The sequence below is a fragment of the Actinoplanes sp. CA-030573 genome, assembly GCF_050951115.1.
GTDB lineage: Bacteria > Actinomycetota > Actinomycetes > Mycobacteriales > Micromonosporaceae > Actinoplanes.
The window spans coordinates 7,295,349-7,353,019 of the sequence record NZ_CP192038.1 but is presented as its reverse complement, the minus strand read 5'-3'; the positions used below and the strand labels follow the sequence as shown (position 1 = coordinate 7,353,019).

At 69.9% G+C, this 57,671-nt stretch carries 50 protein-coding genes, 1 tRNA gene and 1 pseudogene (1 of these 52 only partly in view); 41 read left to right on the top strand and 11 right to left on the bottom strand.

The window, feature by feature from the left end:
• From ACQP2F_RS33790 to ACQP2F_RS33760, 7 genes are all read left to right on the top strand, one after another.
• Positions 1-271, top strand: partial view of a hypothetical protein gene (locus ACQP2F_RS33790; RefSeq protein ID WP_433294697.1) — the 3' end only. 1,898 nt of this gene lie to the left of the window's left edge; the window shows 271 of its 2,169 coding nt (coding positions 1,899-2,169); its start codon lies off the left edge, out of view; it ends in the stop codon at positions 269-271.
• 131 nt (positions 272-402) lie between these two features.
• Positions 403-2,088, top strand: a complete 1,686-nt coding sequence (locus ACQP2F_RS33785) for a CTP synthase (protein WP_433294695.1) — start codon at positions 403-405, stop codon at positions 2,086-2,088.
• Complete coding sequence (locus ACQP2F_RS33780) at positions 2,085-2,681, top strand: NUDIX domain-containing protein (protein WP_433294693.1); 597 nt, start codon at positions 2,085-2,087, stop codon at positions 2,679-2,681. Before ACQP2F_RS33785 ends, ACQP2F_RS33780 begins: the two co-directional genes overlap by 4 nt.
• Before the next feature lie 275 nt (positions 2,682-2,956).
• Entirely contained in the window at positions 2,957-3,295 is a 339-nt protein-coding gene (locus ACQP2F_RS33775) for a hypothetical protein (RefSeq protein WP_433294691.1), read from the top strand.
• A 40-nt stretch (positions 3,296-3,335) separates the two neighbouring features.
• Positions 3,336-4,340, top strand: coding sequence for an ABC transporter ATP-binding protein (locus tag ACQP2F_RS33770; protein ID WP_433294689.1), 1,005 nt, complete (start codon positions 3,336-3,338; stop codon positions 4,338-4,340).
• The gene (locus ACQP2F_RS33765; protein ID WP_433294687.1) at positions 4,337-5,146 is read left to right on the top strand and encodes an ABC transporter permease; all 810 of its coding nucleotides are present in this window, start codon (positions 4,337-4,339) and stop codon (positions 5,144-5,146) included. The genes ACQP2F_RS33770 and ACQP2F_RS33765 overlap by 4 nt, the downstream gene beginning before the upstream one ends.
• Before the next feature lies 1 nt (position 5,147).
• Positions 5,148-5,936 (top strand): ABC transporter permease, encoded by a 789-nt coding sequence (locus ACQP2F_RS33760; protein WP_433294685.1) that lies wholly within the window; start codon positions 5,148-5,150, stop codon positions 5,934-5,936.
• Here the strand turns inward: ACQP2F_RS33760 and ACQP2F_RS33755 are convergent.
• Complete coding sequence (locus ACQP2F_RS33755) at positions 5,890-6,585, bottom strand: NUDIX domain-containing protein (RefSeq protein WP_433294683.1); 696 nt, start codon at positions 6,583-6,585, stop codon at positions 5,890-5,892. The two genes, ACQP2F_RS33760 and ACQP2F_RS33755, sit on opposite strands and share 47 nt — an antisense overlap.
• A 58-nt stretch (positions 6,586-6,643) precedes the next feature.
• Here ACQP2F_RS33755 and ACQP2F_RS33750 point away from each other — a divergent pair, with 58 nt between their 5' ends.
• The 4 genes from ACQP2F_RS33750 (at position 6,644) to ACQP2F_RS33735 (ending at position 10,189) form a co-directional block, all read left to right on the top strand.
• Positions 6,644-7,405, top strand: coding sequence for a DeoR/GlpR family DNA-binding transcription regulator (locus ACQP2F_RS33750; RefSeq protein WP_433294681.1), 762 nt, complete (start codon positions 6,644-6,646; stop codon positions 7,403-7,405).
• A gap of 75 nt (positions 7,406-7,480) precedes the next feature.
• Positions 7,481-8,725, top strand: coding sequence for a glycoside hydrolase family 6 protein (locus ACQP2F_RS33745; RefSeq protein WP_433294679.1), 1,245 nt, complete (start codon positions 7,481-7,483; stop codon positions 8,723-8,725).
• 117 nt (positions 8,726-8,842) lie between these two features.
• Positions 8,843-9,670: an SAM-dependent methyltransferase gene (locus ACQP2F_RS33740; RefSeq protein WP_433294677.1), complete on the top strand. Its 828-nt coding sequence runs from the start codon at positions 8,843-8,845 to the stop codon at positions 9,668-9,670.
• Between the two features lie 18 nt (positions 9,671-9,688).
• Positions 9,689-10,189, top strand: coding sequence for a hypothetical protein (locus ACQP2F_RS33735; protein WP_433294675.1), 501 nt, complete (start codon positions 9,689-9,691; stop codon positions 10,187-10,189).
• Here the strand turns inward: ACQP2F_RS33735 and ACQP2F_RS33730 are convergent.
• The 3 genes from ACQP2F_RS33730 to ACQP2F_RS33720 all read right to left on the bottom strand — a co-directional run bounded on the left by ACQP2F_RS33730 (position 10,186) and on the right by ACQP2F_RS33720 (position 13,844).
• On the bottom strand, positions 10,186-11,394 hold the full coding sequence (locus tag ACQP2F_RS33730) for a helix-turn-helix domain-containing protein (protein WP_433294673.1): 1,209 nt from the start codon (positions 11,392-11,394) through the stop codon (positions 10,186-10,188). The genes ACQP2F_RS33735 and ACQP2F_RS33730 overlap by 4 nt on opposite strands.
• A gap of 64 nt (positions 11,395-11,458) precedes the next feature.
• Complete coding sequence (locus ACQP2F_RS33725) at positions 11,459-13,018, bottom strand: M20/M25/M40 family metallo-hydrolase (RefSeq protein ID WP_433294671.1); 1,560 nt, start codon at positions 13,016-13,018, stop codon at positions 11,459-11,461.
• Between the two features lie 52 nt (positions 13,019-13,070).
• Entirely contained in the window at positions 13,071-13,844 is a 774-nt protein-coding gene (locus tag ACQP2F_RS33720) for an alpha/beta fold hydrolase (RefSeq protein WP_433294669.1), read from the bottom strand.
• An 88-nt stretch (positions 13,845-13,932) separates the two neighbouring features.
• On the opposite strand from ACQP2F_RS33720, the gene ACQP2F_RS33715 reads away from it, so the two are divergent.
• The 4 genes from ACQP2F_RS33715 to ileS all read left to right on the top strand — a co-directional run bounded on the left by ACQP2F_RS33715 (position 13,933) and on the right by ileS (position 23,169).
• Positions 13,933-15,441 carry a cellulase family glycosylhydrolase gene (locus ACQP2F_RS33715; RefSeq protein ID WP_433294667.1) on the top strand — a complete coding sequence of 503 codons (1,509 nt, stop codon included), beginning with the start codon at positions 13,933-13,935 and terminating at the stop codon, positions 15,439-15,441.
• 114 nt (positions 15,442-15,555) lie between these two features.
• Entirely contained in the window at positions 15,556-18,870 is a 3,315-nt protein-coding gene (locus ACQP2F_RS33710) for a TIM-barrel domain-containing protein (RefSeq protein ID WP_433294665.1), read from the top strand.
• Positions 18,871-19,021: 151 nt separating this feature from the next.
• Complete coding sequence (locus tag ACQP2F_RS33705) at positions 19,022-20,008, top strand: neprosin family prolyl endopeptidase (RefSeq protein ID WP_433294663.1); 987 nt, start codon at positions 19,022-19,024, stop codon at positions 20,006-20,008.
• 74 nt (positions 20,009-20,082) lie between these two features.
• A complete protein-coding gene (ileS, locus tag ACQP2F_RS33700) occupies positions 20,083-23,169 on the top strand; it encodes an isoleucine--tRNA ligase (RefSeq protein WP_433294661.1) in 3,087 nt (1,028 codons plus the stop codon).
• Positions 23,170-23,219: 50 nt separating this feature from the next.
• On the opposite strand, the gene ACQP2F_RS33695 is transcribed toward ileS, so the two are convergent.
• Positions 23,220-23,804, bottom strand: a complete 585-nt coding sequence (locus tag ACQP2F_RS33695) for a DUF3455 domain-containing protein (protein ID WP_433294659.1) — start codon at positions 23,802-23,804, stop codon at positions 23,220-23,222.
• Between the two features lie 314 nt (positions 23,805-24,118).
• Between ACQP2F_RS33695 and ACQP2F_RS33690 the strand changes: the two genes are divergently transcribed.
• Positions 24,119-24,373: a hypothetical protein gene (locus ACQP2F_RS33690; RefSeq protein WP_433294657.1), complete on the top strand. Its 255-nt coding sequence runs from the start codon at positions 24,119-24,121 to the stop codon at positions 24,371-24,373.
• A 91-nt stretch (positions 24,374-24,464) separates the two neighbouring features.
• Here ACQP2F_RS33690 and ACQP2F_RS33685 read toward each other — a convergent pair whose 3' ends face one another.
• From ACQP2F_RS33685 to ACQP2F_RS33675, 3 genes are all read right to left on the bottom strand, one after another.
• Positions 24,465-25,613: a hypothetical protein gene (locus ACQP2F_RS33685; RefSeq protein WP_433294655.1), complete on the bottom strand. Its 1,149-nt coding sequence runs from the start codon at positions 25,611-25,613 to the stop codon at positions 24,465-24,467.
• Positions 25,610-26,173, bottom strand: a complete 564-nt coding sequence (locus ACQP2F_RS33680; RefSeq protein WP_433294653.1) for a SigE family RNA polymerase sigma factor — start codon at positions 26,171-26,173, stop codon at positions 25,610-25,612. The genes ACQP2F_RS33685 and ACQP2F_RS33680 overlap by 4 nt, the downstream gene beginning before the upstream one ends.
• 102 nt (positions 26,174-26,275) lie before the next feature.
• On the bottom strand, positions 26,276-27,055 hold the full coding sequence (locus tag ACQP2F_RS33675; RefSeq protein WP_433294651.1) for an SAM-dependent methyltransferase: 780 nt from the start codon (positions 27,053-27,055) through the stop codon (positions 26,276-26,278).
• A gap of 163 nt (positions 27,056-27,218) precedes the next feature.
• On the opposite strand from ACQP2F_RS33675, the gene ald reads away from it, so the two are divergent.
• The 7 genes and pseudogenes from ald to ACQP2F_RS33640 all read left to right on the top strand — a co-directional run bounded on the left by ald (position 27,219) and on the right by ACQP2F_RS33640 (position 34,669).
• Complete coding sequence (gene ald, locus ACQP2F_RS33670) at positions 27,219-28,334, top strand: alanine dehydrogenase (RefSeq protein WP_433307696.1); 1,116 nt, start codon at positions 27,219-27,221, stop codon at positions 28,332-28,334.
• The gene (locus ACQP2F_RS33665) at positions 28,331-29,245 is read left to right on the top strand and encodes a site-specific tyrosine recombinase XerD (protein ID WP_433307694.1); all 915 of its coding nucleotides are present in this window, start codon (positions 28,331-28,333) and stop codon (positions 29,243-29,245) included. The genes ald and ACQP2F_RS33665 overlap by 4 nt, the downstream gene beginning before the upstream one ends.
• Before the next feature lie 116 nt (positions 29,246-29,361).
• A complete protein-coding gene (locus ACQP2F_RS33660; RefSeq protein ID WP_433294649.1) occupies positions 29,362-30,294 on the top strand; it encodes a ParA family protein in 933 nt (310 codons plus the stop codon).
• A gap of 48 nt (positions 30,295-30,342) precedes the next feature.
• Positions 30,343-30,966 (top strand): hypothetical protein, encoded by a 624-nt coding sequence (locus ACQP2F_RS33655; RefSeq protein WP_433294647.1) that lies wholly within the window; start codon positions 30,343-30,345, stop codon positions 30,964-30,966.
• A 121-nt stretch (positions 30,967-31,087) separates the two neighbouring features.
• Positions 31,088-31,919, top strand: a pseudogene (locus ACQP2F_RS33650) (segregation and condensation protein A); the annotation flags it as partial.
• Positions 31,920-33,069: 1,150 nt separating this feature from the next.
• Positions 33,070-33,939 carry an SMC-Scp complex subunit ScpB gene (scpB, locus tag ACQP2F_RS33645; protein WP_433307692.1) on the top strand — a complete coding sequence of 290 codons (870 nt, stop codon included), beginning with the start codon at positions 33,070-33,072 and terminating at the stop codon, positions 33,937-33,939.
• On the top strand, positions 33,908-34,669 hold the full coding sequence (locus tag ACQP2F_RS33640; protein ID WP_433294645.1) for a pseudouridine synthase: 762 nt from the start codon (positions 33,908-33,910) through the stop codon (positions 34,667-34,669). Before scpB ends, ACQP2F_RS33640 begins: the two co-directional genes overlap by 32 nt.
• 95 nt (positions 34,670-34,764) lie before the next feature.
• On the opposite strand, the gene ACQP2F_RS33635 is transcribed toward ACQP2F_RS33640, so the two are convergent.
• Positions 34,765-35,454, bottom strand: coding sequence for an enoyl-CoA hydratase-related protein (locus ACQP2F_RS33635; protein WP_433294643.1), 690 nt, complete (start codon positions 35,452-35,454; stop codon positions 34,765-34,767).
• Between the two features lie 119 nt (positions 35,455-35,573).
• Here ACQP2F_RS33635 and cmk point away from each other — a divergent pair, with 119 nt between their 5' ends.
• From cmk to ACQP2F_RS33580, 11 genes are all read left to right on the top strand, one after another.
• Positions 35,574-36,254: a (d)CMP kinase gene (gene cmk, locus ACQP2F_RS33630; RefSeq protein WP_433294641.1), complete on the top strand. Its 681-nt coding sequence runs from the start codon at positions 35,574-35,576 to the stop codon at positions 36,252-36,254.
• The gene (gene der, locus ACQP2F_RS33625) at positions 36,251-37,645 is read left to right on the top strand and encodes a ribosome biogenesis GTPase Der (protein WP_433294639.1); all 1,395 of its coding nucleotides are present in this window, start codon (positions 36,251-36,253) and stop codon (positions 37,643-37,645) included. The genes cmk and der overlap by 4 nt, the downstream gene beginning before the upstream one ends.
• Before the next feature lie 50 nt (positions 37,646-37,695).
• A tRNA-Pro gene (locus tag ACQP2F_RS33620) sits at positions 37,696-37,772 on the top strand.
• A 169-nt stretch (positions 37,773-37,941) separates the two neighbouring features.
• The gene (locus ACQP2F_RS33615; protein ID WP_433294637.1) at positions 37,942-39,072 is read left to right on the top strand and encodes a tyrosine-type recombinase/integrase; all 1,131 of its coding nucleotides are present in this window, start codon (positions 37,942-37,944) and stop codon (positions 39,070-39,072) included.
• A gap of 340 nt (positions 39,073-39,412) precedes the next feature.
• Positions 39,413-39,685 carry a helix-turn-helix domain-containing protein gene (locus ACQP2F_RS33610; RefSeq protein WP_433294635.1) on the top strand — a complete coding sequence of 91 codons (273 nt, stop codon included), beginning with the start codon at positions 39,413-39,415 and terminating at the stop codon, positions 39,683-39,685.
• A 57-nt stretch (positions 39,686-39,742) separates the two neighbouring features.
• Positions 39,743-40,810 (top strand): hypothetical protein, encoded by a 1,068-nt coding sequence (locus ACQP2F_RS33605; RefSeq protein ID WP_433294633.1) that lies wholly within the window; start codon positions 39,743-39,745, stop codon positions 40,808-40,810.
• Positions 40,811-41,652: 842 nt separating this feature from the next.
• Positions 41,653-41,982 (top strand): hypothetical protein, encoded by a 330-nt coding sequence (locus ACQP2F_RS33600; RefSeq protein WP_433294631.1) that lies wholly within the window; start codon positions 41,653-41,655, stop codon positions 41,980-41,982.
• A gap of 199 nt (positions 41,983-42,181) precedes the next feature.
• A complete protein-coding gene (locus tag ACQP2F_RS33595; RefSeq protein ID WP_433294629.1) occupies positions 42,182-44,644 on the top strand; it encodes a phage/plasmid primase, P4 family in 2,463 nt (820 codons plus the stop codon).
• Positions 44,645-44,934: 290 nt separating this feature from the next.
• Positions 44,935-45,828, top strand: coding sequence for a hypothetical protein (locus ACQP2F_RS33590; RefSeq protein WP_433294627.1), 894 nt, complete (start codon positions 44,935-44,937; stop codon positions 45,826-45,828).
• Positions 45,829-46,276: 448 nt separating this feature from the next.
• On the top strand, positions 46,277-46,735 hold the full coding sequence (locus tag ACQP2F_RS33585) for a hypothetical protein (RefSeq protein ID WP_433294625.1): 459 nt from the start codon (positions 46,277-46,279) through the stop codon (positions 46,733-46,735).
• Positions 46,683-47,840, top strand: a complete 1,158-nt coding sequence (locus ACQP2F_RS33580; RefSeq protein ID WP_433294623.1) for a serine/threonine-protein kinase — start codon at positions 46,683-46,685, stop codon at positions 47,838-47,840. Before ACQP2F_RS33585 ends, ACQP2F_RS33580 begins: the two co-directional genes overlap by 53 nt.
• Positions 47,841-48,684: 844 nt before the next feature.
• Here the strand turns inward: ACQP2F_RS33580 and ACQP2F_RS33575 are convergent.
• Positions 48,685-49,530 carry a hypothetical protein gene (locus ACQP2F_RS33575; RefSeq protein WP_433294621.1) on the bottom strand — a complete coding sequence of 282 codons (846 nt, stop codon included), beginning with the start codon at positions 49,528-49,530 and terminating at the stop codon, positions 48,685-48,687.
• A 778-nt stretch (positions 49,531-50,308) separates the two neighbouring features.
• Between ACQP2F_RS33575 and ACQP2F_RS33570 the strand changes: the two genes are divergently transcribed.
• The gene (locus tag ACQP2F_RS33570; RefSeq protein WP_433294619.1) at positions 50,309-50,695 is read left to right on the top strand and encodes a helix-turn-helix domain-containing protein; all 387 of its coding nucleotides are present in this window, start codon (positions 50,309-50,311) and stop codon (positions 50,693-50,695) included.
• A 106-nt stretch (positions 50,696-50,801) separates the two neighbouring features.
• On the opposite strand, the gene ACQP2F_RS33565 is transcribed toward ACQP2F_RS33570, so the two are convergent.
• Positions 50,802-51,470 carry a hypothetical protein gene (locus ACQP2F_RS33565; RefSeq protein ID WP_433294617.1) on the bottom strand — a complete coding sequence of 223 codons (669 nt, stop codon included), beginning with the start codon at positions 51,468-51,470 and terminating at the stop codon, positions 50,802-50,804.
• 216 nt (positions 51,471-51,686) lie between these two features.
• On the opposite strand from ACQP2F_RS33565, the gene ACQP2F_RS33560 reads away from it, so the two are divergent.
• The 6 genes from ACQP2F_RS33560 (at position 51,687) to ACQP2F_RS33535 (ending at position 57,632) form a co-directional block, all read left to right on the top strand.
• A complete protein-coding gene (locus tag ACQP2F_RS33560) occupies positions 51,687-51,875 on the top strand; it encodes a hypothetical protein (protein WP_433294615.1) in 189 nt (62 codons plus the stop codon).
• Positions 51,876-51,933: 58 nt separating this feature from the next.
• Positions 51,934-53,838, top strand: a complete 1,905-nt coding sequence (locus ACQP2F_RS33555) for a S53 family peptidase (protein WP_433294613.1) — start codon at positions 51,934-51,936, stop codon at positions 53,836-53,838.
• Positions 53,828-54,691: a L,D-transpeptidase family protein gene (locus ACQP2F_RS33550; RefSeq protein ID WP_433294611.1), complete on the top strand. Its 864-nt coding sequence runs from the start codon at positions 53,828-53,830 to the stop codon at positions 54,689-54,691. Before ACQP2F_RS33555 ends, ACQP2F_RS33550 begins: the two co-directional genes overlap by 11 nt.
• Before the next feature lie 24 nt (positions 54,692-54,715).
• On the top strand, positions 54,716-55,516 hold the full coding sequence (locus ACQP2F_RS33545) for a hypothetical protein (protein WP_433294609.1): 801 nt from the start codon (positions 54,716-54,718) through the stop codon (positions 55,514-55,516).
• Between the two features lie 370 nt (positions 55,517-55,886).
• A complete protein-coding gene (locus ACQP2F_RS33540; RefSeq protein WP_433294607.1) occupies positions 55,887-56,243 on the top strand; it encodes a hypothetical protein in 357 nt (118 codons plus the stop codon).
• Positions 56,244-56,336: 93 nt separating this feature from the next.
• Positions 56,337-57,632 carry a cytochrome P450 gene (locus tag ACQP2F_RS33535; protein ID WP_433294605.1) on the top strand — a complete coding sequence of 432 codons (1,296 nt, stop codon included), beginning with the start codon at positions 56,337-56,339 and terminating at the stop codon, positions 57,630-57,632.
• Positions 57,633-57,671 lie beyond the last annotated feature (39 nt).

Here is a 57,671-nt window from a genome sequence, read left to right as displayed (position 1 = left end):
CGGCCTGAACCGCCTGTTCGGACTGCACCCGGCGCTGCGCGCGGCCGGCGCCGGCATCACCGTCGCGACGCTGTTCGCGGGCGTGGTCGGCGGCTCGGCGCTGACCGTGGCCGGAGCCGCCGCGGCCGCCGCCGTGCCGACCGCGGTGCTGAGCGCGCTGCGGGTGCTGCTGCACGCCGCCGACCGCACCCGCCCCGCGGGCGAGACCGACGGCCCGGGCGGCCCGCTGCTGCGAGACCCGGGCCTCGCAAATCCGACCAAGATCGGCTAGATACCCCAGACACGCGTCGCGACCAGCCCGAACGTGCGCCCGCGTTCTCAGGTGTTACGGTGGACTCCCGTGGATGGGGCCTCGAGCCCCGGTCTGCAAGACCGACTACAGACAACCCACGGGAGCGGGCGTTGGCCTCATCAGTGCGCGACACGCGGCACATCTTCGTCACCGGGGGCGTCGCCTCCTCGCTGGGCAAGGGCCTGACCGCCTCGAGCCTCGGCAATCTTCTGACCGCGCGCGGACTGCGGGTCGTCATGCAGAAGCTCGACCCCTATCTCAACGTCGATCCCGGCACGATGAACCCCTTCCAGCACGGTGAGGTCTTCGTGACCGAGGACGGCGCCGAGACGGACCTCGACGTCGGCCACTACGAGCGGTTCCTCGACCGGGCGCTCTCGGGCAAGGCGAACGTCACGACCGGGCAGGTCTACTCGACGGTCATCGCGCGGGAGCGGCGGGGCGAATACCTGGGCGACACCGTCCAGGTGATTCCGCACATCACGAACGAGATCAAGAGCCGGATCTTCGCGATGGCCGACCCGGACGAGTCCGGCCGGGTTCCCGACGTCGTGATCACCGAGGTCGGCGGCACGGTCGGCGACATGGAGTCGCTGCCGTTCCTCGAGGCGATCCGCCAGGTGCGCCACGAGGTCGGCCGCGATCACGTCTTCTACCTGCACGTCTCGCTGGTGCCCTACCTGGCGCCCTCGGGCGAGCTGAAGACCAAGCCGACCCAGCACTCGGTCGCGGCGCTGCGCAACATCGGTATCCAGCCGGACGCGCTCATCTGCCGCAGCGACCGGGAGATCCCGGAGAAGCTCAAGCACAAGCTGGCGCTGTACTGCGACGTCGACCGCGAGGCCGTCATCGCCTGCCCGGACGCGCCGAGCATCTACGACATCCCGAAGGTGCTGCACCGGGAGGGCCTCGACGCGTACGTGGTGCGTCGTCTCGGCCTTTCGTTCCGCGACGTGAACTGGTCCACCTGGGACGATCTGCTGCACCGCGTGCACCACCCGAAGCGGACGATCACCATCGCGCTGGTCGGCAAGTACGTGGATCTGCCCGACGCGTACCTGTCGGTGACCGAGGCGATCCGGGCGGCCGGCTTCGCCAACAACGTCAAGATCCAGATCCGCTGGGTGCCCAGCGACGACTGTGAGACCACGGCGGGTGCGGCCGTCGCCCTCAAGGGCGTCGACGGGATCGTCATCCCGGGCGGGTTCGGCGTGCGCGGCATCGAGGGCAAGGTCAACACTTCCCGGTACGCGCGGGAGCACCAGATCCCGATTCTGGGCCTCTGCCTCGGTCTGCAGTGCATGACGATCGACGCGGCCCGCAACATGGCCGGTCTGGCCGGGGCCAATTCGCTCGAGTTCGACGAGCGGGCGCCGTACCCGGTGATCTCGACGATGGCCGACCAGGAGGACATCGTGGCCGGCAAGGGCGACCTCGGCGGCACGATGCGGCTGGGCGCGTACCCGGCCCAGCTGACCGAGGGCTCGATCGTCGCCGAGGTGTACGAGGCGACCGAGATCTCCGAGCGGCACCGGCACCGGTACGAGGTCAACAACGACTACCGGGAGAAGCTGTCCCAGGCCGGCCTGATCTTCTCCGGGACGTCGCCGGACGGCCGGCTGGTCGAGTTCATCGAGCTGGACCGGTCGGCGCACCCGTACTTCGTGGCGACCCAGGCCCACCCCGAGCTCAAGAGCCGCCCGACCCGGCCGCACCCGCTCTTCGACGGCCTGGTCCGGGCCGCGGTCGAGTACGCGGCGGCGGACGAGCTGCCGGTGGCGGTGGACCCGGCATGACCGCGTTCGCCCACGAGACCAAGTCCCGTACCCCGCGCTACGAAGGCCCGATCTTCGCGGTCTTCAGCGACCAGGTGACCATGTCCGACGGCAGCACCGCCGGCCGCGACGTCGTGGAGGCCAAGGGCGCGGTCGGCGTGGTCGCGCTCGACGACGTCGACCGGGTGGTGCTGATCAAGCAGTACCGGCACGCGGTCGGCGGCCGCCTGTGGGAGCTGCCGGCCGGCCTGCGCGACAAATCGGGCGAGGACCTGTGCGTCAGCGCGGCACGCGAGCTGGCCGAGGAGACCGACCTGCACGCGGGCCGGTACGACCTGCTGATCGACCTGCACACGTCGCCCGGCTTCACCGATGAGAAGATCCGGATCTTCCTGGCCCGCGACCTCAGCGCGGTCCCCGAGGCGGAGCGGCACCACCGCACCGACGAGGAGGCCGACATCGAGCTGGCCTGGTTCGACCTGGACGAGGCGGTGGCGATGATCTTCCGCGGCGAGATCACCAACGCCGCCGCGGTGGGTGGACTGCTGGCCGCGGCCCGCGCCCGCGAGGAGGGCTGGGCCACCCTGCGGCCGGTGGAGACGCCGGCGCTCTGATCGGGGCGGGGAGCGGCCGCCCCGAGCGGGGGATCGGATGGTCTCGGGCGATGGCTCGGACGCTCGTGAGCGATGGCTCGGACGGTCGTGAGCGATGGCTCGGACGGTCGTGAGCTGTGATCGGCCCGGTCGTGAGCTTTCGTCGGCCCACCCGTTGTGGGTGGGCCGACTTTACGGCCGGGGTACGACATCTTCGGGCCACCGTCCACAAGCGGCGATTGAGCTTGGCCGACGCGCGCTGATTGCAGGCCCGTGCCCGTTGCTCTCCCGCGCCGTTGCTCGCCGCCGTCGCCGCCGTCGCCGCCGTCGCCGCCGTCGCCGCCGTCGCCGCCGTCGCCGCCGTCGCCGCCGTCGCCGCCGTCGCCGCCGTCGCCGCCGCCGCCGTAGCCGCCGCCGCCGCCGTAGCCGCCGTCGCCGCGGGCTGTTGCGGTCGCGGGCTGTTGCCGTCTCGCGCTGTTGCGCACGAGCGAGCGGCGGAGCCGCTGCTCCACTCGTGGCGCGTATTGGTGAGCAGAGCAAAGGGCGCCGAAACGGCTGCCGCAACCCCCTGTCCACAGCCCCCTCCGCCCGGGCATAAATCGCTTTCCGACCCCGGAACCGGTTTCGTAGGGTGATGCCGGTCTAAGTCGGCATCCGGACGGGGGAAGCTTCACAATGCCGATCGTCGAAGCGCGATCTCTGACCAAGGTGTTCCGCCGCCCCGACAAGGGGCCCGGCCTGGGCGGCGCGGTCAAGCACCTGTTCGCCCGCCGGTACACCGACAAGGTCGCGGTCGATCACGTCGATCTGTCCATCGAGGCCGGCGAGGCGGTGGCGTACGTCGGGCCCAACGGCGCCGGCAAGTCGACGACGGTCAAGCTGCTCAGCGGCATCCTCGTGCCGACCGAGGGTGAGGTTCGCATCGACGGGCTGCAGCCGCAACGCGACCGGACCGCGGTGGCGCACAAGATCGGCGTCCTCTTCGGGCAGCGCACGCAGCTGTGGTGGGACCTGCCGGTGGCGGAGTCGCTGGCGGTGCTGCGCGACATCTACGGCATCGACCATGGCACGTACCGCAAGCGGCTCGCCCGCTTCGACGACGTGCTCGAGCTGGGGGAGATCCTGCCGGTGATCGGCCGCAAGCTGTCGCTCGGGCAGCGGATGCGGGCCGACCTGGCGGCCGCGCTGCTGCACGCGCCGCAGGTCGTCTACCTCGACGAGCCGACCATCGGGCTCGACCTGGCGGTGAAGGACCGGGTGCGCGAGTTCTTCCGGGCGGTACGCGACGAGGGCACCACCGTCATGTTGACCAGCCACGACCTGGCCGACATCGAGGGCTTCTGCCGCCGGCTGGTGATCATCGACGCGGGCCGGATCATCTTCGACGGCGACCTCGAGGCGGTGAAGGACACGTTCGCCCGCGAGCGGATCCTGCACGTGGAGACGACCGGGCCGGCGCCGCTCGAGCGGCTGCGCGCGTCGCTGCCGGGCGCCGAGGTCACCGTCGACGAGGGTGACAACCGGTACGCGGTGCGCTTCGACCGGTTCGCGATGACCGCGGGGCAGGCCGTCACGGCGATGGCCGGGCTGACCGAGCTGGTCGACTTCCGGGTCGACGAGCCGAGCATCGAGGACGTGATCCGCCGGGTCTACTCCGGTGAGCTGGTGCTCGACCGATGAGTGAGCTGGTGCGACCGCTGAGGGCCTACCGCGCGCTGGCCCGGGCCACCGCCCGGGCGGTGCTGACCTACCGGTTCAACCTGCTGCTCGGCATGGGCGCCGTGCTCATGCAGCTCGTCGCGCTGCTCGCGGTCTGGCGGGTGGTGCTGGCCGAGTCGCCGTCGGTGAACGGCTTCACCTGGCCGCAGATGCGGGCCTACCTGCTGGTGGCGTTCGCGGCCGGCACGGTGATCTCGGTGCTGGGCGACTTCCGGATGGCGTTCCGGATCCTGGACGGGGACGTGGCGCTCGACCTGGCCAAGCCGATCGACTACCAGAGGGCCCGGTTCGCCGAGGCGCTCGGCGGTCTGTGGATCGAGGTGCTGCTCATCGCCGTCGTCGCGGGCGTCACCATGTCGATCGTCGGCGGGGTCGACGTGCCGGCCGGATCGGCGCTCGCCCTCTTCGCCCTGAGCATGCTGCTGCTCGTACCGCTGAAGTTCTTGATCGTCTATGTCAGCACGCTCGCCTGTTTCTGGACGCAGAACTACATGGGGGTGCAGTGGGCGCGCATCGCGGTGGTGAACCTGTTCTCCGGCGCGATGATCCCGCTGGTCTACCTGCCGGGCTGGCTGGCGACGGCGGCGCAGTGGTCGCCGTTCGCCGGGCTCACCTCGACCCCCGCGCTGATCTTCCTGGGCCGGGTCGACGTGCCGCAGGGGCTGGTGCTGGTCGCGGTGCAGCTCGGCTGGGTGCTGGCTCTCTGGTTCGGCGCGCGCCTGATCTGGCGGGTGGCCGTGCGGCGACTGACGATCAACGGAGGATGACGTGCGTACGGCGAGGCTCTACCTGCGTCTGCTGGGCGCCCACTTCCGGTCCCTTCTCGAGTACGAGGCCGACTTCCTGATCCTGGCCACCGCCACCGTGCTCATGCAGGTTGTCAACATCGTCTTCCTGGCGGCTCTGTTCGCGAAGGTCCCCGAGATCAACGGCTGGACGTTCTGGTCGGTGGTGATGATGTTCGGCGCGGTCGCGCTGGCCGAGGGCGTCGGCTCGCTGTTCTTCGACGGCATGTGGAGTCTGGCCTGGCAGATCAACCGGGGCGACCTGGACTATTTCCTGGTCCGGCCCTACCCGGTGGCGCTGCAGTCGAGCAGCACGAACGTCGGCATCAACGGGTTGAGCAACATCCTGGTCGGCGGCCTCATGATCGGCGCCGGGCTGGCCCACTCCGACGTGGTGTGGTCGCCGTGGCGGGTGACGGCCGGCGTGCTGCTGCTGATCAGCGCCGTGGTGATCAAGGTGTCGATCAACCTGGCCACCAACGCGGCGTCGTTCTGGCTGGCCAGCCCGTCGCCGCTGTTCGCCTTCGCGCTGCACCAGGTGGGCGATCTCGCCCGGTTCCCGCTGTCGATCTACCCGTTCGCGCTGAAGGCGGTGCTGGGCTTCGCGTTGCCGTTCGCCTTCATCAGCTTCTTCCCGATCGCGTACGTCCTGGACAGTGGCGGATCGAAGTGGCTGGGCCTGCTGACCCCGTTGGTGGCGGCGTACTGCGCCGGCGCCGCCGCCCTCATCTTCCGGCGAGGTCTGCGCCGTTACGAGAGCGCCGGCAACTGAACGGTCCGTGCAGGGCGGCCCACTGCACCAGCATGATGGTCTTCGCGTCGGCGATGCGTCCGTCGACCGTGCCGGCCAGGGCCTCGTCGAACGGCAGCTCGACCGCCTCGATGTCCTCGCCCTCGTCGGCCACGCCGCCGCCCGCGCCGGTGCGGCTCGCCGGGGTGTAGGGCGCCGCGTAGAAGTGCAGGCGCTCGGTCACCGACCCGGGGCTCATCCAGACGTCGAAGACGTGCTCGAGCTCACCGACCTCGACGCCGAGCTCCTCGGTCGCCTCCCGGCGGATCGCGTCGGCCGGGGCGTCGTCGTCCAGCAGCCCGGCGGCGGTCTCGATCAGCATGCCGTCGGGGTGGCCGTTGACGTACACGGGAAAGCGGAACTGCCTGGTCAGCAACACCGTCCGCCGATCCGGGTCGTAGAGCAGGACGGTCGCGCCGTCGCCGCGGTCGTAGGTCTCGCGCTGCTCGGTGGTCCAGCGGCCGTCGGCGTGCCGGTAGTCGAACGTCGTGCGCCGCAGCACGTGCCAGGCGGCGGCGATCAGCTCGACGTCGCGGACCACGACGTCCGGATTACCGGTCAGATCGCGCCCGGTCCGGTCGAGCCCGATCCGGCCCCGCGCATCGGGCACGTCGATCCCTGGTGTCGTCATGCCCGCGACCGTACACTGCAAAACACGTAAAAGTCGACAACAACAAGGAGGAGTACGCATGCTGCCCGCCGAGCGGCGTGACTTCCTGCTGGCCCGGCTGCGGACCGACGGCAAGGTGGTCGCCAAGGACATCGCCACCGAGCTCGGCGTGGCCGAGGACAACATCCGCCGCGACCTGCGTGAGCTGGCCTCGGCCGGGCTCTGTCAGCGCGTCTACGGCGGAGCGCTCCCCGCCGCCCCGGCCGCGGCCGACCTCGCCACCCGCGCCTCGGTCGCCACCGGGAGCAAGCGCCGGGTCGCCGCGGTCGCGGCCACCCTCATCCGGCCCGGCAGCACGGTCCTCATCGACGGCGGCACGACCGCGCTGGCGGTCACCGCCGCGCTGCCGCCGGACCTGCCGGCCACGATCGTCACCCACAGCCCGGTCGTCGCCGCCGCCCTGATCGACCATCCGACGGTCGACGTGTTCATCCTCGGCGGGCGCCTGTTCAAGCACTCCGGGGTCGCGTCCGGCGCCGCGGCCGCCGCGGCCGCCGCCGCGGTCAGCGCCGATCTGTTCCTGCTCGGCGTCACCGGCGTCCATCACCGGGCCGGCCTGACCACCGGCGACCCGGACGAGGCGGCCATGAAGCGCACGCTCGCGTCCCGGGCGGCGGAAACCTACGTGCTGGCCAGCTCGGAGAAGATCGGCGCCGCCTCGCCGTTCGCCGTGCTGCCGCTGAGCGAGGTCGCCGGCCTGGTCACCGACGTGGACGCCGGCGATGCCGAGCTGCTGCGACTCATCGACGCCGGCGTATCGGTGGTCCGTCCGTCCGATTGACTTGCGGTTGCGCGGCACCGAGGCTCGATCAAGGATGGGAACGCTCCCACCGTTCTCCACGATCAGGAGTCCACCGTGTCCTTGTCGTTTCCCGTACGGCTCGCCGCCGCGGCCGCCGCAGTCGCGGTGACCGTGGCCGTCAGCCCCGCACCCGCGCACGCGTCCATCCCGGACGGCACGCGCTTCTACACCCCGCGGCCCGATCCCGGCGCCGTCCAGCAGATCGCCCAGCTCGCGCACGCCGGGCAGTGGCGGCTGGCCCACCAGATCGCCACCATGGTCACCACGCCGCAGGCGGTCTGGGTCACCGGCGGCTCCGGCCGCTCGCTCACAAAGTCGATCAAGAAGGAGACCCGGCGGGCGGCAGCCCAGCGCGCGACGCCGGTGTTCGTCGCGTACAACATCCCGTTCCGCGACTGCTCGCAGTACTCCGCGGGCGGCGCCACCTCGGTCGCCGAGTACAAGGCGTGGATCGACGCCTTCGCCGCCGGCATCGGCGGCTCCAAGGCCGCCGTCATGGTCGAGCCGGACGGGCTCGGGATCATTCCCTGGTACACCACGATCAACGGCGACAAGGAGTGGTGCCAGCCGGCCGAGGCCGACCCCGCCACCGCCGCCTCCGACCGGTTCGCGATGCTCAACTACGCGGTGGACCGGCTGACCCGGCTGCCGCACACCAGCGTCTACCTCGACGGCACGCACAGCGCCTGGCTCGGTACGGGCGACATCGCCGACCGCCTGGTGAAGGCGGGCGTGGCCAAGGCCGACGGGTTCTTCCTCAACGTGTCGAACTACGAGACCACCGAGCGGCAGCTGAAGTTCGGCAACTGGATCTCCAAGTGCATCTACTACGGCACCGAGGGGTCGGCCGACAACCGTGGCCACTTCGAGCGGTGCGCCAGCCAGTACTACCCGGCCAGCCCCGGTGACTTCAGCACCTGGGGCCTGAGCGACGCCTGGTACGACGCCAATGTCGGCAACGTGTCACCGCGCCGGCTCGCGCACTTCGTCGTGGACACCAGCCGCAACGGCCAGGGCCCGTGGGCGGCGCCGGCCGGCGTCACCTGGCCCGACCCGCAGACCTGGTGCAACCCGCCGGACCGCGGCCTGGGCCTGCGCCCGACCACCCGGACCGGCGACGCGCTGGCCGACGCCTTCCTGTGGGTCAAGACGCCCGGCCAGTCCGACGGCCAGTGCGACCGCGGCACCGGCACCGGCCTGGACCCGGCCCGCGGCAACACCGCCGACCCGGCCGCCGGCGCGTGGTTCCCGCAGCAGGCGATCGAGCTCGTGCAGTTCGCGAACCCGCCGCTGCGCTGATCGATGCCGGTGCGCCACCCGTAGCAGCGGGTGGCGCACCGGCCTGGACTCCACGGTGGACGAACTTTAAGATCCGGCCATGGCCGGTCCGCGCCGGCGGCGAGGGGGAGGACGCACATGGGTGAGGGCGAGATCGATCTCGGGAACCGGGTCGACCTGCACACCGACCGGCCGCATCCGGCGCGCGTCTACGACTACCTGCTCGGCGGCAAGGACAACTTCGCCGCCGACCGCGAGGCGGCCGACAAGGGCCTGCAGGCCAACCCCGACAGCCGGATCCCGCCGCGGGAGAACCGGCTCTTCCTGCGCCGGGCGGTACGGTTCCTCACCGAGCAGGGCATCGACCAGTTCCTCGACATCGGCACCGGCATCCCGAGCGCGCCGAACGTGCACCACGTGGCCCAGGGCGTCAACCCGCGGTCCCGGATCGTCTACGTCGACAACGACCCGATCGTGCTGGCCCACGCCCGTGCGCTGCTGACCAGCCACCCCGAGGGCCGCACCAACTACATCGACGCCGACCTGCGCGACGTCGACTCGATCCTCGGCTCGGACGCACTCGCCGAGACCCTCGACCTGAACCGCCCGGTCGGCCTGCTGCTGATCGCGATACTGCACTTCGTCGGCGACGAGAACGAGCCGTGGACCATCGTCGAGCGGCTGCTGGCCGCCCTGCCGCCCGGCAGCTACCTGGCGCTGTCGCATCTGACCGGCGACTTCCGCCCGGAGGCGTGGGCGCAGGTGGCGGAGATCTACCGCCGGCAGGGCGTGACCATGCGGGTCCGCTCGAAGCCGGAGATCGAGCGCTTCTTCACCGGGCTCGACCTGGTGGACCCGGGCGTGCAGGTCCTGCCGCAGTGGCGGCCCGACCTCGGCGAGCCCACCGACCCGGCGCCGTCCGACGCCCAGGTCTCGGTGTACGGCGGGGTCGCACGCAAGTCCTGACCCGGCATGTGCGCGTGGATGACGGACCTGGCCGCCGCCTGGCGGGGCGAGCGCATCGCGCTGTCCTCGTCGATGCCGATCGAGGTGGCGCGTCGCTGGGTCTCCGGCGACGCGGCGTCCGCGGGCGGCGACGTCGTCCGCCGGACGGCCGCGAGGCTGAACACCCGCAGCGCGTGGCGGCCGGTCCTGCGCGGCCGGCTGGTGGCGGCCGGTACGGGGTGCCGATTCGCCGGGGTCCTGGGGTGGGATCCGAAGCTCAGGGCGTTGACCTGCTGCCTGCTCGGCGCCTCGGTCGCGGCGCTGGGCACGGGCACGGTGCTGGCGGTGACCGCGGCGTCCGGCCGGTGGGCCGCGTCGGGTGCGGCCGCCCTGGGACTGTTCGGGGTGGTGGTGGCGCTGGTGAGCACGGTGGTCGGCTACCGGGAGACCCGCGGGCAGCGCGACTATCTCCGCTCGTGGATCACCGGCCGGATGAACGCGCCGTGGTATCGGGCGGGGCCGGATCGGGCGCAGAACTAACCGGCGATGCGCATGCGTTCGCACAGGGCGCGCAGCTCGGTTCCGGCGGTGCGCCGGTGGGAGCGCTCGAGCAGGGTGCGGGCGGTACGCCGGACGTCGCCCGAGGTGTGCACGTGCTGAGGCGCCCGGCGTTCGGCGGTCAGCAGGAAGCGGATCGCCTGGCGGTCGTGGCCGGGCAGCAGGGCCAGCGCGCGGGCCGTGTCGGCGTAGTAGAAGACCTGGCGGAAGCCGACCGTCAGCGCGGCCGGGTTGGTGCGGCGGGCGATCTCGGCGGCCCGGCCCGGGTCGCCTTCGTCGACCTCGATGCTGATGCGCCAGATCGCCACGTTGGTCGGGCCGAAGTACATGCCCATCGCCGTGGTCTCGCCGGTGCCGCGGGCCAGCGCGTCGGCCTCGGACAGCCAGGCGCGGCTGTCGTCCGGGCGTTTGCGGCCCTGGCTCGCGTACGCGCAGATCAGCTGCAACGCGCCCAGCGTCTCGGTGCCGCCCGGCCGGTGTGCGTGCCGCGCGAGCTCGTCGGCCGCCCGCTCGGCCAGCGTGAGGCCCCGCTGGAAGGAGCCGCACGCGTTGGCGGCGTTGGCCATCGCGTAGGCCGCGTACCCCCGCAGCACCGGATCGCCGGACGCCTCGGCCGCGTCCCGGCAGCGCTCGGCGCCCAGCCACGCGTCCGCCGGATGGCCGAGGTTGCGCAGCACCGAGGAGGCGATGAAGGTCGCGTCGCAGAGCATTCGCAGCGCCGCCCGCCGGTCCGGCCCGGCGGTCTCGGTGTGCAGGTCGCGCAGCAGATCGGGCAGCAGCCGGGCGGCGCCCGCGTAGTCGCACGCCTGCCGCAGCGTGTCGACCAGCGCGAGCGTGCGCGACAGCTGCCCGGCCGGCGGCGCCGGGCGGGTCCCCGGCTCGGCGAGGTCGATGTCGACCAGCGCGCGGCGAATCCCGCGCACCCCCGCCAGCGCCGCCGCCGCGGCCCGGTCGGTGGCCGGCGTCGCGCCCTCGGCGAGGTCGGCGGGGGAACACTCGAGCGCGGCCGCGATGTCGGCCAGGGTGAACCGGTTGTCGGCCGCCTGGATCCCCCGTTCGATCCGGCTCCAGGTGGCATGCGAGACACCGGCCCGGCTCGCGGCGTACCGCATGCTCCAGCCGCGCAGCAGGCGACGGGCCCGGATCCGCTCCCCGACGGCCGGGTCCGTGGACGGTCGTGGCGTCATGATGCGAACCTAACCGGGCGCTCCCGCCGGGTGGTACAGCCTTGTACCACCCGGCGGGCCGGGGTCAGGCCTTGGTGATCCTGAGGTTGTCGACCGCGGCCTCGACCAGGGACGCGGTGCCCGTGTCGGCGGCGCTGACCTCCAGGCGGACGGTCTGGCCCGCGTACGCCGAGAGCCCGACGTTCGCGGTGGCCCACGTCGCCGCCCGGTCGGTCGCCGCGCCGGCCTGGGTGAAGACGGTGGTCGAGGCCGAGCCGGTGACGACCCGCACGCGGAAGTAGTCGGCGCTGGTCGCGTTGCTCAGGTGCGCGAGGTACCAGGAGAACGACAGCGTGAGGGTGCCCGACGGCAGCGTGATCGCCGGCGACAGGATCGTCGTGACCCCGCCGTCGACGTCGTAGGCGCCGGCGCTCGACCCCGCCGCGGCCCCGGTGACCAGGTCGTAGGTGCCGCCCGCCGCCGTGCCGAGCTGGGTCGTCACGCCGGCCGAGCTGGTCGCCTGCGGATCGCCCCGCTCGAACCGGCCCAGCGTCGCCGTGTCGGCCGTGCCCGCGGTCCAGCCGGTCGCCGTCTCGAGGTCGTCCGACCACACGGTCGTGCCACCGCCACCGCCACCGCCACCGCCCGCCGCCAGCGTCCACACCGAGTAGGCGATCGCGTCCGAGTTGCGGTCGAGGGCGGTGTCGTCGATGTTCGAGGTCGTGTCGCAGCCGCTGTGGTAGCAGGGGTCGAAGGCCGTCGCCGTGCCGCCCCACAGCTGCACCTGCGCCGAGGTCTTGCGCCCCTCGGCCCCGGTGAAGATGCCGCCGGCCGGGATGCCGGCCGCGATGAACGGCCCGTAGTCGCTGCGCCCGTCGAAGTCGGTACCGCGGGTCGGCACCCCGATCGAGGCGAAGTACGCCGCCAGCGTCTGCTCGATCTGCGCCGAGCCGGCCGGGCCCGGGCCCGACCCGGTGCCGTCCGAGTTGTCCCCGTCGTACAGGAAGTAGCCGGGGTTGGGTGAGGCGACCATGTCGAAGTTGAGATAGCCGGTGATCGCGGCCTTCTGCGCCGAGCTCAGCGAGTTCACGTAGTAGGTCGAGCCACGCAGCCCCAGCTCCTCGGCGCCCCACCAGCCGAAGCGCAGATGCCGCGCGGGCTGGAAGCCGGACCGGGCCACGGCCAGGGCGACCTCGAGGTTGGCCGCCGAGCCCGAGCCGTTGTCGTTGATCCCGGGCCCGGCCGTGACGCTGTCAAGGTGCGCGCCGATCATCAGGGTGTCGCCGGTGTTGCCGCCCGGCCAGTCGGCGATCAGGTTGTACCCGGTCGCGCCGTTGTAGGTGAAGCTCTGCTGCGTCGTGGTGAAGCCGGCCGCGTCGAGCAGGCCCTTCACGTATTGGACCGAGGCCAGGTAGCCGGCGCGGCCGTGGGCGCGGTTGCCGCCGTTGGCGTTCGCGATGCTCTGCAGCTGGCTCAGGTGGGCCTTCACGTTCGCGACCGGGATGTCGGGCGCGGCGGCCAGAGCGGATGCCGCTGCGGGGGAGGGGGCGGCGGCCAGGCCGGCGATCAGCGCGGCCGCGGCGATCAGGGGTGATGCGCGCACGAAGTTCCTCCGTGTGCTCGGACGGGTGGGTCCGCCGAGCATTGCATCGATGTCTGTCTAAGCACCCATCCCAGAGGCCCCATATCGTCCCGCGTTAGGCATCGAGGAACCGGGCGGCCCGGGCCGGCCAGGTGCGCACGTCGGCCGCGGTCGCGGACACGTGCAGGCGGGCGTCGGGCAGCGTCTCGAGCAGGTACTCCGAGGTGGACACCGGATGCACCGGGTCGGACTCCCAGGCCAGGATCAGCGTGGGATGCGGCAGGCCGGCGATCGCCTCGGCCGGGGGCAGGTCGGTGGCGGCGGCGCCGCGCAGCACCGAGGGCAGCACCTCGCCGTCGATGTCGGCGTCGTAGCGGTAGCTCGGCACGTCGGCGAAGATCTCGGGGACCGCGAACTGCCGCATGCCCTTGAGCCACGCGTCCTTGCCCCGTCTCTCGACGAAGTCGGCGCCGTCGCGATACATCTGCCTCGCCGCGACCCGGGTCTCGCCGGTGGTCGGCGGAATCATCAGGACCAGACGGCGGAATCGCCCGGGGGAGCGGGTCGCGGCGTGCAGCAGCGTGCCGGTGCCCATCGACTGGCCCATCCAGTCGACCGGCTCGCCGCCGCGGACGTGGTCGGCCAGCGCGATCAGGTCGTCGGCCAGGCGTGGCCACTCGTAGAGCGCGGGGTCGGGGGCGCCGGAGGACGAGCCGTGGCCGCGCGCGTCGTAGCGCACGAGCCGGTGCGAGGCCAGCAGCGGTTCCCAGTCGAGCAGGCCGACCGCGTCCTCGGCCCGGCGGCTGAAGAAGATGCCGTGCGAGTAACCCACGGCGGGGCCCTCACCCCGTACGTCATAGGCCAGTCCGTCGAACACTGAGTCAGTCATGGGGGAAACCTAGACGGCTCTTGACAACGATGTCGTCCTGACCGAATCTGGGAGCGCTCCCATATCGTCCCCTGTCGATTGGTTCCCCATGAGAGTCCGTACGCTGGCCCTGGCCGCCGCCGTTGTCACGGTGGCCGCCGGGGCGCTGGCCGTGACGTTGTCCCCGGCGTCCGCGGCCACCACCGGCTGTTCCGTCACCTACAAGGTCACCGGCTCCTGGTCCGGCGGCTTCCAGGGCGACATCGCGATCACCAACCTCGGTGACCCGGTCTCCGCCTGGTCGCTCGGCTTCGACTTCCCGAACGCGGCGCAGAAGGTCACCCAGGGCTGGGGCGGCAAGTTCGCCCAGTCCGGCGCGCACGTGACGGTCACCAACGAGACCTGGAACGGCTCGCTCGGCACCAACGCGACCGCCTCGGCCGGCTTCATCGGCTCGTGGAGCGGCAGCAACCCGGTGCCCACCACCTTCACCCTCAACGGCGTGACCTGCACCGGCGGCACGACCACCACGACGCCGCCGACCACCCCGCCGACGTCGCCGTCCACCTCGCCCACCACCAGCCCGCCGCCGCCGACCGGCGCCGCCCCGGCGATCAAGGTCTCCGGCAACAAGCTGGTCAACAAGAGCACCGGCGCCACCGTCAAGCTCTACGGCGTCAACCGCTCCGGCGGCGAGTTCGCCTGCATCCAGGGCAACGGCTTCTGGGACGGCCCGATGGACCAGACCTCGATCAACGCGATGCGGTCCTGGAAGGTCCGGACGGTGCGGGTGCCGCTCAACGAGGAGTGCTGGCTCGGCACCGCGGACGTGCCGGCGGCCTACGGCGGCACGGCCTATCAGAACCAGGTCAAGGCGTACGTGAACCTGCTCGTCCAGAACGGCATCACGCCGATCGTGGAGATGCATTGGAACTACGGCCTCTACACCGGGCCGAGCTCGGGCTGCAGCGACGTCAAGGCGACCTGCCAGAAGCCGATGCCCGACGCCCAGTACGCGCCGTCCTTCTGGACCGGTGTCGCGAACGCGTTCAAGGGCAACGACGCGGTCATCTTCGACCTGTTCAACGAGCCCTACCCGGAGCGGGCCACCGGCGACGAGACCTCCGGCTGGAAGTGCTGGCGCGACGGCGGCACCTGCAACGGCATCACCTACCAGGTGGCCGGGTTCCAGAGCCTGGTCAACACCGTACGCGCGACCGGCGCCACCAACGTCATCATGATCGGCGGCCTCGCGTACTCGAACAACCTCTCGCAGTGGCTGACCTACCGGCCCACCGACTCACTGAACAACCTGGCCGCCTTCGCGCACATCTACAACTTCAACTCGTGCGCGAACACGTCCTGCTGGGACAGCCAGATCGCGACCACCGCGCAGCAGGTCCCGGTCACGCTCACCGAGATCGGCGAGAACGACTGCGCGCACGGCTTCGTGGACGGGCTGATGAACTGGGCCGACGCGCACGGCATCGGCTACCTGGGCTGGACCTGGAACACCTGGGACTGCTCGACCGGCCCGTCGCTGATCAGCAACCACGACGGCACGCCCACCAACTACGGCCTCGGCCTGAAGAACCGGCTGGCGACCGTCTCCAACTGATCGCCTGATCGCCCGATCGTCCGGGTCCACGGGCACAGCCCTACCGTGGACCCGGGCGTTCGGCCCATATCGACGCGGCGCTATTGACTCTGCCCCCGGGGGAGACTCCACTGTGTGACGGGAACGTTGCGATCGGGGGTCGTCATGGTCAAGCGGGTCGCCGCCCTCCTGGCGGTTCTGTTCGGCCTGGTCGTCACGCCGGGCGCCGCGCTGGCCGCGCCGCCGCCCTGCCGCGTCCAGGGTCAGACCGTCCAGGCCGGGCACCTGCGCGTGCAGGTGCTGAGCCCGACGCTGCTGCGGCTGGAGTACGCCGCGTCCGATTCCTTCGAGGACCGTCCGACCTTCAACGCCGTCGACCGCACGCCCGGCCGCACGTGGTACCGGGCCTCGACGACCGGCGGCGAGCTGCGGGTCGAGACCGGCGCCGTGACCCTCCACTATCGGCTGGACAGCGGCGCGGTCAGCGCGGCGAACACCACGCTCGACCTCACCGTCGGCGGCCGCCGCGTCAGCGTGCATCCCGAGTTCGGCTCGCCGGCCCGCGCCGACTCCCTCGGCGGGTGGTACCGCGGCCTCGACTACTACGCCGGCCAGGCCGGGCCGGTCGACCAGCTCACCCTGCACCCCGGCATGCTCAACCGCTCCGGGTGGTACCTGCTGGACGACACGGCCACCGCGCTGCGCACCGGCGACGACTGGCTGACCCCGCGGCCCGCGCACGTGGGCGCCTACCAGGACGGATACCTGTTCGGCTACGGCCACGACTACAAGCGGGGACTTTCCGATCTCCGTACGCTCACCGGCCCCTCGCTGCTCCCGCCGGAGTGGGCCTTCGGCACCTGGTTCTCGAAGTATCAGGCGTACAGCACCGCCGACTACCGCAACCAGCTGCTGCCCGCGTTCAAGGCCAACAACGTCCCGCTCGACTCCCTGGTCATGGACACCGACTGGAAGGCGCCCAACCAGTGGGCCGGGTGGAACTGGAACCCGGCGCTGTTCCCCGATCCCGAGGCGTTCCTGGCCGAGCTGAAGCAGCAGGGCATCAACGCGACTCTCAACGTGCACGCGGCGATCAGCGGGGACGATCCCCGGTTCGCCGCCGCCCAGGCCATCGCCAAGGACAAGCTGGCCCCGGCCAAGAGCAGCTTCGCGCCGAACCCGTACCGGTTCGACTGGGGCGACGCCGACCAGGCGGCGGCGTTCGAGGCGCTTCACGACCCCTTCGAGGACCAGGGCGTACGCCAATGGTGGCTGGACTACTGCTGCGACGACAGCACGGTGAGCACCCCGGGCGTGACCGCCGACAGCTGGGTCAACGAGCTGTACAAGCGCGACGGCGACGCCCGTGGGCAGCGCGGCTTCTCGCTGTCGCGGATCGGGGCGTCCTTCCCCGACTACACCACGCCCGGCCCGTCCGGGCCGTGGGCCGAGCACCGCAGCAGCGTCCACTTCACCGGTGACACCCGGCCCGACTTCGCGACGCTGGCCTTCGCCGCGAGGATGACCCCGGCCGAGGGCAGCATCGGCCAGTCCTACGTCAGCCACGACATCGGCAGCTTCGCCGGCAAGCACCTGCCCGACGACCTCTACCTGCGCTGGGTGCAGCTGGGGGCGTTCCAGCCGATCCTGCGGCTGCACTCCGACCACGGCGACCGGCTGCCCTGGGAGTACTCGGAGGCGGTGAACAAGCCCGCCGCCGACTTCCTGCGGCTGCGCGAGTCGCTGGTGCCCTACCTCTACACCGCGGCCCGGCAGAGCTACGAGACCGGCCTGCCGATGGCCCGCGCGCTCTACCTCGAGTGGCCCGAGCTGACCGAGGCGTACCAGCACGACACGCAGTACCTGCTCGGCGACGACCTGCTGGTCGCGCCCGTCACCACGCCGGGGCTGAGCACCACCGTCCCGGTCTGGTTCCCGCCCGGCACCTGGACCGACTTCTTCACCGGCGCCACCTTCCGCGGCCCGGCGACCCGCACGGTCGGCGCCACCCCCGACCACATGCCGGTCTACGTGCGGGCCGGCGGCATCGTGGCCCGGTCGGCCGCGCCCGGCGGCACCAACGTGGCCGGACAGCCCAAGGACGAGCTGACCCTCACCGTCTACCCGCACGCGAGCGGCTTCACCCGCGTCTACCAGGACGCGGGCGACGGTCTCGGGTACCGGACCGGGCAGTCGGCGAGCATCCCGGTCCGCTACGTCGAGGGCCGCACCAAGTCGGTGACGGTGGGTCCGGTCGCCGGGAGCTACCCGGGCGCGCCCGCCACGCGCGGCTACACGGTGGCGTTCGCCGGGGTGAGCCGGCCGCACACGGTCACCGTCGGCGGGCACCGGGCGCCGTTCGCCTACGACCCGGCGAAGCACCTGCTCACCGTGGTGCTGCCGCGCACCGCGAGCGGCCGGTCGGTGACCGTGACCCACGACGGCGACGCGCTGACCGTGGCCCCGCAGCCGGCCGTCGACGTCACGTTCGAGGCGCCGGACGGGCTGCAATCGGGGGCGACCAGCCGGCTCGTGACGACCGTCCGCAACGCCGGGCCGGGCGCGATCCGCGACCTGGCGGCGACCGTGGCGGCGCCGGACGGCTGGGTGATCACTCCCCGGACCAGCACCACGAAATCCAGCCTGGCGGCCGGCTCGACGTTCACGGTGACCTACGACGTGACGCCCACCGGCGCGTCACCGCGTACGGCAAACGTGATCGCGCGGGTCGCGTACCGCAACCCCGACGGAAGCGAGACCAGCGCGCCGGCCTCCCTCACCGTGCCCATCCGCCCGGTCGCGGTCACCTTCCGCGTGCTCGCGCCGCCGGGCACCCCGCCCGACGCCACGCTCTACGTGCCCGGCAACATCGACCAGCTGGGCCCGTGGGACCCGAAGAAGCAGGCGATGACCAACCTCGGGGGCGGCATCTGGGAAGCCACGATCACCGTGCTCGACGGCACCGACATCCAGTACAAATACACCCGCGGCAGCTGGGAGACGGTCGAGGACTGGGGATCGATCGTCGGCACCAACAACCGGGACGTGGTGGTCGACGGCGGCATCACCCAGAAGATGCTGGTCGACGACACCTCGACCCAGTGGGGTGTGCCCGGCGTGCCCGACAACCACCTGGCCGTGCAGTACTGGCGCGACCCGCTGGTGGTCTCGACGACCTCCTCGGCCACGTCGGTGACGGTCACGTTCCAGCGCGACGTCGAGCCGACCGGCGACCCGAACGGGTCGTTCGCGGGCGCGGTCGAGATCAGCAGCCTGTTCGGCACCGTGCCCGGCACCGTCACCGAGCCGCGGCCCGGCACCCTGGTCTGGACCCCGACCGAGGCGCTGCCGCCCGGCTCGTACGGGGGCGCGGTCGGGCACGTGAGCAGCACCGGAGCCGGCAGTGTGCCGATCGAGAAGCCGTACACGTTCACCTTCACCGTCCCGTGAGCCGTGCCCTTGACGTTGCCCCGCCGCCCACACCGCCGTCGCCCGACCGGCACGTTCGGCCGAGTCGACGGCGGTCCGTCCGGACCGTGTCCACCGTGGATCAAAGCGTTTAGACTCCTCGATTGATCACGGCCTCGGGAGGGACTCAAGAGTGGCAACTCGACTGCACGGCGCCCGGTTCGCGCTGCTCGCCGCCACTGCCACGGCGGCGACGGCGGCCGCTCTGCTCGCCGGGCCGCTGATGGCCGAGGCGGAGACGGTTCCCGGAGCGTCGGCGCCGCCGGCCGCGACCGCCGAGGACAAGGCGACGATCGGCACGTACGCCGCCAAGGGCGCGCCGCCGGCCGCCGGTGGCGTCTCGTCCAGCCTCCGGACCAGGGCGAAGTCGCTCACCGCGGCGGCCGCCGAGGACTGCCCGAACACGTGCTTCTTCTACAACACCGCCTCCCACGACGCGGCGACCACCGGCCTGTTCGCGACCATGTGGATCTCCAACCCGACGGTCCAGAAGCCGGACACGCACTCGCTGGCCGAGCTCGCCGCGATCCTGCACACCGACAACGGCCGGCAGATCGTCGAGGTCGGCTGGACCGTCGACAACTCGATGTACACCGACGGCCTGCCGCACCTGTTCGTCTACCGCTGGGTCAACGGCAAGCCGGGCTGCTACAACGGCTGCGGCTGGGTGGCGTACGCGGACGCGAAGGTCAAGGCCGGCGACCCGCTCCCGGTCGGGCAGGCCAAGCAGTTCGGGATCCAGTACGACGCGAACTCGCCCAAGGGCGGCGGCTGGTGGATCAAGTACAACGGCGAGTTCATCGGCTACTTCCCGTCGACGCTGTGGAGCCAGGACGCCAACCCGCCGGTGACCTTCACCGAGACCGACAACGTGCAGGCGTTCGGCGAGGTCGCGGCCGGCACCACGCAGCCGTGCTCGACCATGGGCGTCAACAAGTCGAAGGGCTCGGACGGGGCGAACGGCAGCCCGCGCCCCGCGTTCATCGCCAGCATCGCCTACGTGAACGGGCCGGCGGTGGCGCCGAACGTGTTCGTGAGCCCGGAGACGGCCGCCACCGCGTACTCGGTCAACGCGGCGAGCGCCCGGACGTTCTTCTACGGCGGCGACGGGTTCTGCTGACGAGTTAATTCGGGGGCCGTGCTGTCGCGGCGCGGAGTAGCATTCGGGCGCATTCAGCCGACAGAGAGTGGATCATGTATCGCCCGGTGCCCGCCCAGGTCGACCTGCCCAAGGTCGATCACGAAGTCCTCGCCTTCTGGCGCGACAACGCGATCTTCGACCGCAGCCTCGAGCAGTCCCGTGGGCGCCCGGAGTGGGTGTTCTACGAGGGGCCGCCGACCGCGAACGGGATGCCCGGCGCCCACCACATCGAGGCCCGCGTCTTCAAGGACGTCTTCCCGCGCTACCGCACGATGAAGGGCTTCCACGTCGAGCGCAAGGCGGGCTGGGACTGCCATGGCCTCCCGGTGGAGCTCGCGGTCGAGAAGGAGCTGGGCTTCAACGGCAAGAAGGACATCGAGGCGTACGGGATAGCGGCCTTCAACGAGCGCTGCCGGGCCTCCGTGACCCGGCACACCGACGCGTTCGCCGAGCTCACCGAGCGGATGGGCTACTGGGTCGACCTCACCGACGCGTACCGGACGATGGATGCCGACTACATCGAGTCGGTGTGGTGGTCGCTCAAGCAGATCTTCGACAAGGGCCTGCTGGTCGAGGACTTCCGGGTCGCGCCCTGGTGCCCGCGTGACCAGACGACGCTGTCCGACCACGAGCTCGCCCAGGGCTACGAGACCGACGTCGACCCGGCCGTCTACGTCCGGTTCCCGCTGACCTCGGGTCCGCTGGCCGGCCGGGCGTCGCTGCTGGTGTGGACGACGACGCCGTGGACCCTGGTCTCGAACACGGCGGTGGCCGTCAATCCCGACGTCACCTATGTGGTCGCGACCGACGGCACCGAGCAGATCGTGGTCGCTTCCTCTCTCATGCCGGACGGATTCGCCGAGACGGGGGAGTCGTTCACCGGCCGCCAGATGGAGCGCTGGGCCTACCGGCCGCCGTTCGACCTGGTCGAGGTGCCCGGCGCGCACTACGTGATCCTGGCCGGCTACGTCACCACCGACAGCGGCACTGGCCTGGTGCACCAGTCGCCCGCGTTCGGCGCCGACGACCTGGCCAGCTGCCGCGCCTACGGGCTGCCGATGGTCAATCCGGTGCGGCGGGACGGGACGTTCGAGCCGGAGCTTCCGCTGGTCGGCGGTCTCTTCTTCCGTACGGCCAACGAGCCGCTCGTGGCCGAGCTGGAGCGCACCGGGCTGCTGTTCCGCCACGACGCCTACGAGCACCAGTACCCGCACTGCTGGCGCTGCCACACCGCGCTGATCTACTACGCGCAGCCGTCCTGGTACGTGCGCACCACGGCCGTACGGGATGATCTGCTGCGGGAGAACGAGAAGACGACCTGGCACCCCGAGACCGTCAAGCACGGCCGCTACGGGGACTGGCTGGTCAACAACGTCGACTGGGCGTTGTCGCGCAACCGGTACTGGGGCACGCCGCTGCCGATCTGGCGCTGCGAGTCGGGCCACCTGACGTGCGTCGGGTCGCTGGCCGAGCTGAGCGACCTCGCCGACCGCGACCTGTCGGGGCTGGACCCGCACCGGCCGTTCATCGACGAGGTCGGGTTCGACTGCCCGTCCTGCGGCTCGCCGGCGGCCCGGGTCGAGGAGGTCATCGACGCCTGGTACGACTCGGGCTCGATGCCGTTCGCGCAGTTCGGCTACCCGTACAAGAACAAGGACCTGTTCGAGAAGCGCTTCCCGGCGCAGTTCATCTCGGAGGCGATCGACCAGACCCGCGGCTGGTTCTACACGCTGATGGCGGTCAGCACGCTGGTCTTCGACCGCTCGTCCTACGAGACCGTCGTCTGCCTCGGGCACATCCTGGCCGAGGACGGCCGCAAGATGTCCAAGCACCTCGGCAACATCCTCGAGCCGATCCCGCTGATGGACACCCACGGCGCCGACGCGGTCCGCTGGTTCATGGCCGCGGTCGGCTCGCCGTGGTCCGCGCGCCGGGTCGGGCACAACGCCCTGCAGGAGGTCGTCCGCAAGGTCCTGCTGACGTACTGGAACACGGTGGCGTTCCAGGCTCTCTACGGTCGCACCGCGGGCTGGGCGCCGTCGGCGTCGGACCCGGCGCCGGCCGACCGGCCGGTGCTCGACCGGTGGGTGCTGTCCGAGCTCAGCGACCTGGTCGGCAAGGTCGACGCCGCGCTGGCCGGCTTCGACACCCAGGAGGCCGGGCGGCTGCTCGCGGGCTTCGTCGACGACCTCTCCAACTGGTACGTACGGCGCAGCCGGCGGCGGTTCTGGCGCGGCGACCCGGCCGCGCTCGCCACCCTGCACGAGGCGCTGCGCACGGTGACGCTGCTGATGGCGCCGCTGACCCCGTTCATCGCCGAGCGGGTCTGGCAGGACCTGGTCGTCCCGGTCGACCCGGCCGCACCGCAGTCGGTGCACCTGGCGTCGTTCCCGGAGCCGGACGCGTCCCGGCGCGACGCCGCCCTCTCCGCGCGGATGGCCGTCACCCGGCGGCTGGTCGAGCTGGGCCGGGCCGCGCGGGCCGAGTCGGGCCTGAAGGTGCGGCAGCCGCTGTCGCGGGCGCTGGCGTCGGTCGCCGACCTGCCGCCGGACCTGCTCGCGGAGATCGCGGCCGAGCTCAACGTTGGCGAGATCGCCCCGCTGGCGGGGTCGCTCGTCGACACCACGGCCAAGGCCAACTTCCGGACGCTGGGCAAGCGCTTCGGCAAGCGGGTGCAGGAGGTCGCGCGTGCGATCGCGGCCGCCGACGCCGCGTCGCTGTCGAGCGCGCTGCGCGAGTCGGGCGCGGCGTCGGTCACGCTCGACGGCGAGACCGTCACGCTCGCCCCCGACGAGGTGATCATCACCGAGACGCCGCGGGCCGGATGGGCGGTGGCCTCCGAGGCGGGCTACACGCTCGCCCTCGACCTGGAGCTGACGCCGGAGTTGCGGCGGGCCGGCCGGGCCCGGGAGGCGATCCGGCAGATCCAGGAGGCGCGCAAGGCCAGCGGCCTGGAGGTCTCGGACCGGATCGCGCTGGCCTACGCGACCGACGACCAGGACACCGCGCTCGCGCTGAGCGAGCACGCCGCCCTGGTCGCCGACGAGGTGCTGGCGACCGCTTTCGCCGCCGGCGAGCCGGGCCCGGACGACCGCGTCTTCACCGACGACGACCTGCGGTTCTGGCTCCGAAAAGCTTAAGCCGGGAAGCCCGGGCGCCGGGAAGTTCGAGCGCCCGGGCGATCCGATGGCTAGGCGGCCGGGATGGCCGGGTCGTCCCAGAAGACGTAGACGGCCTTGTAAGGCACGCTCACGCTCTGGCCGCTCGTGCACGGGTCGGTCGGGGCGACGCCGCCGGAGGTGTAGAGCCGGTTGATCCAGTCGGCCTTGGAGAGCACGCCCTTGCCGCTGTGGGTGAGCACCTGCAGCAGCAGCTCGGGGATCGTGCCGTCCTTGGGCGACGACTTGCTCGCGGTGGCGGTGACCAGCGAGTTGTCGCGCAGCGACTGCCAGCTCGGGCCGGCGAAGTGGTGCAGGCGGCCGCCGGTGCCGACCAGCTGCGCCTCGGGAGTGGACTTACCGGTGTAGGCGCCGGCGGTCGCGCCGGTCGGGACTACGCACGTGTAGTTCTGGGTGCCGCTCGTGACGACGTAGGCGCCGATCGGGCGGGAGCCCGCCGGCGGCTTGATGATCTCCGGGATGCTCGGGATGGAGACGGCTCGTGCGTCCGGGCCGACGGCGGCGGGCGCCGCGACCTCGGCGGCCGAGGCGTTGAAGGTCACTGCCCCGATACCGGCGACGACGGCCGCCATGCCGGCCACGGACAGTGCGCGCACGCGCGAGCGAGTCGTGCTGAACAATGTTGCCCCCCTGCTGTGGATGGTGGGCCCCTCGCCCACCGACAACACACACGGGGTGACGACGCACATCGATTTAGATCAACTTGATTACTGTCCGTTCGTACCATGTGGACGGTCCGAAGGATGATTTTTCGCGCTGAGGCATGGCGCGGGGCCGCCGGTTCCGGTAAGGCGTGGCGGAAATGGATTTTCCCGCCGGTCGGTGACTTCCCTGTAACGATCTGTTCACCTACCTTTCGTAGGTGAGGGCGGTGGTGTCGTCCCGGAACCGCCGTCCCAGGGAGGTGACGATGCCCCACGCCGATTCGTACCGCATCGGCGACCTCGTGACGGTCCTGCCGCCGTACGACCGGGATCCGTACATCCTGAACTTCCAGCACTACGGGCGCGTGGCCGCCGTCGAGCACCGCGAGAACATGGGGTCGGACCTCTACATGGTGGAGCTGGAGTCGACCCTGCCGCCGCGGCGCAAGGTGGGCCCGTTCCCGGGCAACCGCCTGGCCAAGGGATGGCGCGACCAGTCCGGCCGCTGGCTGGGCGAATGAGCCGGCGGCCGCGTTAACACGGCCGCGGGCTCGAACCGCCGCCGCCTGCGCATCAGCTGGCCGCGGCCAAGGACTACCCGGCGGCGGCGCGCTACGACGACGTCGGGGGCAGCAGCTGGGCGTCCTTCAGCGACTCGAGCTCGCCGTGGCTGTCGATCACCGTGCCGTCCTCGCCGAGCAGGAAGACCCGCTTGTGGGAGCCCAGGTCGACCCGCACGAGGAGCTGGTTGCCGGGCGCCGGGTAGATCTCGGTCGACAGCGGGTTGGTGACCTTGAGAATCTTCGGCAGCTCGAGGTTCCGGCCGCTGATGGTGTCGACCAGCCGGAACCCGCTGCGCACGTGGCCGGGGTCGCTGGGGTTCATGCCGAGCACCACCGTGCGGGCGTCGTCGGAGATGCCCTGCAGGGTGAAGCCGCCGGTCGGTGTCTCGTCGCCGTGGGCGAAGCGGCGGATCACCGTGCCGTCGGCCCGGCACACGACGACCTTGCCGTCCTGGCCGTAGGCGGCGTACCGGGCGTTGGGGGAGAAGACCAGGTCGGTCACGTCGGCGGGGAAACCGGCGTCGGCGGTCTTGCCGGTGCGCGTCTCGACGACCGTGGCCCGGCCGCCCAGCTCCTTCCAGAAGACGAGGTCGGTGTCGTCGAACCAGCGCGGATAGCTCATGCCGGTGCAGGTCACGTCGTACGCCAGTCGCCGTGGGGCGTTGCCGTCGAGGCCGGAGATCCAGAGGTCGCCGGTCGCGCCCGGGGTGTCGTCGACGGCCACCCAGGCGACGGTGGTCATGTCGGGGGAGAGAAACATGCCGCACGCCTTGCCCGGCGGCCGGAACTGCTGCTCGCTGGTCTGGAAGTCCGACCACCACAGGTCGTAGCGGGAGGTGTCACCCTGGTCGTGCCGGACCTGGTAGTAGAGCGTCGGCGGCAGCTCGCTCCAGCCGGCGGGCGTCTCGGTCGTGATCGGCCTCGTCGGCGCCGGCGGCGTGGTCGTGCCGACGACCGGTGTGCCCCGGTCGCGCTGGGCCGACGGGAGGCCGGCCACCGCGATGCCGGAGGCCACCGCGATCACGGCCAGGGCCGCGGCGGCGCCGACGGCGACGCGGCGGCGCACGGTCGCCCGGCGGGAGGCGGCGTGCACGCGGTCGCGCAGATCCACGTTGCTCACCTCGCCGGCCAGCTGGTCCATGTAGTCGTGCAAGGCCACGCGCGGGCCGGTGCGGGCGGGGTCGGTGGGCGGGTTCACGACAGGGCTCCTTTCCGGCTGTCGAGGTTGCCGGGCTCGGCGCCGGCGGCTGTGGCGGCGGGCTCGATGTCGGCGAGCTCGGGGGCGATGGCGCGCAGGCGGGCAAGCGCCTTCGAGGTCTGGCTCTTCACGGTGCCGACGCTCACCCCGAGCACGTCGGCGATCTCGGGTTCCGTACGGTCCTCGAAGAACCGCAGGACCAGGACGGCGCGCTGCCTGGGCGTCAGCCGGAGCAGGGCCGCGCGCAGGGCCAGCCGCAGGCTCACCGCCCGGGCGTGGTCGTCGCCGGTGGCCCGGTCGGGCATCTGGCCGGGCATCGACTCGGCCACCCGCGGCCGCCGCCACCACGAGACCTGCAGGTGGTACATGGTGCGCCGGGCGTACGACTCGGCGTTGCCGGTGTCGTGCAGCCGTTTCCACGACTGGTGTGTCCTGGTCAGCGCCGACTGGACCAGGTCCTCGGCGAGCTGCTGGTCGCCGGTCAGCAGGTAGGCCGAGCGCAGCAGGGCATGCGTCCGCGCCCGGACGAATAAGTCGAACTCCTCATCGGCGTACCCCACGCGCGGTGTCCCCGTTCGGTCTCGGCTGGCTCGCTGTTGTGCCCTCCAAGACGCATTCCGGCCCGGCGATGGTTGCCGTCGATCTTCGGGAAAAAGAAAGGATCAGCGCTTGACGCCGACGCCGCCCGACATCTGGACGTGCGAGTCGTCGATCTCCTCCGCCGGGCGCCAGCGGTTGACCAGGACCACGCCCGGGTCGACCAGCTCGGTGTCGCGGAAGAGGGCCCGAACCTCGTCGTCGGTGCGCTCCTTGGCGGCGATGCCGCGGGCCCGGTACGAGGCGGCCGCGGCCACCGCTTGCGGGTTGTGCGCGGTCACCGTGGAGATCGCCAGGGTGCTGCCGGCCGGGAACGGCGCCAGCAGGCCGTCGATGATGCGGTGAGCCTCGTCCTCGTCGATGATGAACTGCAGGACGGCGATCAGGCTGATCGACACCGGCCGGCTGAAGTCGAGGCTCTGTTTCACCTCGGACGAGGTCAGGATCGTCTCGACGTCTTGCAGGTCGGCGTCGAGGTACGCCGTCGAGCCCGCGGGCAGCGAGGTGAGCAGCGCCCGGGCGTGAACCAGCACGATCGGGTCGTTGTCGACGTAGACGATCCGCGACTGCGGGTCGACGGCCTGGACCACCTCGTGCAGGTTGGGCGAGGTGGGCAGGCCGGTGCCGATGTCGAGGAACTGCCGAATGCCTCGCTCGGCGGCCAGGTAGTGGGCCACGCGCGCCATGTACTGCCGGTTCGCCCGCATGGAGATCGGCAGGCTCGGCGACGACTCGACGATGGCGGCGGCGGCCTGGCGGTCGGCCTCGAAGTTGTCCTTGCCGCCGAGCAGGAAGTCGTAGATCCGCGCCGAGTGCGGCACCGAGGTGTTGAGATCCACAGGCATGGGAAGAACGTACCCCACCGTCCATCTGGTACCACGATAGAGATCGATGCCGAAAAGCGGACGAATCGGTCGTCGGCCGGGGCGGGCCGGGGGTAGTCTGCGGCGAGGTGGCCTCGGGCCGCCACGGGACCTCACTCAGCGTTGAGAAAGGACGGTGTCGGCTGTGAAGGTCGGCATTCCCACCGAAGTCAAGAACAACGAGTTCCGGGTGGCCATCACCCCGGCCGGCGTCTACGAGTTCACCCGATCGGGGCACGAGGTCTTCGTGCAGGCGGGCGCGGGCGCCGGATCATCGATTACCGACGGTGACTACAAGGCGGCCGGCGCGACCATCGTGCCGGGGCCGGACGAGGTCTGGCAGACCGCCGACCTGATCCTCAAGGTCAAGGAGCCGATCGCCGAGGAGTATCCGCGGATGCGGGCCGGCCAGGTGCTGTTCACCTACCTGCACCTGGCGGCGTCCAAGGAGTGCACCGACGCGCTCGTCGATCGCAAGGTGACCGGCATCGCGTACGAGACCGTGGAGCTGCCGGACCGCTCGCTGCCGCTGCTCGCCCCGATGTCCGAGGTCGCCGGCCGGCTCGCGCCGCAGGTCGGGTCCTATCACCTGATGCGCTCGGGCGGCGGCCGGGGCGTGCTGATGGGCGGCGTGCCGGGCGTCTACGCGGCCAAGGTCGTGGTCATCGGGGCCGGCGTCTCGGGCATGAACGCGGCCGCCATCGCGCTCGGCATGCAGGCCGAGGTGCTCGTGCTCGACCGCAACATCCACAAGCTGCGGGCCGCCGACGCCGACTACCGGGGCCATCTGCAGACGATCGCATCCAACGCGTACGAGATCGAGAAGGCCGTCCTCGACGCCGACCTGGTGATCGGCGCCGTGCTGGTCCCCGGCGCGAAGGCGCCGAACCTGATCTCCAACGAGCTGGTGAGCCGGATGAAACCGGGCAGCGTGCTCGTCGACATCGCCATCGACCAGGGCGGCTGCTTCGAGGACTCGCGGCCCACCACCCACGCCGACCCCGTCTACCAGGTGCACGAGTCGATGTTCTACTGCGTCGCGAACATGCCCGGCGCGGTGCCGCACACCAGCACCTACGCGCTGACCAACGTCACTTTGCCGTACGCTCTGGAGCTGGCCAACCTCGGCTGGCGCGCGGCCTTGCGCAACGATCCCGCGCTCGCCCTCGGCCTGAACACGCATGACGGACATGTCACGTACGGCCCGGTCGCCGAGGCGCACGGCATGCCCACCCTGCCCACGTCCGAGGTGATCAGCTGAGCGTCGCCCGCGCCGTCGACTCCTACCTCGACCACCTGACCGTCGAGCGTGGGCTGTCGCGCAACACCCTGGCCTCCTACCGGCGTGACCTCGACCGGTACGTGCAGGGGCTGGCCGGGCACGGCATCGACGATCTCGCCGAGGTGCGGGCCCGGCACGTCACCGCCCACCTGGCCGGGCTGCGGGCGGAGGGCCTCGCCTCGGCCAGCGCGGCGCGGGCGATGAGCGCGGTGCGCGGGCTGCACCGGTTCGCGGTACGGGAGGGGCTGGTCGCGGTCGACGTCGCGGCCGAGGTCAAGCCGCCGGCCCCGCCCAAGCGGCTGCCCAAGGCGCTCGACATCGACCAGGTGACCCGGCTTCTCCAGGTCGCCGACGACACCCCGCTCGGGCTGCGGGACCGGGCGCTGCTCGAGTTCCTCTACGGGACCGGCGCGCGGATCTCGGAGGCGGTCGGTGCGGCGATCGACGACCTCGACCTGGAGTCCGCCGATGCCGGCGCGATCCTGCACGGCAAGGGCGGGCGCACGCGGGTGGTTCCGGTGGGTGGGTACGCCAAGGCGGCGTTGGACGCTTACCTGGTACGCGGTCGTCCGGCCCTGGCGGCCAACGGAACCGGGACTCCGGCCGTCTTCCTCAACGCCCGTGGCGGCCGGCTGTCCCGGCAGTCGGCGTGGACGATCCTGCACCGGGCCGCGACCGCCGCCGGACTGCCGGTGGACGGGCCGCACGCGGTGAGCCCGCACACGTTGCGGCACTCGTACGCCACGCATCTGCTCGACGGCGGAGCCGACGTCCGGGTGGTCCAGGAGCTGCTCGGGCACGCCTCGGTGACCACGACGCAGGTCTACACGCTGGTCACCGTGGACCGACTGCGCGAGGTGTACGCGACCGCACACCCCCGCGCTCGTTAGAAGCTGCGCACCCATAGATGGCGACACGCCGAGAGCTGACCCCGATCGGGCCGCGCGCGTGGCGTACAGTCGGGCCACGGCTGAAGGCTGAGCCGAGTCGGGAGGGGGCGAGGGCGATGTCGGACAACGGATCACGGGCGGAGGCCTGGACCTCTACGCTGCGGGAACAGCAGAGCTCCCTCGATCTGGGCGCCGATCTGGGCCCGGCCGACCCGACGGCGTACACGATGCGCCGCCCGATCCCCGAGCCGATGCCGACCGATCGGCACGGCCCGGCGCGGATCATCGCGCTGGCCAACCAGAAGGGTGGCGTCGGAAAGACGACAACCACCATCAACCTGGGCGCGGCCCTGGCCGAGTACGGGCGGAAGGTCCTCCTGGTCGACTTCGACCCCCAGGGCGCCTGCTCGGTCGGTCTCGGGGTGAACCCGCACAACCTCGACCTCAGCGTCTACAACCTGCTCATGCAGGACGACGTGGCGACCGAGGACGTGATCATCAAGACCGACGTGGCCGGCCTGCACCTGCTGCCGGCCAACATCGACCTGTCGGCCGCCGAGATCCAGCTGGTCAACGAGGTCGCGCGCGAGATGGCCCTGGCCCGGGCGTTGCGCTCGGTCCGCCGGGAGTACGACTTCATCCTGATCGACTGCCAGCCCTCGCTCGGCCTGCTGGCGATCAACGCGCTGACCATCGCGCACGGCGTGCTCATCCCGCTGGAATGCGAGTTCTTCTCGCTGCGCGGCGTCGCGCTGCTGCTGGACACGATCGACAAGGTGCGCGAGCGGCTGAACTTCGACCTCGAGCTCGAGGGCATCCTCGCCACCATGTACGACTCGCGCACCACCCACTGCCGGCAGGTGCTCCAGCGGGTGGTCGAGGCGTTCGGCGACAAGGTCTACCAGACGGTCATCACCAAGACGGTGAAGTTCCCGGAGTCCACGGTGGCCGGCGCGCCGATCCTCACGCTCGACCCGGCCTCGTCCGGGGCCCGCAACTACCGGCAGCTCGCCCGCGAGGTCATCGCCGCCAAGGCCGAGCGCGGCTGACAGGTGCTGTTCGCGCTCAACACGCCCTTGGCGTTCGCTGCCTTGGTCGTGTCCTTCGTGCTTGCCCTCTGCGTGCGCGCGGTGGCCGTACGGCTGACCGCTCGTAGCCTGGGTCTCGCCGACCGCAAGGAACCGATCTGGCCGCGCCTTCGCGAAGATGTCGATCCGTTCGGCGCGGTGGGCGCCGCCATCGGGGGCATGGGCTGGGGAAAGTCGCTTTCCGTCGACGAGATCCCGCGCTATCGCGGCCGGGGTCGCGCGGCGGCCGTCTTCGCCGCGGGGCCCCTCTCGTGCATCATCCTCGGCGAAATCCTGCTCGCCGTGTATGCGCTGGTCTACAACCGGTTCGACCTGGCCTATCTGTCGCCGGCCAACGTCCTGCTCGGCGTCGACCTCGGCGTGGGCCCGACGATCCTGCTCTCGCTGGCCGTCGGCATCCTGTGCTTCGGGCTGCTCGCGTGCATCCCGATCCCGCCGCTGGACGGGTTCGGGGTGATGTACTTCGCGCTGCGCCGGCCCGGCCCCGGCATCCAGTGGATGCGGCTGTGGTTCGAGGACAAGAACATCGGCGTGCTGATCCTGCTGATCTGCTGCCTGTTCCCGCTGCCCGGCCCGTTCCTGCTGCGCATCGTCAACGCGCTCGGGCTGCTCTTCGTCCGCCTGTGGGGCTGATCTTCGTTTTCCCCAGTCACCCGCGGTGTCCTGCGGCGTTGTACCGGAACGCAGCGCTGTCGTCGGAGGTGCCGGTGTGAGCCCGGAGCAGGTTGTCCTACCCGTGGTCTACGGTCAGCAGGTGCCAGAAGAGCTTGTGCCCCCCGACGCCGAGGTCCCGGCCGACCTCGATTCGGGCAAATTCACCGTTCGGCTCGAGAACTTCACCGGGCCGTTCGATCTTCTGTTGCAGCTGATCGGCAAGCACAAGCTCGACGTGACCGAGGTGGCGCTCCACCAGGTCACCGACGACTTCATCGCCTACATCCGGGCCATGGGCGACGACTGGGACCTCGGCGAGGCCAGCGAGTTCCTGCTGGTGGCGGCCACGCTGCTCGACCTGAAGGCGGCCCGCCTGCTGCCCGCGGCCGAGGTCGAGGACGAGGAGGACCTGGCCCTGCTCGAGGCCCGCGACCTGCTCTTCGCGCGCCTGTTGCAGTACAAGGCGTTCAAGGAGGCGGCGGCGGTCATCGCCGACCTCGAGGGCACCGGCGCCAAGCGCTGGCCGCGCGCGGTCTCGATGGAGCCGCGCTACGCCGAGGCGCTGCCCGACCTGGTGCTCGGCATCGGGGTCGAGCGCCTGTTCAAGCTGGCGCTGAAGCAGTTCACGCCCAAGCCTGGGCCGCCGCAGGTTTCGATCGCGCACATCCACCAGGTGCGCGTCTCGGTGCGCGAGCACGCCCAGCTGCTGCGCGACCGCCTGCGGCGCGCCGGAAGCGCGACGTTCACCCTGCTGATCGCCGACTGCGAGAACACCCTCGAGATCGTGGCGCGGTTCTTGGCGCTGCTGGAGCTGTATCGCGAGGGGCTGATCGACTTCGAGCAGCCGGTGTCGCTGGAGGAGATGACGGTCCGCTGGATCGGCGGGGACACGGTCGACGCCGAGCTCGACATCGACGACTACGAGGGCAGCAAGCCGGCACCGGACGCGGCAGGGGAGGCCGCGGCGGACGATGACGCCGACGCCGAGTCCGACGCCGAGGCCGATACAGCGGTCGACGCCGACACCGCGGTCGACGCGGACGCTGAGGCCGACGCCCACGCCCACGCCCACGCCGACACCGACACCGACGGCGAGGCGGTCCTGTTCGACATTTCGGATTTGTCGGATCGTGGGGCCGAGTCGCTGGCAGCGGACCTCCAAGACAGCGAGTCGAGCTCTCTGGACATTTCGGAATTGTCGGGCGCGGGCGACGGGGTGGGTGGCGAGGTCGCCGGTGGCGGATCGGTTGCGGGCGGGGGTTCGCGGGCGGACGCCGTGGGCAAACCGGGTGCGATGGTGTCCGACTCGGGGGAATCCGGGGCGGGCAGATTTGACACGCCCGAGGACCGCCCTGATCTTGGCGGGGGAGAAGACGACGCGGCCCCGGTCGCGGTGGAGGAACGATCGTGAGCAACGACGAGCGGCAGTCCGATTCGCTTGCGGCGCAGGCGGCCGCCTGGGTGCCGCCGTGGGAGCGTCAGCAACGGCCGCCGGACCGGGCATATCAGGCGGCGGCCGAGGCAGCCGCTCGTCGTGAGGCCGGGGACGAACGACCCGACGAGGACGAGGAGCGGACCGAGGCGGGCCTCTCGGAGGATGACGACGACTTCGATCCGGCCTTCGAGGGCGGTAATCCGCCCGGCTACAAGGGCGTCGACGAGGGGGACTCCGAGCCGGGTGAGTCCGAGGCCGTAACGAACACGGATGCCGGCGACCCGGAGGAGGCGGCCGACGGCGGGCGCGGCCCAGAGGCGGCCGACGGCGGGCGCGGCCCGGGGGAGGCTAACGGCGGGCGCGGCCCGGAGGCGGCCGACGAGGAGGACGAGGCCGAGGTGCCGGGCGACGGCGACCTCGAGCCGGAAGAGGCGGCGCTGACCGGTAGTGGTGAGGACGCGCCGGTCAGTGTTGATGCGCCGGTTGACGCTTCGGTGGGGGATCTCGAGCCGGTGCCGACCGCGGGTGAGGTGGGGCCCGAGCTGCCGCTGCCGGGAGCCGTCGAGGAAGCCGCCGACGAGGACTGGGTGGCGGACGGGCTGCCGGCCGATGCGCCGCTGCCCGAGGACGGCGACGACGCGGGGGACGTGTTCGACCAGGCGGCCGACGACGATGTCTCCGACGACGGCGCCGACGATCTGCCGATCGCCGAGGATGACGCGGATGACGAGCCGGCCGGCGACACCGCGGACGCTGGGCCGGGCGAGGACGCTGCGGACGCCGGGCTGGGCGAGGAGACTGCGGACGCCGGGCGGGCCGAGGACGCTGCGGATGACGAGCCGGCGCCGAAGTCGCGCGCCGCGGCGGTTCCGGAGCAGGGGCGGCGGCGGGCGGCGGACGCCGATGCGGGTGAAGGGGCTTCGGCCGGGGGCGCTTCCGAGCGTACGGGGGAAGATCTTCCGGAGTTGGCCGACGACGGTGAGTTCGCCGCGGCGCTCGAGGCCATTCTGCTGGTTGTCGATGAGCCGGTGGCCGAGATGCAGCTCGCGCAAATCCTGGAACAGCCGACCGAGCGCGTGGGCGCGATGCTGGAGAACATCTCGGCGCGCTACACCGCGGCCGGACACGGGTTCGACCTGCGGCGGGCGGCCGGTGGCTGGCGGCTCTACACCCGGCCGGAATACGCGGCGTACGTGGAAAGGTTCGTTCTTGACGGGCAGTCGGTGCGGCTGACGCAGGCCGCGCTCGAGACGCTGGCGGTGGTGGCCTACAAGCAGCCGGTGACCAGGTCTCGGATCTCGGCCATCCGCGGCGTCAACTGCGATGGGGTCATGCGTACCCTTGCTACGCGCGGCCTGATCGAGGAATGTGGCGTCGAGGGCGAAACCGGTGCACATCTGTACCGGACGACCGACCTCTTCCTCGAGAAGCTCGGGCTCAACTCGGTTGACCAGCTGCCGCCGCTCGCCCCGTTCCTGCCCGACGATGTGGAAGAAGTGCTCGATGCCTCAGGCTGACACCGCCGAACGCCTCCAGAAAGTGCTGGCCGCCGCCGGTGTCGGGTCACGCCGCGCCTGCGAAGACCTGATCTTCCGGCGGCGGGTCACCGTCAACGGAAAGGTCGCCAAGCTCGGCGACAAGGTCGATCCCAGCACCGCCGAGATCCTCGTGGACGGGCAGCGGGTGATCACCGACACCAAGCTCGTCTACATCGCGATGAACAAGCCCCGCGGCGTGGTGACCTCGCTCGACGACGAGAAGGGCCGCACCGAGCTCGCCGACTTCCTCGGCCAGTTCGACCAGCGGCTCTTCCACGTCGGCCGCCTCGACGCCGACAGCGAGGGCCTGCTGCTGATCACCAACGACGGGGAGCTGACCAACAAGCTGACCCATCCGTCGTACGGGATCGCCAAGACCTACCTCGCCGAGGTGGTCGGGCCGCTTCCCCGCAACGTGGGCCGTCAGCTGCTGGCCGGCGTCGAGCTGGAGGACGGTCCGGCGCGCGCCGACGCGTTCAAGCTGGTCGACGCGATCGGCAAGACGGCCCAGGTGGAGATCACCCTGCACGAGGGCCGCAAGCACATCGTCCGCCGGATGATGGACGCGGTCGGCCACCCGGTCACCCGGCTGATCCGCACCGCGGTGGGCCCGATCCGGCTCGGCGACCTGCGGCCGGGCGGCTTCCGGCACCTGTCGAACGCCGAGATCGCGGCCCTGTTCAAGGCCGTCTCCCGAGACGGCGACTGAGCGCGCCGACTGAGCGCGCCGACTGAGCGCGCCGACTGAGCGCGCCGGGCCGAGCACGCCGGGCCGAGCGCGCCGGGCCGAGCGCGCCGGCCGAGCTAGCGGCGGAACAGCCCGGCGTCCGGCGCCTTCTCGCCCTCCGAGGTCAGGGCGGCGAGCACGGAGGCGTACATCCGCGTCTTGATCGTCCGCAGTGTCGGCCCGGCCTTGCCGACCTGCGCCGACGCGAGCTCGATCGCACGCTCGCGCACCAGCTCCTCCGGGACCGCGGCGTCGACGATCTGCCGCTCGTACGCCTCCGTGCCGCCGAAGCGCCTCGCACCGACCATCGCCTCGTGGGCCGTCTGTGGCGTCAGTCGCGACTGGATCAGCGCGCCCATGCCCACCGAGAACGGGATGTTGATGTCGGCCTCGGGCAGGCACCAGAAGCCGCGGTCGGCGCGCATGACGCGGAAGTCGTGGCAGAGGCTGAGCATGGCGCCGGCGGCGAACGTGTGACCCTGCAGGGCGGCGACCGTGATCATCGGCAGGCTCAGCACACGCGCGAAAAGCAAATGCACTTGCGACGTGTACGCGGTGAATTGTTCCGGATTTTCCCCGAGCCACTCGAGATCGAGGCCGTTCGACCAGATCTTGCCGCTCGCCGTGGTGACCAGCGCCCCGGGGTCGCCCTTCTCCACCTCGTCGAGCAGGGCGTTCACGGAGGCCATCCAGTCGGGATGGAAGCGGTTCTCGTTGTCGCCGAGGTCGAGGACGAAGACGGCGTCGTGGCGGTCGAGCGTGGGCATGGTCGCTCCCTCCGGCATTACTCGCCAGTAACATACCCTAGTTCGTCGCTGACTTCTACGGCGGGCACAATGGGAGGGTTGGTCGGGCGCACGTGGCGTCGGAGATCCGGGAGGAAATGGTGGCGGAAGACGTACGGCCGGAGAAGTGCGTGGTGGCCGTCGACGGGCCCTCCGGCTCCGGCAAATCCACCGTCTCCCGGCGCCTCGCCACCTCTCTGGACGGGGTCTATCTCGACACCGGCGCCATGTACCGGGCCGTGACCTGGGCCGTCCTGCAGGCCGGCGTCGACCTCGGCGACCCCGAGGCGATCGCCAAGATCGCCCTCGAGACCGAATTGTCCATCGGCACCGACCCGTCCGCGCCGCATTTCGCCGCGAACGGGGTTTCCGTCGACGGCCCGATCCGCGGACCGGAGGTGACCGGGGCGGTCTCGGCCGTCGCCGCCGTGCCGGCCGTCCGCAAGCACCTGGTCGCGCTCCAGCAGGCGATCATCGCCGGCCACCCGCGCATCGTCGTGGAGGGCCGGGACATCGCCTCGGTCGTCGCCCCCGACGCCGACCTCAAGGTCTACCTGACCGCGTCTGCCGCTGCCCGGGCCGCCCGGCGAAGTGCGGAAGACGCCACCGACGTGACCGCGACCGAGGCCGACCTGGCCCGGCGCGACAAGCTCGACTCGTCGCGGGCCACCGACCCGCTGCGCCAGGCCTCCGACGCCCTCGAGGTGGACACCACCGGCATGGGCATCGACGAGGTCGTCGCGTACCTCCGCAAGCTTTTGAACAGCAGGGTGAATAAGTGAGTGACGTTTTCGCCGACCCGGACGTCTCGGACGATGCTTCCGAGGCCGCCGGGCCGGTTCCCGTGGTTGCCGTCGTCGGCCGCCCCAACGTGGGCAAGTCGACGCTGGTCAACCGCATCATCGGCCGTCGCCAGGCGGTCGTGGAGGACGTGCCCGGCGTGACCCGCGACCGGGTGCCCTACGACGCGCAGTGGAACGGGCGCCGGTTCACGGTCGTGGACACCGGTGGCTGGGAGCCGGACGCCCGCGACCGGGCCGCGGCCATCGCCGCCCAGGCCGAGATCGCCGTCCAGACCGCCGACGTGGTCATCTTCGTCGTGGACGTCACCGTCGGCGCCACCGACGTGGACGAGGCCGCCGTGAAGATGCTGCGGCGCTCCCACAAACCGGTCATCCTGGTCGCCAACAAGGCCGACAACCAGAGCCTCGAGATGGAAGCGGTGTCGCTCTGGTCGCTCGGCCTCGGCGAGCCGCACCCGATCTCGGCCCTCCACGGCCGTGCCTCTGGCGACCTGCTGGACGACATCCTGGCCGCCCTGCCCGATCCGCCGCCGATCGTGGAGGGCGGTCCGCGCGGCCCGCGCCGGGTGGCCCTGGTCGGCCGCCCCAACGTCGGCAAGTCGTCGCTGCTGAACAAGCTGTCGCGCGAGGAGCGGGCCGTCGTCGACTCGGTCGCCGGCACGACCGTCGACCCGGTCGACAGCCTGGTCGAGATGGACGGCGAGGTGTGGCAGTTCGTCGACACCGCCGGCCTGCGCAAGCGCGTCAACCAGGCATCCGGTACGGAGTACTACGCGTCCCTGCGCACGGCCGGCGCCGTCGAGGCGGCCGAGGTGGCCGTCGTGCTGCTGGACGCGGCCGAGGTCATCTCCGAGCAGGACCAGCGCGTGCTGACCCAGGTGGTCGAGGCCGGCCGCGCGCTGGTGATCGCCTTCAACAAGTGGGACCTGGTCGACGCCGACCGCCGGTTCTACCTCGACAAGGAGATCGACCGCGAGCTGAAGCGGATCCCGTGGGCGATCCGGGTCAACATCTCGGCCAAGACCGGCCGTGCGGTCGACAAGCTGGCTCCCGCCCTGCGCCGCGCCCTCGAATCGTGGGAGCAGCGGGTCCCGACCGGGGCTTTGAACCAGTGGCTGACGGCGCTGACGCAAGCCACCCCGCACCCGGTGCGCGGGGGGCGCGCCCCGCGCATCCTGTTCGCCACCCAGGCCGGGGTGGCCCCGCCGCGCTTCGTGCTGTTCACGACGGGCCCGCTGGACGCGGGGTATCTCCGCTTCATCGAGCGCAAGCTGCGCGAGGAGTTCGGCTTCGAGGGGTCGCCGATCGAGCTGTCCGTGAAGCCCCGGAAGAAGACCGGCCCGGGGGGTCGCGGAAAGGCGCATGGGTAGGGGTTGTAAGGTGGTAGTCGTTGCCGCGCGGTCTTCGGGTCGGGTGGCATCGGGCTGTAGCGCAGCTTGGTAGCGCACTTGACTGGGGGTCAAGGGGTCGCAGGTTCAAATCCTGTCAGCCCGACCAGCTTTTTCAAGCCGTTGACGAGGACGAAAGTCCTGGTCAGCGGCTTTTTACATCCACGCCTATCGCTCGCCCAAGATCACTCTAGTGGATCTTGTGGTCACAGGCGTGGTCACGCAGCGGGCTACGGTCGATCTCACCTGCTCGAACGTGTGACCACGGAGGCCCGACCATGACCATCGGCTCGTACCAAATCTCTGGCGGCAAGACCCTCTGGTACTTCGTCATCGACCTGCCCGTCGGCGACGACGGGAAACGTCGTCAGCACAAGCGACGCGGATTCCGTTCCGCCACCGAAGCCGAGAAAGCCGAAGACGACGCTCGGATCGCGTACGGGGAGGCGGCGATCGGCGCGGACGGCAGCGTTGCGGCGGAACTCGCGGGGTGGCTTTCCGAGCGGGAACTCGATATCGAGGAGACCACTCTGGACAACTACCGCAACTTGTTCCGGATGTACGTGATCCCGCACATCGGCGGCCGTCAGCTGTATGCGGTCGACAAGCGCGTCATCCACGACCTGTACAAGAAGTTGCTCACCGACGGGGCTAAGCGCGGTGGTGGGTTGTCGCCGACGACGGTGCGGACCGTGCATCGGGTGCTGACCAAGACGCTGAAGGATTTGGGAATCAATCTCACTGGTGTGCGTCAGCCACGCCCGGCGCAGCGCGACGATCACGGCCGCAAGGGCGTATGGACACCGCAGGAGTCGAAACGGTTCCTCAAGTTTCACCGCGAGGGCCGCCTGTATGCGGCGTGGGCCCTTGCCGTGGTGGCCGGTACTCGGCGGGGTGAGATCGGCGGGCTGAAGTGGTCGAAGGTGGATTTGGATGCGGGAGTCGTCTACATCCATTGGCAGCGCACGATTGCCGGGAACAAGGTGATCGAAAAATCGCCGAAGGGTAAGAGCCGCCGGGCGATTGCGATCGGGCCGGCGATGGTGCAGGTGTTGCGGGAGCACAAGGCTCGCCAGGACGAGGAGAAGGCTGAGGCGGGTCTGATCTATCACGACCGCGACTATGTGTTCTGCCGTGAGGACGGGGAGCCGTACTACCCGCGCTATTTCACGGACATGTGGGAGAACGCGTGCCTGGCGGCGGGCGTGCCGGTGATTGTGCTGCACGACGCGCGGCATACCTCGGCGACGGCGGGCGCGGATGCTGGTGTTCCGGAGCATGTGATGCAGAAGCGGCTCGGGCACGCCGATGGGCGTACCACTCGCGAGGTGTATACCCATGTGCTGCCGGAGAGTGAGCGCCGGGCGGCGGAGTTGATGGATGCCGCGCTGCATGAAGAAGCGGTATAGCTGATCGGGGATGTCGAGGGCCGCGTTCGGTGGGTCGGGCGTGGCCTTCGGCGGTTGTTGGTCTGACCGAGGTGCCGCCGCCGGCGCGGTTGCTCACGCTCAGGCGCCGCTATCCGTCAACCCCCATCAACCCCCGTCAACCCCTGGGCAGCTGTGTTCTGGTGTCGTCTTGTGGTGGGCTTTATGAAGCCGTCCGGCTACACGGATAGCGATAGCGCTTTCCTCGTGTGAAGGCATTAATGACCGTTGACCATGCGACGTCTCCCGTTCGTTTGGTGCTGCGTCGTGCGATTGGAAAGGGCATCGACCGGGCGGGCGATTACCAGGTGAGGAGTGGACGATGGCCAAGCAGGTGTGGACGGTCGACGAAGTTCGCAAGCTCGGGGTAGCGACAGATCTCGCCACGGCTGCCTCCGTTCTGCAAATCGGCCGCACGACGGCCTACGGATTGGTCAAGGCGGGGTCCTTCCCCGTGAAGGTCCTGCGTATCGGCAAGAGCTACGTCGTTCCGGTGGAGGGCCTGCTGACCGTGCTACGCGCCGCTGACCCGGCCGCGGCTTCGCCGGCGGAGGTGGGTGCTGCCCATGTCGAGGCTGGCAATGGCCGGGCGTAACTGTGGCGGGGGCTTCGGGTTTGATGGCCTGCTGCCCGATCGTGAGGGGTGGGGGAGATGAGCGACGTGTCGGGGACGGAGTATCGGGTAACGGCCTACGTGCGGTCGGCGGCGGACGGCCTCGATGTTGGGCAGCTCGAGGATGTCGCAGCCGTGTTGAAGCAGTTGCTCGATCGGGTCGAGAGTGTGATAGGCCCCGATGGAAGCTCGATTCTGGTCGACAGCTGTTGGGCCGGGGTCTATCCCGGCGGGGCTTTGATAGCGGTCGGCGTACACGCACTGTCCTTGGAGGCCGCTGAAGGTGGGGTGCGTGCCATCGTGGGCGAGGTGCTGCAGCGCAGCGAGGTGTTTTCCGGCTGGACGGTGGTGCGCTGTGAGTCCGGCCCCGATGAACCGCTCGCCGAGGCCGCTCTACGAGCGGCTGAGGAGCTTGGTGAGCCGCCGGATGATGTCGCGGAGCGCGCCGACGGATCTTCCGGGTTGTCACCGGCCGATGAGGACGAGGAGGACGCCTGGCGTCAGCGGGTGTCCGGGTACGCGCCGTCGGTGCGAGCGTTCGACGCGGCCGTCTTCGGCGATGGTGAGGATGCTGCACTCGCCGCTGGTGCTTTGATCGTGGCGTCGACGATGTTTATTGACGAGCTGATTCAGGACATCAACAGCCTCGCTGGGCATGGTGCCGCGGTGGTCTTCGGCGAAGGGATGCTCTTTGCCTTGGACGACTTGCCGACCCGTTATGCCCGGGGCTTTGACGGTCACTTCGCGCATAGGTTCCTCGTCGCAGCTATCGCGGCGACCGGCCGGCTGTCCGCGCCGCAGTGGGAGCCGTCTGCGTGCCTCGCTGAGGCTCTCGCGCTACACATCGTCGTTCAACGCGCGGGCGATCTCCTGATCGATCACGAATGCGCTGACGAAGAGGGGGCTCGAGATTGCTACGCCGAACTTGAGGACGTGGTAACCGAGGGCTTTGATCTCGCGGCGTTGTACCGGTCGGACACTCCTTTGCAGAGTTCGGGTGTCCCGGATACCGATCTTTCCTCGTGGTTCGAGCAGTCCTCGCAACGAGCCCTCCACCCATTCCTTGTCGGGGCTGGGGGAGGGGTCGGGGGAGGGGTGGGGGAGTAGAGACCCCGGGGATCACTACCTTCTCAGTCGCTGCACCATCGGCGCCTAAAACGAAGATCGGCAGCATATTCGTCGTCCTATGTAGTAAGCGCAGGCCGTGCCCGAGCCGATCAACCTGCGAGTGCTGGCGTCCGACATGCCCGGTTCGGTAGGCTGGAGGGGCACTCGCTCCCCACGGACGACCACCGCTGCGCACCACACTGGCAGTGTGGGGGTCAGGGGTTCGAGTCCCCTCAGCTCCACCTTGGTTGAGCAGGGAAAACGCACCGTCCTCAATGGATTTGAGGGCGGTGCGTAAATCGTTATGTGGTCACAAGTGGCAACGGCGTGTTGTCCGGCTGGATGAAGCGCGTCACCCGATTTGGGGCATTTGAAGGCTCACGTAAGCCATCTGAGCTGCGGAAACACTCTTTAGGCTTACCCAGAGAGCCGATTTCGAGCGCGCCGAACCTCTGCTCGAAGGACGGGATTGAGTGGCGCAGATCACATCCAGGACGTCGGTGGGGTAATTCTTCAGCACCCTTAGGTGGCGGCTCAGCGCCCGGCTGCTTCGCATCATCGGTAACGGGTGAGATCGGTGCCGCCCCGTACCGCTGAACCCAACCCCGTCAACCCCCATCAACCCCCGTCAACCGGCTTCGACCTATCGGAATCCGGAAGCCGGATCAAGGCTGGAAGTGTCGCGAGTAGCTGGCTGCTTCCCACCGGTTCCTTTGGTTGCCCCAAGGCATCAACCAGACGACAGCAGCTCTGCCGGTCCTGACCCGACGCACAGAGCCGGCGTCGAATGCAGGTGATCGCCAGTTCCTCGCGACGTTTTCGTCGAGACCAGGGGGACGGGCATGCCGGAACGGATTCAGCGACACCAACAGGCGGCTGAAGAGGAAAACGACCCGACGATCTACTACACCGTCAGTCAGGTCGCGAAAATGATCGGGGTCTCGTCGCGCTGGTTGGCCGACCGGTGCAGGGCCGAGGAAGTGGACCACGTCTACATGGCCCGCAAGCGAAAGTTCACCCCGGAACAAGTCAAGCAGGTCATGGCCCAGTACACCGTGAAGGGACCGGACCGGGAAGCCGAGCAGCGGGAGCTTGAACGGATCGCGCGCGAGTCTGAGAAGACTCGTGCCCGACTCGAGAATGCTCGTAAGCGTGATGCTCGGGCCAAGTGAACCGGCCGGGCCGAACGCGAATGACACGAAGGGTTTTGTGGGGGTCGTCTACCCCGTCCGTGTCGGTTCCAGCGGGTGTTTGCGCCGCGGGACCTGGGTGGCATAACGACGGTCAACGGCGCGGAATCGCAGCTGGCGGACAGCGTGGCTGGAGTCCTTCTCGCGTATCGGTAGAAGCGCAATTCCCGGCGGCTGGCGAGTGAGCACGCAACCGGAGACTTTGCCTGCTGCGCTTGCCTGGTACCAGGCCGGCTGCGCGGTGATTCCCGTCAGGGCCGACGGCAGTAAGGCGCCGCTGGTGTCGTGGCGGCGCTATCAGGTTGAACGCCCTGATCATGACGTCGTACGTCGCTGGTTCGCCGGGAACCCGCCGGGGCTCGCCGTAGTGTGCGGCGCGGTCTCGGGCGGCCTGGAGATGCTCGAGCTGGAAGGCCGGGCCGTGACGGAAGGGATGGGCCAGCGTCTCGCCGAGTCGGTGCGGGCTGCGGGGTTGGACGAGCTGTGGCAGCGGATTGCGGTCGACGGGTACGCCGAACGGACTCCGTCTGGGGGCGTTCACCTTCTTTACCGGCTGCGAGGCGCGCCGGTCGGCGGCAACCTCAAGCTCGCGCGCCGGCCCGCGACGGAGGGCGAGCTCGCGGTCGAGCCGACCGAGAAGATCAAGACCTTGATCGAAACGCGCGGCGAGGGCGGCTACACGATCGTCGCGCCGTCGCACGGGACGGTGCATGAGACAGGGCTCGCTTGGATGGCCATGGCCGGAGCTTCTCCGGACCGGATTCCGACAATCTCGGCTGAGGAACATGAGGCGCTGCTAGCTATCGCGCGGTCTCTGGATGCTCTTCCTCCGCCGGCCGCGCCCTCTCGCCCTGGACCTCGAGCGGCCGCCGATGGTGATGTGGCGCCGGGAGACGACTACGAGCGGCGCACCGACTGGGCCGACATTCTCGGCCCGGCGGGTTGGACGTTGGTCTACACGTCAGGTCGGATGCGGGCGTGGCGGCGCCCCGGGAAACGGGCGGGAATCTCCGCCACGACGGGGCGGGCGGACGATCGTGATCGCCTGTTCGTGTTTTCCACGAGCACAGAGTTCGATGTCGAAGTCCCGATCACCAAGTTCCACGCGTACACGGTGCTGAATCACGGTGGCGACCACACTGCGGCCGCCAGCGCGTTGCGTTCGGCAGGATTCGGCGGCCCTCCGCGGGGCGGCGATCGCTCGGCCGGAGAGCAGGGAGCCGGCTGGGGAGTTCACTCGCCGCAGGCCGCGGAGACCGAGACGCCGGGCGCGGTGCGGCCCGCCACTGAAACGCCGGCGCCCGTCGCGGCCTGGGGGCCGACGGAGGACGGGCTGGCTCGTGCGCTGGTGGCATATCACGGGCACGAGCTGAGGTATTGCCCCCATCGTGGGCGGTGGCTGCTCTGGACGGGGCACCGGTGGGCGTGGGACGAAGCCGAGAAGCATCGTGAGCTGGTGCGTGCGCTGGCTCGTCAGCTGCCGAGCGCGGGTGGATGGCGACGGTTCAGATCCCATGTGTTGTCCGCGTCTGGTGTCTCGGGGGTGACCCGGCTCGCCCGGTCGGATCCGGCGATCAACGTGGCGCTCGGGGACCTGGACGCGCGCCCGTACGAGTTGAACACGCCCGGGGGGATCGTGGATCTGCGCACGGGGAGAGTGTCGGCGTGCGACCCGGCTCATCTGCACACCCGTTCGACGTCGGTGGCCGCTGACTTCGACCGACGGTCTGAAGCGTTTGACGCGTTCCTGGCGGACACCTTCGGTGAGGATCGTGAACTGGAGACCTACGTGCAGCGACTGCTCGGGGTGTCGGTGCTCGGGACCGTGCTGGAGCAGGTCTTGCCGTTCGCCGTGGGTCCCGGCGCGAACGGCAAGAGCACGCTGCTGGAGACGGTGATGCATGCGCTGGGCCGTGGAGAGGCTGGCTATGCGACGGCGGCCTCGTCGGAGATGTTGATGGTGCGCAAGCACCAGGAGCACCCGGCTGAGCTGGCCCAGCTCGCGGGGGCTCGACTTGTAGTTCTCGCCGAGTTGGAGGACGGGCAGCGTTTCGGTGAGGCCAAGGTCAAGCAGCTGACGGGCCGCGACGCGATCAGCGCGCGGTTCATGCGCCGAGACTGGTTCTCGTTCGTTCCGTCCCATACCTTGTGGCTGATGGGCAACCACCTGCCGGTGGCACGTACTGGTGGGCCCGCCTTCTGGCGGCGGATCAGGGTGTTGCCCTTCACGCACGTGGTGCCGTTGGAACGGCAGAACCGCCGGCTGGGCGAGATCCTGGAGCAGGACGCTGGGGCGGTGCTGGCGTGGATCATCGCCGGCGCTGCCGCGTACCAGCGTGATGGCCTGCGCGAGCCTTCGGTCGTGGTTTCGGCGACGCAGCAGTACGCCAGGGACCAGGACACCGTCGCTCAATTCGTGGAGGAGTTGTGTGAGCTGCCTGCCGAGGAAGGGGATGTGCGTACCGACACGGCGGTGGTACGCGAGGCGTACGAGCGATGGTGCGAGCAAGCGGGCGAGCGCCCGGTTTCGGCGAAGCGGCTTACGCAGGAGCTTCGGGACCGATTCAGGGTCGGCGACGGCCGAGGGGCGAAGGGTCGCCGGTTCTACCGGGGCATCCGGCTGCTCGCGGAGGGCCAGGGTTGATCCATTCGCGAGTTAGGGGCCGCCGGCGGCAGCGAGGAATGCAGCCGGTCGTACGGCGGCATCGCCGGGTTCTTGTTCTTCAACTCCTGCGATGTCACCGTCAAGGCATGGGGCGCGAACTAGGAAGTGGCGGTGAAACCTCGAGCTCCGGTGCTGATACACCGTCGATATTTGGGCCGGGCGGTGCGCCGGACTGGACGAACGGTGGCGGCAGCGAGATCACCGCCCCAGGGACTACGCCAGCACCTTCCGAGGGCGGCGCTGGCGTTTCCGAAGAGCACGCCTCAACAGTGGATGACTCGCGCCGGACCGTCGACAGCCCCAGGTCATCAACCCTGGACGTAACGGACGGGATGGACCGCTCCCAGAGCGATGACGGGCCCTATCGCGATGTGTACGCAGACGCGGACGGCGACGACCGCGGCGGCACAGACAACGGTCCCGAGGGAAACGACGCTATCCGCAGGGACAGGGAACCGCCGGAAGGCGAGGCGTACTTGGACGACGAGGAGGGAGACACGGACAAACCCGGCCGCTGCTCCAGTTCAGAAGAGGCTCGGCCCCGTCCTGAAGATAGCTCCGATCGTGCTGAGGTCCACGAGGCGCCCCACGAGGTTGAAACGAATGACTTCCTTACCGGCTACATCGCCGATCTGGCTGGAAGCGGTCTGGAAACCCTGCTGTGGCACACCGCCGAAGGCTTGGCGGCCACGTTCGTGCCCGGCGGCGCGTTCGTGATACGTGGCGTCTACCTCACCAAACAGCTGTACAGCATGCTGACAGGCCTGCAGAGCGGGCGCGGGTTCATGTTCAAGATGTCCGTTCCCGGCCTGAACCTTCCGTGGCATCTCGAACTCGTTGCTTGCGTGAAAATTGGACCACCTCATGGGGTAGCGAGCGAAGGCGTCCAAGCGGAGTTTCAGATCTTTCAGCCGTGGCTACAGCAAGTCGATGTTGAGGCTGTCCACGGCGAAGAAACAACCGGGCGGACAGGGCATATGAGCCCACCAGCCCCCGTCACAGACCCATGGCGTATCTGGCTGTCGCTCCTTGGTGAGGTCCTGATTCGAAACCTCGCATGGGCACTCAGTAATGCCACCTCGATGACGTTGGACGACATCCGAGAAGCGCTCCTGGCTCAGCGATATAAGGAACGCGACGACACTCCTGGGTTCCCGGCGTGACACCGTTGACGGAACCCGTTGATCCAGCCGTCAAGATCTCGGATGTGCCATCAGCAGCGAGCACCTCTCACGTCCATGGCGCGGTGGGTGACGGGTGACAGATGGACCCGAGATTGCCGGTTGACGGCTTCGCGCGCGTACGCGCGTGCGCGTGAGCTGTGCGCGCGAGGAACTTCGTACGGCGAATCCGGATGATCCGTCACCTGTCACCCGTGCCCTACGGCGCAAGAGGGGTCCGATCGGATGAGGAAAGCGTCCGGGCCGTTTTGGGCCGGCGAGGCCAAGCTGAAAAGCCTGCGATCGGGGTCACGTCCACTGCCCGAACCCGGCACTCTCAGCGTTGATTCAGAGTCCTCTAAGCTGTATCCGGTTGGTAACTGCCCGACGTCTCGGACAAGGGTGCGGTTGCATCCTGGTTGGATGAAGCGGGCAGAGGTCAAGGAGGACCATGGCTACGCTCGGGGTCGCGTGTACGTCGTCGGGTGCCTACCTCGTGGTCGCGGATGGGGAATCCGTCCTGGAGGGCAAACCGGAACGGCTCACCTTCCGAGACGGCCTGTCCGACGCCGACCGCCTGGTGGAGTTCGGCAAGGACGTCGCGAGAGCTCTGCGTGATGCCGGGGCATCGGAAGTCGTCCTTTTGCGGGCGGTATCGAACTACTCGGACACGCACACCGGTTGGACCGATCGGCTGGCGATGGAGACGTTGCTGCGATTGGAATGCGCCAAGGCGGGAGTACCGTGCCGGTACATATCGCAACAGGCCGCGAAGGGCGCACTCGGACTGACCGGCCGCGGCAGCCTGGCGAAGCTTGGTAAGGACCGAGTCGCCCGAATCGGCAAATATTGGGCTGATGGCCGGGGCATCGCCGCTCTTGCGGCTGTTGCTGCGGAACTGCGGGCCTGACGTGATCCACGGCGATCGGCTCGATAAGCCGACGTACTCGTTCCTGAAGACCTTGCCTGGTGGCTCTGTCGGCGAGGTTCGGCTTGTATGGCATGAGCCGTTGCAGCGGATGCTCGTGCAGAAGACGATCGACCTGCTCGGGCTCGAGGATGCGGTGGCCTACCGAGAGCCCAGGCTGCTTGACCGGGTCGAGCATGATCACGTCGTCCGGATTCGTGACGCTCAACCAGACCCCGAGGTGGAGCACGGCCTGACCCTCGTGATGGACTATCTCGCCGGCGGGAGCGTGGACGCCGCCCTGCAAGACGGTCATCGTTTCGGGGTGCGCCGGGCGTTGGTCTTGGCAGGCCAGATTCTGGACGCACTCGACACCCTGCATGCCAAGCACGGGTACCTGCACCGTGACGTGAAACCGGGCAACGTATTGCTTGACGAGGACCGCAAGGCGGCTTACCTCGGGGATCTCGGATCGTCGGCGCCTTTGTCGGACGGCGATCGCACGTGCGAGGCGCACGGCGGAACCCTGCTCTACCGGCCTCCTGAGTACGGGACCGGGGTCCTGGATGTGCGCTCGGACATATACAGCCTTGGAGTGACTCTGCTGGAGATGCTCCGTGGGCCTTTCCCGTACGAGAAGATGGATCCGCTGCAGATGGAGGAACGGTTGGGGCGTGGACGCCGTGCCTTCGCCGATTCCCTTGCGGAGTTCCCGCCACACGTCAACGATCAGGTACGTCGCGCTGTACGTGCGCTCATGGCGCAGAATCCCTCCTCCCGGCCCGACTCGGCGATGGAGGCGCTACGCCGGATTCAGCAGTGCCGGACCATCGACTGGAAGGTCTGTGGGCCTCGTGACACGGCGCCGAGCCAGTGGGAAGGAGCCGGGCTCCCGGGTCGCGACGGAACGGTGCGTTCCTACCGAGTCGAGGTCGTTGCAGTCTCGGGTGGCCCTAACCGGGGACGCTCGCGCGTGATGTCCCGCTACCGAGACAGGGCCGGCGGCGGCTGGCGACGGCTGGCTCCTGACGAGGTTGCCGACCTCGATGACCGCGAAGCCCTCGATCGTGCCTTCGCCGTGGCGGACAGGGACGCTTTCCAGCGCTGAGCTGCCCAGCACAAAAGATCCGCATCGACGGGACGACGACGCAGGAAATCTCGGCGCGCAGAAGTTGTTGATTGCTCGGTCAGTTCCCAGCCTGCCGAGGAGCCGGACCCGGCCGCCACGACCAGACCTTGCGACCTAAGCGTGCGCAGAGCCTGCTCAGCGCCTACTACCCGAACGCCGACGTGCGGATCCGGCCGGGTCGCTGCTCCATGGAGAGGGTCAGGCAATCCAGCGGCAGCCGCCTTTTCCCGTAGCTCGAGCAAGGCGCGATGCAGCGGCCACGCCGGGTCCACCGGAGCCCGGGTCACCTCGCCGGTGGCGAGCAGGGCGAAGATGACGCCGGCAAGGCCAGTGGGCGAGGCTTGGGGCGAAGGATAGGACGTGGAAACGATTTCGGGTTGCATCATGCCCACTCCTCTCACTCCAAAATCACCTACAGTTACCGGCCAACACTTTGCGTTACCTTGTCTAAGTACTAGCATGCAGTACTGGCGCCGTCACCACCAGATTTCCCCAGCTTGGTCTTGGACACTCCTACGAAGGCGGGACGGCGCCTTCGGCCTTGCCCGCGCAACGAGCCCGCGCGATGCCGGTGGCCACCGCATCGAGAACCTGGTCCTCCACGTGGGCGCCGGCCAGCTCGGACAGCTCCCGGATCGCGCCCGTACCTTTCGGCGCGGGTCAGCCGTACGCGTACCTGCTCGGTCACCGGCCAGTCGTCGACCAGCTGCTGCTCCCTCAGTCGTCTGAGGATCCTCAGCAACATCCCTAGTGCGTTGACCACGGAGGTTCACCGGGTCTGATCCGCCAGGCACCTTTGTTCGGGGCCTGGAAGCGACGGCTGTCAGGAGCCGACGGCGTCGCGGGCCGTTGGGGGGCGCGGGATGATTGCGGCCATTCTGGCGTGCGGCGGGTCGAGCAGGTCGAAGGCGATGACGCTGATCGGCTGGATCTTGCCGTGGTATGGAAGGTTCAGCGATCGGCGGGGCGCATCCACTGTTGCTTGGGACTCGGGGACTCTCCAGAGTCGGCGCGCGTCGCGGTTGACTTGGACGATCTCGGTGATGAGGTCGGCGACGGCCGTGTTCTCAGGCGAGCGAGCGAGCGCCAATCGCATCTTGGAAATCATCAGCGGTGCCCAATCGTCGCTCCACCGATGCAGATGGGTCCGAGCCTCGTCGGAAGTGAAGATCCACTTCATGACGTTCGCTCCGGGGACGGCCCACTTGAACCAGGCACGCATGTGGTCGTTGGTCGAGATGATCTCCCAAGCATCGGTGTAGACGAACGCTGGCCACGGTTGGGCGTCCAGGAACTGTTGCAGGGCATCGATGGCCGTGACGCGACTGGCGTCATGAGGTGCGTTGGGCTCGCGGCCGGTGCTCAGCAGGAACAGCAGCCGTTTCTCGTCGGGATTGAGCCGGTAGCCGGCGGCGACGGCCTCCAGGAATTCGTCGCTGTATCCGGCTTGCTCGCCGAGTTCGAGGTTTCGGTACCAGCCGACGGTGTAGCCGATCATGCTGGCGAACTGTTCCTGGGTGACGATGTCGGTGCGGCGCCGGGAGCCCGGGCGGGCTTTCTGGGCTGGCGGGTCGAGGCGCTCGCGCCATGATCGAGTGGCGTGTGCGAGTTGTTCGCTGATGTTGGGCGTGGGCGTTTGGGTAGAGGGCAGGTCTGTCTCAGGAGTCACGCTTCCCCCGTGAAGCCGTTACCTTGCAACGCATGAGCAGGCCATGCGGCGCGAGCAAGCGTCGAACGTAGCAGTGTCGATGTAGGGCCGGGCCCCCCTTTTCGTGAGGTCAGGTGTTCGACGGTGGCCGGTGCGTCTCCGCCACCGCAACTATCTGTAACTTTTGTTTCTGATTTCCACCTACAGTGGCCACTGTGGGTAGTCCTCGCTGTCTGGTCATTGATCTTCGCAGGGTGCACGCTATGCCCGCCGGTCAAAGGCGTCGGACTGTCGATCTTCAAGAACCACTGTGTCCAGCGCGGTTACGAGGAGATCCGACGGCCCGTAGGGGGGAGTTGAGGTGGGACGCGGTGCCGAACGGGCGAAGCTTGACGCAGTGCTCGAGGGTGGCGCGACGCCTGAGCCGGGTGTGTCGTGGATCTCGCGGACCAGCGCCTGTGATCACTTAGGGTCACGCTCCTGGTGGCAACTCGTGTCGTGTGATCTCGGTGACAAGAGTCCTATCGACCGCTTGGGTGGCGCACCCCGCACCGGGACTTCGCGTTCACCGACTTGCCGCCGCTGGCCGAAGCTGCGCGTGCGGCCGGGAGCGGCCGATGCGATCAGCCCCTTCTGCGCCGCGGCGAGCTCCCGGGGCCTGCGACTGCTGCTCGCCGTGTCGGCGGGTGACCACACGTTGACATCGAAACGGGGGAATGGAGTGTCAACCGAAGTTCTGAGAAGAACGGTTCGGGCCGCGGATGCGTCGGGCGATAAGGCGCAGCGCTGTCGTGGGCGGGTGCTCACGGTGAAGACCGGCAGTGCCGGCACCGAGCAGGCAGGCTCGGACGGCGACGAGCCAGCAGAGCCAGCCACCTCATCTAATGAATTGCTTGATCAGCTGCGCCAGGAGCCGGACTGGGAGCAGTTGCCCTTCTTCCGGCGGCTGCGGCGTATTCGTAAGGCGCGGGATTGGTCGCTACCGCAGTTGGCCGGCCGGATGGTCCTCGTTGGCCGACAGCACAAGGGTCGGACAGCAACAGCGAGTTCATTGAAGTCCATGATCAGCCGATGGGAAAACGACGAGATCGTGCCCGACGACCGCAACCGGCGATTGCTGGCCGATGCGCTGGGGTGCCAAGTTGCCGATCTGGGGCTGACGGTGGATCCCGACGTCATCTGGTGATGGCGCCCAAGCGGTGTGGCTGGCCTGGCGGGGCCTTCAATACACCGCGGCGTGGCGCCCTCGGCGGCAGCTCGGCCGCTCCGAGTCACCGCTCTACGCGCCTTTCTCAGTCGCGGCCCGACGCGATAACGCCCGTGTAGACGCCTAGCGCCCACGTGAGTGTGGAGGCGTAAGCGAGCAATGCGTCGGGGAACTCAGTGGCTTCCCCGGCGAAGCAGCGAGCATTCTGCTCTGCTGCGTACGGATCGTCGTAGCGGGCTGCTGAGCCGGCACGCCGGTGGTCGTCGATGACAGTGAACAGGGCCCGCCGCGCCGCCGCGACATCGTTGTTCTGGTCGGTCAAGGACGCATGCGTGACGCGGAAGGTGATCGACGGCAGGAGCCGTTCCGCGTCGTCAATCAGCTTGGACGGCAACACCACGTCTCTGGTCGGAGGCGTCGGCGGGTCGCCGCGGACGACTTGCGTTGCGACCTGGGACGCGTAGACGGCGTACCAGGCGGCGCTACGGGCGAGGATGACCGCGAGCCGGTCACGGTGGGCGTCGACGCATTTCGCCATGTCGTCGACCTGCTGAGCGCGCCACGCGAAACCGGATGAGCCGGAATGCAGCACGTCGCGCGCGCAGTGCACGCGCGAGAGCTCGACCTGAGCTGCGTTCAGAGCGAGCGCCGCGTCGTTGCAGACGATCCCGATGTCGATCAGCGCCTCCCGGACGGCGCGGGGCAGACCCGCACCCAAACCCTCTTCGAGTAACGCTCCCGTCGCTACCGCCATGCGTCAAGGCCCCCGCGTGCTCACGTTATAGAGATGTCTGTAAATGTCAAACGATGCTGTGCAGTAGCTGTGTATCGGGTTGCTCGATGCCGCGTCAAGCGACGCTCCGCGCGCAGTAACGCACCATTGACGCCCGTCAACCCCGTCAACCCCCGTCAACCCCCATCAACCCCTTGCGGTCTATCGATTCGACTGGCGATCCACAAAGGTCGAAACGTGATCGAACGACAGCGACGCCTCGAAGCGGTTTCCTGCGATCGAAGCAGGTCAGAGGCAACGGCCGGCATGGTGTCGCTCGCCGTCGCGGCTCTGCCGCCGGACGCCCGTCGCCGGGTCTTGCGGCGGCGTCTGGTGGTGGCCTGCCGCTTGGCGGAAGTCGGCCGGCTCGTCGGCGACGCGTGCTGATCACGTCTGTCGGATATCCGCGGCCTGGGTGCCCGGACGAGAACAAGGGATCGTCTTCATGCGAGTTCTTCGTGCCCTACCGCGGCTGGTCGGTGTGCTGCTGCCAGCCGTCCTGCTGGCGGTACCCGCCGCCAGCGCGTCGGCCGCCCCGGATGTCGGCGCGAGCGCGACGGCGGATCCGCCGATCACGGTCGCGCTGACCCTGACCGGAGCCCGGACCGAAGGCGAGGTGCAGAAGTACGCCACGGCAGCTGTCACGCCGGGCACCTCCGACTACCGCAGGTACCTGACCTTCGCCCAGGTCCACTCCCGATTCGGTGCCCCCGCCTCCCGGGTCGCTCGCGTGACCTCATGGGCACGCAGGGCCGGCCTGAACGTCGACGGCCTCGACGCCACCGGAACACGGCTGACCGTCACCGGATCAGCGGCGAACGTGCAGAAGGCGTTCGCGGTCACGCTGCACACCAGAGTCCGGTCCGGGGTACGCGTACGCACCGCTGGTGCGCTGAAGATTCCGGCGGCGCTGACAGCGGATGTGTCCGCCATCGGGGGCCTGACGCCGCAGGTCGCCAAGCCGATGCTCGCGCTCCCCGGTTCCGGGCCGAACCGCGCAGCCAGCTGCTTGTCCGCGATCACGCCGGCGAAGGTCACCTCCCGCGCCGGCGCGGCGGTCTGCGCGGGCCGACCGGCCGCCAGTGCGCAGGACGGGAAGTACTGCTCTCCGTACTGGGCGGCGTACAACACCACGACGGTGCCGCAGAAGTATCCGGCCGGGCAGCAATCGAACCAGCTGTGCGGCTACACCGGTACGCAGCTGCGCGCCCTGTACGGCCTGGGCGCCACGGACACCGGCGCCGGTCAGACCATTGTCATCGTCGGCGCCTACAACCGGACCTCGACGCTCGCGGACGCGGACAAGACGTTCGCCGCGAACGGGATCGCGACGCTGCCGGCCAGCCGGTATGCGGTCAAGTCCTACACCGGTAACACCGGCGCCAGCGGATGCGACGAGTCGACGTGGGGCATGGAACAGGCCCTGGACGTGCAGACCGTGCACACCATCGCTCCGGCCGCGAAGATTGTCTACGCCGAGGCCGGGGACTGCACGCAACTGGAGGAGACCCTTGCCGGGGTCATCGCCGACACCGCCCTGTCGCCGACGATCGTGTCGAACTCGTGGGGCGTACTGGCCGAACCGTCGGACACCGCCTACCTGAGCGCGGTGAACTCGCTGCTCGCCCGCGCGGCGATCCTGGGCATCGGCACCTACGTGGCCTCCGGCGACTACGGCGACACCACCACCGCGACCGGGGCCAGCAGCCCGCAGGTGTCGTTTCCCGCCTCCTCGCCATGGGCCACGGCGGTCGGCGGCACCACCAGCGCGCTGAGCTCCACCAACACAGTGCTGTGGCAGACCGGCTGGGAAGACGCCGGAAATACCCTCTCCGGCGGGGCGTGGACGCGGCTGTCGCCGGCGTTCATCGGCGGAGCCGGCGGCGGCCGCTCGACCCACTTCGACAAGCCCACCTGGCAGAGCAGGATCTCCGGCAGCAAACGCGCCGTCCCGGACCTCTCCGCGCTCGCCGACCCCTACACCGGGTTCACGATTGGCACCACCGACGGCGGCCAGTACGCGGCCGGCCCGGTCGGTGGCACCTCGCTGGCCACGCCGATCGTCGCCGCCCTGGCCGCGCTCGCGCAGGCCAAGGCCGGCAGCGGCAGCGACATCGGGCTGCTGAGCCCGCTGCTGTACGCCAACGCCACAGCGGGCAAGACCACGACGGCCGACGTGAAGCACGTCGCCGCCGGCATCTGGACCCCCGGCCTGGACGCCGAACACGCGAACGGCAACTACCTGGTCGACGTCGACGCCACCCCCGAATCCCTGACGACCGGCACCGGCTACGACACCGTGACCGGCCTCGGTACGCCCGGCAAAACGTTCCTGACCGATGTCGGCTGACCGACCCGCCGAACCGGCAGCGCGCCACCAGCAGGGCCTGACGGTGACGGTCATCGTCGTCCTGCTGCTGGCCGCCGCCGCGGCGCTGATCTTCGGGCGCGGCGCAACCCCGCAGCTTCGCGCGGTGCCGCACAGCTCGACCAGCCAGATCCCGGTGGACACCTCACCGCCGATCCCGGTGCCGTTCGTCTCCGCCCAGCAACTGGCGAAACTCCCGGCCGCCACCACCGACGCCACCATCGCCGCAGCACCGCACGATGCGCACCGCGGCGACGACACCGCCGGCGTGGTCGCCCACAACCGGCAGCCGGTCGCCGTTTTCGCCACCGCGGGCGCACGGCCGTTCGCGAGACTGCCGGTCACGCAGCTCGGCGCCGACACCTGGCTGCCGGTCATCGGCCAGCAGGCCGGCTGGGTGCAGGTGCTGCTGCCCTCGCGACCCAACGGGTCGACGGGCTGGCTATCCACCGACCAGATCACTCTGGCCCGCAGCAACGACGAAATCCGCATCCACCTGGGCGCCAACCAGCTGCAGCTCGTCCGCGGCGGCCGCATCACCGGGTCGTGGACGGTATCGACCGGCACCGACCGCACCCCCACCCCGACCGGACGCACCTTCCTGCTGGCCGTTATCCGCGACCCGCAGCAGACGTCCTCCCCGCTGATCTACACCCTGGGCACCCACAGCACCGCCCTGGACACCTACGCCGGCGGCCCCGGGACCGTCGGCATCCACACCTGGCCCACCGCCAGCGCACCGCGAGCCAGCCACGGCTGCATCCGCGTCCCGGCGGCCGCCCTGCGCGCCATCGCGCCCGTCCCGCTCGGCTCCCTAATCCGCATCGACCGATAACCCTGAAGGAAGGAACACCCCTCCATGACCGTGCACCACGTCCGCATCGCGGCCTCCGCGCTCGCCATCACCACCGCCGGTGCCGCCGCCACCGCCCCGTTCTGGGCCGACACCACCGCAGCCCGCGCGGCCAGCGGCTACCACGACGCCGCCTACGGCATCTCCGCCCACGGAGCCGCCCCCATCTCGGCCAAACCATCGGTGTCCAGCACCAACGGCAGCACCCGCACCGGCTCCGGCAGCGCCCGCTCCTCCGACGGCACCATCTCCATCAGCTCGGCCTCGGTGTCCGCCGGCGGCGGGAAAGCCTCCGCGAAAGTCTCCGGATTCTCCGCCTTCGACGGACTCGTCCACGCCTCCAGCGTGACCGCCACCTGCAGCAAAGGCAGCGTGTCGTCGTCGGCGTCGGGCACCTCCGGCTCGCTGGGCAAGAAGGGCTCGATCGCCTACGACGTGCACATCAAAAACAGCGACGGCTCGACCACCGTGATCGGCATGCAGGTCCACATCAACGGTGCCAGGGGCGCCGAAGCGTCGACCATCAACATCGCGTCGGCGACCTGCGCTCCGGTCACCAGCACCCCCACCCACAGCCCGACGCCGACCAAATCGCACACGGCCAAGCCGTCGCCCACCAGCACCCACAAGCCGACCTCGAAGCCGACGACCAAGAAGCCGACCACCACCCCCACCGGCAAGACCGGCAGCGAGACCAATGGGGGCAGCAGCACCAACGGCAGGAGCGCCAGCGGCAGCACCAGCACTGCGACGTCACCGGCCCCGGCGCCGACGCCGCACACCACCCACGAACCCGTCACCGGCTGAGCACACCGAAGCCTTCCTCCGGGGGGATAAGAGCCCCGGCCCGCGCCGCCTAAGCGCAGCGCGCGGGCCGGGGCCCACCCCGAAGCAGTCACACCCGGCCTCGAGAAGGGCTTTGACCGATGACATCCTCCGGCGGCCCGCCCGCCGTCATTGCGGCCACCGCCGACGACCTTGACACCGTCGCCGCGGTGCTGGCCGCCGCCTACCACGACCACCCGATCGCCCGCTGGTCGCACCCGACATCGACGAACGCCCCCGGCTGCTGCACGCCTGGTACCGCATCTGGAGCGAGCACGCCCTCGACTACGGTGCCGTCGACCTGCTCGCCGACCGCAGCGGTGTTGCCGTCTGGCTGGACCGCACCGCCACGATGCCCGACCCGCTCGACTACGAACGACGTATCACCGCCGCGTGCGGGCTGGCCGGACTCGACATGCTGATGGTCGATCACGTGGCCAGCCACCACCGCTTCCCGGTGCAGCACCACCACCTCACCCACCTCGGCGCCGCCGCCGGCCCGCACCACGCGCAGCGGCTCGACGCCCTGCTGCACCACCGGCACGCGCAGCTGGACGCGGCCGGAGCGCTGGCCGCCGCCGAGGCCACCACCGACACCGAACTGGACCTGCTGCGCGCGCACGGCTACCGGCACGTCGAGCCCTACGTGCTGCCCGACGGCCCGCTCGTGCACCCGATGCTGCGCGTCCCGCGCCGACACCATCCCTAGCCCGGCAAGCGCACCCCCGACGGCACCTGACCAGCACGACCCCCCGTTCGCGCGCCGCATACACCTCCTCGTACGTTGCCTAGGAGCCCGCCCATGCGCTTCGAACCCGCCCACGCCTACAGCCACGATCCCGCCTCGCTGTGGCGGCGCCTGCTCGACAGCGGTGACCGTGTCAGCTACGAACCCGAGCTTGGCCTATGGCTCATCGCCGGCCACGACCTCGCCCGCACGGTGCTCACCGACACCCGCCGATTTTCCAGCGCCATCGCCCTGACGCCTGCCGTCGCACTGAACGCCGACGCCGCGGCGATCCTCGACCGGCTTGACGTCCCGACCGTCGCCGTCACCGCCGATCCGCCCCGCCACGCAGGCGTCCGAGCGCCGCTGGCCACCGTCTTCGCCACCAGCGCGGCCCGCGCCGAGCAGCAGTGGGGCCACCTCGTACGCCACCGCGCCGACCAACTGGCCGATCATCTTGCCCACCACATCACCGCGACGGCCTGGCCCGACGTCGACCTGGTCGAGCTGGTCAGCTCCCGACTCCCGCTGCTGGTGATGCTCGACATCCTCGGCATCCCCACCGACGACTACGCCCGCATCGCCGCCTGGGCCGACAACTTCGCCGCCCTGATGTGGGGCCGGCTCGACGACGACGAGCAGATCAGCGCCGCCAACGGGCTGCTGGCCCTGTGGGACTTCTGCCGCGACCTGGTCGAGCTGCGCGCCGACGTCGACCTCGACGAGCAACGCGACGGCCTCATCGCCGACCTGCTGCGCTACCGCAACGGCGACGACCACCGCCTCACCCTGCCCGAGACCGCCGCGCAGATCCTCACCCTGTTGCTGGCCGGCTGGGAAAGCACCGCCGCCGCCCTCGCGCAGGCTCTCGAGCACGCCCTCGCTGACCGCGGCCGGTGGGCGCGGCTGGCCGTCGACGAGCATTACGCCGTCCTGCACACCGAGGAAACACTGCGCCACAGCCCGGCCGTCGACGCCCTACATCGCATCACCACCACCGATGTCGACCTGGCCGGCACCGTCATCCCGGCGGGATCTCGCTGCCTGGTCCTGATCGGCGCGGCCAACCACGACAGCCACATCTTCGAGCAACCGGACACGTTCCAGCCCGTTCGTGCGCGGCTGAGCCAGCACCTGAGCTTCGGCACCGCAGCTCACTCCTGCCTCGGAGCCGCCCTGGCCAGGCTGCAGATCACTACCGGCCTGTCCGCCCTGGCCCGGCGCCTGCCCGACCTGATGCTCGCCCCGGGATACACGCGCAGGTACCGGCCGAGCACAAGCCTGCGCCAGCACACCGCGCTTCCCGCCACCCTCGGCCCCTCCAACTGCCCGGTCGCACATGAGGCGCTCTCACCGGCGAGGTGCCGATGAGAGCGCTCGGGTTCCGCCGCCGTGGCCGGCACCGGGCCA

Coding starts and splice junctions, on each gene's coding strand:
- ACQP2F_RS33615 (WP_433294637.1), top strand. CDS start 37,942: ATGACCATCGGCTCGTACCAAATCTCTGGCGGCAAGACCCTCTGGTAC.
- ACQP2F_RS33690 (WP_433294657.1), top strand. CDS start 24,119: ATGCCCCACGCCGATTCGTACCGCATCGGCGACCTCGTGACGGTCCTG.
- ACQP2F_RS33565 (WP_433294617.1), bottom strand. CDS start 51,470: ATGGCGGTAGCGACGGGAGCGTTACTCGAAGAGGGTTTGGGTGCGGGT.
- ACQP2F_RS33715 (WP_433294667.1), top strand. CDS start 13,933: ATGAGAGTCCGTACGCTGGCCCTGGCCGCCGCCGTTGTCACGGTGGCC.
- ACQP2F_RS33675 (WP_433294651.1), bottom strand. CDS start 27,055: ATGCCTGTGGATCTCAACACCTCGGTGCCGCACTCGGCGCGGATCTAC.
- ACQP2F_RS33585 (WP_433294625.1), top strand. CDS start 46,277: ATGGCTACGCTCGGGGTCGCGTGTACGTCGTCGGGTGCCTACCTCGTG.
- ACQP2F_RS33605 (WP_433294633.1), top strand. CDS start 39,743: ATGAGCGACGTGTCGGGGACGGAGTATCGGGTAACGGCCTACGTGCGG.
- ACQP2F_RS33720 (WP_433294669.1), bottom strand. CDS start 13,844: ATGACTGACTCAGTGTTCGACGGACTGGCCTATGACGTACGGGGTGAG.
- ileS (WP_433294661.1), top strand. CDS start 20,083: ATGTATCGCCCGGTGCCCGCCCAGGTCGACCTGCCCAAGGTCGATCAC.
- ACQP2F_RS33635 (WP_433294643.1), bottom strand. CDS start 35,454: ATGCCCACGCTCGACCGCCACGACGCCGTCTTCGTCCTCGACCTCGGC.
- ACQP2F_RS33535 (WP_433294605.1), top strand. CDS start 56,337: ATGCGCTTCGAACCCGCCCACGCCTACAGCCACGATCCCGCCTCGCTG.
- ACQP2F_RS33765 (WP_433294687.1), top strand. CDS start 4,337: ATGAGTGAGCTGGTGCGACCGCTGAGGGCCTACCGCGCGCTGGCCCGG.
- ACQP2F_RS33550 (WP_433294611.1), top strand. CDS start 53,828: ATGTCGGCTGACCGACCCGCCGAACCGGCAGCGCGCCACCAGCAGGGC.
- ACQP2F_RS33780 (WP_433294693.1), top strand. CDS start 2,085: ATGACCGCGTTCGCCCACGAGACCAAGTCCCGTACCCCGCGCTACGAA.
- ACQP2F_RS33735 (WP_433294675.1), top strand. CDS start 9,689: ATGACGGACCTGGCCGCCGCCTGGCGGGGCGAGCGCATCGCGCTGTCC.
- ACQP2F_RS33545 (WP_433294609.1), top strand. CDS start 54,716: ATGACCGTGCACCACGTCCGCATCGCGGCCTCCGCGCTCGCCATCACC.
- ACQP2F_RS33660 (WP_433294649.1), top strand. CDS start 29,362: ATGTCGGACAACGGATCACGGGCGGAGGCCTGGACCTCTACGCTGCGG.
- ACQP2F_RS33730 (WP_433294673.1), bottom strand. CDS start 11,394: ATGACGCCACGACCGTCCACGGACCCGGCCGTCGGGGAGCGGATCCGG.
- ACQP2F_RS33555 (WP_433294613.1), top strand. CDS start 51,934: ATGCGAGTTCTTCGTGCCCTACCGCGGCTGGTCGGTGTGCTGCTGCCA.
- ACQP2F_RS33640 (WP_433294645.1), top strand. CDS start 33,908: ATGTGGAAGAAGTGCTCGATGCCTCAGGCTGACACCGCCGAACGCCTC.
- ACQP2F_RS33740 (WP_433294677.1), top strand. CDS start 8,843: ATGGGTGAGGGCGAGATCGATCTCGGGAACCGGGTCGACCTGCACACC.
- ACQP2F_RS33770 (WP_433294689.1), top strand. CDS start 3,336: ATGCCGATCGTCGAAGCGCGATCTCTGACCAAGGTGTTCCGCCGCCCC.
- ACQP2F_RS33725 (WP_433294671.1), bottom strand. CDS start 13,018: ATGCTCGGCGGACCCACCCGTCCGAGCACACGGAGGAACTTCGTGCGC.
- ACQP2F_RS33750 (WP_433294681.1), top strand. CDS start 6,644: ATGCTGCCCGCCGAGCGGCGTGACTTCCTGCTGGCCCGGCTGCGGACC.
- ACQP2F_RS33600 (WP_433294631.1), top strand. CDS start 41,653: ATGCCGGAACGGATTCAGCGACACCAACAGGCGGCTGAAGAGGAAAAC.
- ACQP2F_RS33755 (WP_433294683.1), bottom strand. CDS start 6,585: ATGACGACACCAGGGATCGACGTGCCCGATGCGCGGGGCCGGATCGGG.
- ACQP2F_RS33580 (WP_433294623.1), top strand. CDS start 46,683: ATGGCCGGGGCATCGCCGCTCTTGCGGCTGTTGCTGCGGAACTGCGGG.
- ACQP2F_RS33540 (WP_433294607.1), top strand. CDS start 55,887: ATGCCCGACCCGCTCGACTACGAACGACGTATCACCGCCGCGTGCGGG.
- ACQP2F_RS33610 (WP_433294635.1), top strand. CDS start 39,413: ATGGCCAAGCAGGTGTGGACGGTCGACGAAGTTCGCAAGCTCGGGGTA.